This is a genomic window from uncultured Aureimonas sp. (assembly GCF_913775355.1).
Classification (GTDB): domain Bacteria; phylum Pseudomonadota; class Alphaproteobacteria; order Rhizobiales; family Rhizobiaceae; genus Aureimonas.
On record NZ_CAJYIU010000052.1, the window covers coordinates 1 to 51,029 of the forward strand.

52 protein-coding genes and 2 pseudogenes are annotated in these 51,029 nt (G+C 68.6%); 31 read left to right on the forward strand and 23 right to left on the reverse strand.

Annotation, left to right across the window (positions count from 1 at the left end):
• Both QZ753_RS04055 and QZ753_RS04060 read right to left on the reverse strand, forming a co-directional pair.
• The coding region (locus tag QZ753_RS04055; protein WP_294641411.1) for a LacI family DNA-binding transcriptional regulator at positions 1–706 on the reverse strand (706 nt) is incomplete at its 3' end.
• A gap of 41 nt (positions 707–747) precedes the next feature.
• The gene (locus QZ753_RS04060) at positions 748–1,431 is read right to left on the reverse strand and encodes a DUF4286 family protein (protein ID WP_294641412.1); all 684 of its coding nucleotides are present in this window, start codon (positions 1,429–1,431) and stop codon (positions 748–750) included.
• Positions 1,432–1,628: 197 nt separating this feature from the next.
• Between QZ753_RS04060 and QZ753_RS04065 the strand changes: the two genes are divergently transcribed.
• The 9 genes and pseudogenes from QZ753_RS04065 (at position 1,629) to QZ753_RS04105 (ending at position 10,069) form a co-directional block, all read left to right on the forward strand.
• Entirely contained in the window at positions 1,629–3,257 is a 1,629-nt protein-coding gene (locus QZ753_RS04065) for an acyl CoA:acetate/3-ketoacid CoA transferase (RefSeq protein ID WP_294641413.1), read from the forward strand.
• Positions 3,258–3,450: 193 nt separating this feature from the next.
• Entirely contained in the window at positions 3,451–4,308 is an 858-nt protein-coding gene (locus QZ753_RS04070; RefSeq protein WP_294641414.1) for an ABC transporter permease, read from the forward strand.
• Positions 4,309–4,372: 64 nt separating this feature from the next.
• The gene (locus tag QZ753_RS04075) at positions 4,373–5,371 is read left to right on the forward strand and encodes an ABC transporter substrate-binding protein (protein WP_294641415.1); all 999 of its coding nucleotides are present in this window, start codon (positions 4,373–4,375) and stop codon (positions 5,369–5,371) included.
• 72 nt (positions 5,372–5,443) lie between these two features.
• The gene (locus tag QZ753_RS04080; protein WP_294641416.1) at positions 5,444–5,920 is read left to right on the forward strand and encodes a MaoC/PaaZ C-terminal domain-containing protein; all 477 of its coding nucleotides are present in this window, start codon (positions 5,444–5,446) and stop codon (positions 5,918–5,920) included.
• Between the two features lie 18 nt (positions 5,921–5,938).
• Entirely contained in the window at positions 5,939–6,772 is an 834-nt protein-coding gene (locus QZ753_RS04085; protein ID WP_294641417.1) for an ABC transporter ATP-binding protein, read from the forward strand.
• Between the two features lie 34 nt (positions 6,773–6,806).
• Positions 6,807–7,589: an enoyl-CoA hydratase/isomerase family protein gene (locus tag QZ753_RS04090; protein ID WP_294641418.1), complete on the forward strand. Its 783-nt coding sequence runs from the start codon at positions 6,807–6,809 to the stop codon at positions 7,587–7,589.
• Positions 7,586–8,575: a D-erythronate dehydrogenase gene (gene denD / locus QZ753_RS04095; protein WP_294641419.1), complete on the forward strand. Its 990-nt coding sequence runs from the start codon at positions 7,586–7,588 to the stop codon at positions 8,573–8,575. Before QZ753_RS04090 ends, denD begins: the two co-directional genes overlap by 4 nt.
• Before the next feature lie 6 nt (positions 8,576–8,581).
• On the forward strand, positions 8,582–8,812 hold the full coding sequence (locus QZ753_RS04100; protein WP_294641420.1) for a four-carbon acid sugar kinase family protein: 231 nt from the start codon (positions 8,582–8,584) through the stop codon (positions 8,810–8,812).
• A gap of 77 nt (positions 8,813–8,889) precedes the next feature.
• Positions 8,890–10,069, forward strand: a pseudogene (locus QZ753_RS04105) (IS3 family transposase).
• Positions 10,070–10,345: 276 nt separating this feature from the next.
• On the opposite strand, the gene QZ753_RS04110 reads toward QZ753_RS04105, so the two are convergent.
• From QZ753_RS04110 to QZ753_RS04190, 17 genes are all read right to left on the reverse strand, one after another.
• Positions 10,346–10,636, reverse strand: a complete 291-nt coding sequence (locus QZ753_RS04110; protein ID WP_294641421.1) for a hypothetical protein — start codon at positions 10,634–10,636, stop codon at positions 10,346–10,348.
• Between the two features lie 47 nt (positions 10,637–10,683).
• On the reverse strand, positions 10,684–11,424 hold the full coding sequence (locus tag QZ753_RS04115) for a hypothetical protein (protein WP_294641422.1): 741 nt from the start codon (positions 11,422–11,424) through the stop codon (positions 10,684–10,686).
• On the reverse strand, positions 11,421–11,942 hold the full coding sequence (locus QZ753_RS04120) for a hypothetical protein (protein ID WP_294641423.1): 522 nt from the start codon (positions 11,940–11,942) through the stop codon (positions 11,421–11,423). The genes QZ753_RS04115 and QZ753_RS04120 overlap by 4 nt, the downstream gene beginning before the upstream one ends.
• Positions 11,932–13,077 carry a MotA/TolQ/ExbB proton channel family protein gene (locus QZ753_RS04125; protein ID WP_294641424.1) on the reverse strand — a complete coding sequence of 382 codons (1,146 nt, stop codon included), beginning with the start codon at positions 13,075–13,077 and terminating at the stop codon, positions 11,932–11,934. The genes QZ753_RS04120 and QZ753_RS04125 overlap by 11 nt, the downstream gene beginning before the upstream one ends.
• Positions 13,074–15,206: a type III secretion system export apparatus subunit SctV gene (gene sctV, locus QZ753_RS04130; RefSeq protein WP_294641425.1), complete on the reverse strand. Its 2,133-nt coding sequence runs from the start codon at positions 15,204–15,206 to the stop codon at positions 13,074–13,076. The genes QZ753_RS04125 and sctV overlap by 4 nt, the downstream gene beginning before the upstream one ends.
• Before the next feature lie 121 nt (positions 15,207–15,327).
• The gene (locus QZ753_RS04135) at positions 15,328–16,368 is read right to left on the reverse strand and encodes a hypothetical protein (protein ID WP_294641426.1); all 1,041 of its coding nucleotides are present in this window, start codon (positions 16,366–16,368) and stop codon (positions 15,328–15,330) included.
• Positions 16,369–16,476: 108 nt separating this feature from the next.
• Complete coding sequence (locus QZ753_RS04140; RefSeq protein WP_294641427.1) at positions 16,477–17,658, reverse strand: hypothetical protein; 1,182 nt, start codon at positions 17,656–17,658, stop codon at positions 16,477–16,479.
• A complete protein-coding gene (locus tag QZ753_RS04145) occupies positions 17,655–18,245 on the reverse strand; it encodes a hypothetical protein (RefSeq protein WP_294641428.1) in 591 nt (196 codons plus the stop codon). Before QZ753_RS04145 ends, QZ753_RS04140 begins: the two co-directional genes overlap by 4 nt.
• A 20-nt stretch (positions 18,246–18,265) precedes the next feature.
• Positions 18,266–18,778, reverse strand: coding sequence for a hypothetical protein (locus QZ753_RS04150; RefSeq protein WP_294641429.1), 513 nt, complete (start codon positions 18,776–18,778; stop codon positions 18,266–18,268).
• A gap of 64 nt (positions 18,779–18,842) precedes the next feature.
• A complete protein-coding gene (locus QZ753_RS04155; RefSeq protein ID WP_294641430.1) occupies positions 18,843–19,316 on the reverse strand; it encodes a hypothetical protein in 474 nt (157 codons plus the stop codon).
• A 14-nt stretch (positions 19,317–19,330) separates the two neighbouring features.
• Entirely contained in the window at positions 19,331–20,314 is a 984-nt protein-coding gene (sctB, locus tag QZ753_RS04160; protein WP_294641431.1) for a type III secretion system translocon subunit SctB, read from the reverse strand.
• A 35-nt stretch (positions 20,315–20,349) separates the two neighbouring features.
• A complete protein-coding gene (locus QZ753_RS04165; protein WP_294641432.1) occupies positions 20,350–21,459 on the reverse strand; it encodes a hypothetical protein in 1,110 nt (369 codons plus the stop codon).
• 60 nt (positions 21,460–21,519) lie between these two features.
• On the reverse strand, positions 21,520–22,071 hold the full coding sequence (locus QZ753_RS04170) for a tetratricopeptide repeat protein (RefSeq protein ID WP_294641433.1): 552 nt from the start codon (positions 22,069–22,071) through the stop codon (positions 21,520–21,522).
• A gap of 121 nt (positions 22,072–22,192) precedes the next feature.
• Positions 22,193–22,636 carry a hypothetical protein gene (locus tag QZ753_RS04175; RefSeq protein ID WP_294641434.1) on the reverse strand — a complete coding sequence of 148 codons (444 nt, stop codon included), beginning with the start codon at positions 22,634–22,636 and terminating at the stop codon, positions 22,193–22,195.
• Positions 22,637–22,649: 13 nt separating this feature from the next.
• Entirely contained in the window at positions 22,650–23,030 is a 381-nt protein-coding gene (locus QZ753_RS04180; RefSeq protein ID WP_294641435.1) for a hypothetical protein, read from the reverse strand.
• Between the two features lie 76 nt (positions 23,031–23,106).
• Positions 23,107–25,302, reverse strand: coding sequence for a hypothetical protein (locus QZ753_RS04185; protein ID WP_294641436.1), 2,196 nt, complete (start codon positions 25,300–25,302; stop codon positions 23,107–23,109).
• A 17-nt stretch (positions 25,303–25,319) separates the two neighbouring features.
• Positions 25,320–25,631: a hypothetical protein gene (locus QZ753_RS04190; protein WP_294641437.1), complete on the reverse strand. Its 312-nt coding sequence runs from the start codon at positions 25,629–25,631 to the stop codon at positions 25,320–25,322.
• A gap of 234 nt (positions 25,632–25,865) precedes the next feature.
• On the opposite strand from QZ753_RS04190, the gene QZ753_RS04195 reads away from it, so the two are divergent.
• From QZ753_RS04195 to QZ753_RS04265, 15 genes are all read left to right on the forward strand, one after another.
• Complete coding sequence (locus tag QZ753_RS04195) at positions 25,866–26,354, forward strand: hypothetical protein (protein WP_294641438.1); 489 nt, start codon at positions 25,866–25,868, stop codon at positions 26,352–26,354.
• A gap of 20 nt (positions 26,355–26,374) precedes the next feature.
• Positions 26,375–26,743 (forward strand): tetratricopeptide repeat protein, encoded by a 369-nt coding sequence (locus tag QZ753_RS04200; protein ID WP_294641439.1) that lies wholly within the window; start codon positions 26,375–26,377, stop codon positions 26,741–26,743.
• A 152-nt stretch (positions 26,744–26,895) separates the two neighbouring features.
• A complete protein-coding gene (locus QZ753_RS04205; protein WP_294641440.1) occupies positions 26,896–27,381 on the forward strand; it encodes an EscI/YscI/HrpB family type III secretion system inner rod protein in 486 nt (161 codons plus the stop codon).
• A gap of 2 nt (positions 27,382–27,383) precedes the next feature.
• Complete coding sequence (sctJ, locus tag QZ753_RS04210; protein ID WP_294641441.1) at positions 27,384–28,214, forward strand: type III secretion system inner membrane ring lipoprotein SctJ; 831 nt, start codon at positions 27,384–27,386, stop codon at positions 28,212–28,214.
• Positions 28,215–28,230: 16 nt separating this feature from the next.
• On the forward strand, positions 28,231–28,944 hold the full coding sequence (locus tag QZ753_RS04215) for a hypothetical protein (RefSeq protein WP_294641442.1): 714 nt from the start codon (positions 28,231–28,233) through the stop codon (positions 28,942–28,944).
• Positions 28,923–29,600 (forward strand): type III secretion system stator protein SctL, encoded by a 678-nt coding sequence (gene sctL, locus QZ753_RS04220; RefSeq protein WP_294641443.1) that lies wholly within the window; start codon positions 28,923–28,925, stop codon positions 29,598–29,600. Before QZ753_RS04215 ends, sctL begins: the two co-directional genes overlap by 22 nt.
• The gene (sctN, locus tag QZ753_RS04225; RefSeq protein WP_294641444.1) at positions 29,597–30,991 is read left to right on the forward strand and encodes a type III secretion system ATPase SctN; all 1,395 of its coding nucleotides are present in this window, start codon (positions 29,597–29,599) and stop codon (positions 30,989–30,991) included. The genes sctL and sctN overlap by 4 nt, the downstream gene beginning before the upstream one ends.
• 16 nt (positions 30,992–31,007) lie before the next feature.
• Positions 31,008–31,502, forward strand: coding sequence for a YscO family type III secretion system apparatus protein (locus QZ753_RS04230; protein ID WP_294641445.1), 495 nt, complete (start codon positions 31,008–31,010; stop codon positions 31,500–31,502).
• 34 nt (positions 31,503–31,536) lie between these two features.
• The gene (locus QZ753_RS04235; RefSeq protein WP_294641446.1) at positions 31,537–32,262 is read left to right on the forward strand and encodes a hypothetical protein; all 726 of its coding nucleotides are present in this window, start codon (positions 31,537–31,539) and stop codon (positions 32,260–32,262) included.
• A 23-nt stretch (positions 32,263–32,285) separates the two neighbouring features.
• Positions 32,286–33,338 (forward strand): FliM/FliN family flagellar motor switch protein, encoded by a 1,053-nt coding sequence (locus QZ753_RS04240; RefSeq protein ID WP_294641447.1) that lies wholly within the window; start codon positions 32,286–32,288, stop codon positions 33,336–33,338.
• 22 nt (positions 33,339–33,360) lie between these two features.
• Positions 33,361–34,005 carry a type III secretion system export apparatus subunit SctR gene (gene sctR / locus QZ753_RS04245; protein WP_367171488.1) on the forward strand — a complete coding sequence of 215 codons (645 nt, stop codon included), beginning with the start codon at positions 33,361–33,363 and terminating at the stop codon, positions 34,003–34,005.
• A gap of 13 nt (positions 34,006–34,018) precedes the next feature.
• Positions 34,019–34,285: a type III secretion system export apparatus subunit SctS gene (sctS, locus tag QZ753_RS04250; RefSeq protein ID WP_294641448.1), complete on the forward strand. Its 267-nt coding sequence runs from the start codon at positions 34,019–34,021 to the stop codon at positions 34,283–34,285.
• 10 nt (positions 34,286–34,295) lie between these two features.
• Positions 34,296–35,228 carry a type III secretion system export apparatus subunit SctT gene (gene sctT, locus QZ753_RS04255; RefSeq protein ID WP_294641449.1) on the forward strand — a complete coding sequence of 311 codons (933 nt, stop codon included), beginning with the start codon at positions 34,296–34,298 and terminating at the stop codon, positions 35,226–35,228.
• Positions 35,225–36,343 carry a type III secretion system export apparatus subunit SctU gene (sctU, locus tag QZ753_RS04260; protein ID WP_294641450.1) on the forward strand — a complete coding sequence of 373 codons (1,119 nt, stop codon included), beginning with the start codon at positions 35,225–35,227 and terminating at the stop codon, positions 36,341–36,343. Before sctT ends, sctU begins: the two co-directional genes overlap by 4 nt.
• Positions 36,344–36,636: 293 nt before the next feature.
• Positions 36,637–38,916, forward strand: coding sequence for a secretin N-terminal domain-containing protein (locus QZ753_RS04265; RefSeq protein ID WP_294641451.1), 2,280 nt, complete (start codon positions 36,637–36,639; stop codon positions 38,914–38,916).
• Positions 38,917–39,016: 100 nt separating this feature from the next.
• Here the strand turns inward: QZ753_RS04265 and QZ753_RS04270 are convergent, their stop codons facing one another.
• Genes QZ753_RS04270 through QZ753_RS04280 form a run of 3 tightly spaced genes read right to left on the reverse strand, consistent with a single transcriptional unit; the run spans position 39,017 to position 43,580 of the window.
• On the reverse strand, positions 39,017–40,927 hold the full coding sequence (locus QZ753_RS04270; RefSeq protein ID WP_294641452.1) for a protein kinase: 1,911 nt from the start codon (positions 40,925–40,927) through the stop codon (positions 39,017–39,019).
• A 13-nt stretch (positions 40,928–40,940) separates the two neighbouring features.
• A complete protein-coding gene (locus tag QZ753_RS04275; RefSeq protein WP_294641453.1) occupies positions 40,941–41,387 on the reverse strand; it encodes a type III secretion system chaperone in 447 nt (148 codons plus the stop codon).
• A 33-nt stretch (positions 41,388–41,420) separates the two neighbouring features.
• A complete protein-coding gene (locus QZ753_RS04280) occupies positions 41,421–43,580 on the reverse strand; it encodes a BON domain-containing protein (protein WP_294641454.1) in 2,160 nt (719 codons plus the stop codon).
• A gap of 288 nt (positions 43,581–43,868) precedes the next feature.
• Between QZ753_RS04280 and QZ753_RS04285 the strand changes: the two genes are divergently transcribed.
• From QZ753_RS04285 to QZ753_RS04310, 6 genes are all read left to right on the forward strand, one after another.
• Positions 43,869–44,651 (forward strand): Crp/Fnr family transcriptional regulator, encoded by a 783-nt coding sequence (locus QZ753_RS04285; RefSeq protein ID WP_294641455.1) that lies wholly within the window; start codon positions 43,869–43,871, stop codon positions 44,649–44,651.
• Positions 44,648–44,899, forward strand: a complete 252-nt coding sequence (locus QZ753_RS04290; protein ID WP_294641456.1) for a hypothetical protein — start codon at positions 44,648–44,650, stop codon at positions 44,897–44,899. The genes QZ753_RS04285 and QZ753_RS04290 overlap by 4 nt, the downstream gene beginning before the upstream one ends.
• Before the next feature lie 26 nt (positions 44,900–44,925).
• Positions 44,926–45,249 (forward strand): EscF/YscF/HrpA family type III secretion system needle major subunit, encoded by a 324-nt coding sequence (locus tag QZ753_RS04295; protein WP_294641457.1) that lies wholly within the window; start codon positions 44,926–44,928, stop codon positions 45,247–45,249.
• A 163-nt stretch (positions 45,250–45,412) separates the two neighbouring features.
• On the forward strand, positions 45,413–46,636 hold the full coding sequence (locus tag QZ753_RS04300; RefSeq protein ID WP_294641458.1) for an HrpJ domain-containing protein: 1,224 nt from the start codon (positions 45,413–45,415) through the stop codon (positions 46,634–46,636).
• Positions 46,637–46,662: 26 nt separating this feature from the next.
• Complete coding sequence (locus QZ753_RS04305; RefSeq protein ID WP_294641459.1) at positions 46,663–47,010, forward strand: hypothetical protein; 348 nt, start codon at positions 46,663–46,665, stop codon at positions 47,008–47,010.
• A gap of 246 nt (positions 47,011–47,256) precedes the next feature.
• Positions 47,257–48,249, forward strand: a complete 993-nt coding sequence (locus tag QZ753_RS04310; RefSeq protein ID WP_294641460.1) for a helix-turn-helix domain-containing protein — start codon at positions 47,257–47,259, stop codon at positions 48,247–48,249.
• A gap of 16 nt (positions 48,250–48,265) precedes the next feature.
• On the opposite strand, the pseudogene QZ753_RS04315 reads toward QZ753_RS04310, so the two are convergent.
• A pseudogene (locus QZ753_RS04315) lies at positions 48,266–49,194 on the reverse strand (IS3 family transposase); the annotation flags it as partial.
• 230 nt (positions 49,195–49,424) lie between these two features.
• On the opposite strand from QZ753_RS04315, the gene QZ753_RS04320 reads away from it, so the two are divergent.
• Positions 49,425–50,012 carry a hypothetical protein gene (locus QZ753_RS04320; RefSeq protein WP_294641461.1) on the forward strand — a complete coding sequence of 196 codons (588 nt, stop codon included), beginning with the start codon at positions 49,425–49,427 and terminating at the stop codon, positions 50,010–50,012.
• Positions 50,013–51,029 lie beyond the last annotated feature (1,017 nt).

A 51,029-nucleotide genomic window follows, 5' to 3' on the forward strand; every position in this document is an offset into this window, starting at 1 on the left:
GGCGCACCGCAAGGCCGCGCATCGCGAGTGCGTCCCGGATGCCGGAAAGGCGGGCGCTCGCGCGGTCGTTGTTCTCGGTCGCCTGCGCGATCACGGCGAAGCGGACGTGGCCGAGGTCGGCCAGGTAATCCGTCATCCGTACCAGCGCCTTGTGGTTGTCCGGGCCGACGCAGTGGCCGGGGCGGGCTGGGTCGTAGACGAAGGAACTGATGAAGGGCAGCTTGCGCTGCTCGAGGAAGGGGAGGAGGCCGGGATGGTGGGCAAGGCCGACAAGGATCACTCCGTCGACCCCGCGCTCGGCAAATTTGCGGACCTGCCGGAACTCCTGCTCCGGGTCGTATTCGGAGCAGGCGAGGAGCAGCGTGTAGTCCTGTCCCAGGAGGTGGCGCTGGATGGCGTTGGCGGCACGCGGGAAATCGCCGAGCCCGAGTGTCGGGAACACGGCACCGATCGTCTGAGAGCGGCCGGTGGTCAGCGCCCGGGCCGCGCCGTCCGGGATCCAGCCGAGTTCGGCGATCGCGGCGGCGATGCGCTCGCGCAGTTCCGCGGACACGACCTCGGGCCGGTTGATCGCCCGCGAGACGGTGGCCGTCGAGACGCCGACGGCTTGCGCGACGTCGCGCAAGCCGACGCCCGGAACCGCCATGCCGCTCCGGCCCGCGCCGCGCCGCGCCGCGCCGCTCGCTCTCTCACCCGTGCTATTCATGTCCACCGTCCTCGAAACGTCCCGTCGGAAAACGTTCGATCCTAGCTTTCCGCACCCAACTGGTCGCGCGCGAGCCCGTACTGGAGGCGGTAGAGCCCGCGCTCGCGCTCGGGACAGGACAGCGCGAGCGCCCGGCAGACTTCCTCCACCCCTTCGTCCAGGAATGATTCAAGCGGCGCCGCCTCGACGCCCTCCACCAGCACGACCCAGGGCGCCGTCCGGTCCGGCGCGTCGCGCAGGGCCTTCTCGGCCGTCGCCTGCCCGCCGGCCGCCGTGTCGCCACGCAGGAGATGAACGCCGACAATCCCGTCCCGACGGCAGAGCGACGCAAGCGCCCGCGCCAGCGTCCCGGGGTCGCGGCCCCCACCCTCCATGCGGAGCGTCGCAATAACGGCCCCGTCGCCGAGTCCCGCGGAGAACGCGACCGCGCACACGGTGCGGGATGTGTCGCGGAAGTGGCGGACGACCCTCTTCGTCCACTCCGACGGACTGTCCAGCTTTGAGAGATAGGCAGGGGCGGACAGGTCCGCAGGCGATGCCGTTTCGTAGAAGTTGAAGTAGCGCGGCTCGCCGCGCAGGGCGACGTAGCGTCGTGCCCGAAGAAAGCCCGGAACGGCCACGCGCTCGGGAATGTGCTCGCGCACGTGCCATGCAAGGAAGTCGGCTTCTGCCTCCTCCGCGATGCCATTCCAGATCGCCAGCACGCCCCGTCCAGCAAGAGCCATTCGTTTCTCCTATGCAATCGCTAGACATGTTGTATCCAGACATGCCCCCGTCCGATTTCCCGGGGCAACGCAGGTCTTCAATCGAGTCGTTTTGCCCAAGGTCGCCGCTTGACACACCTAAAGCAACTTCGTTATGCAATCGGTTACAAGAAGCACGACGCCGTTGTCAACGGCAAGGGCGCGGCGAAGGAGGCGACATGCGGATCATCACGGCAGCCGAGGCCGCCAGCATCATCCAGCCGGGCGACAGCGTTCTGGTCAGCGGCTCGGGTGGTGGGCACTGCGTTCCCGAGAAAGTGCTGGAAGCCATCGAGGCGCGGTATCTGGAGGAGGGTGCGCCGCGCGACCTGACGCTGATCCACGCGGTCGGCATCGGCGACCGTCAGCTCAAGGGCGCCGCGCGCTTCCGCCATCCCGGCATGCTCAAGCGCTCGTTGACGAGCGCTCTGATCGACTCGCCGCCGCTCATCCCGATGGCGCTCGACGAGGCTTTCGAGTCCTATACCATCCCCCAAGGGGTGATCTCGCAATTGATCCGAGAGATCGCGGCCGGTCGACCGGGCCTGATCACCCGGACGGGCCTCCACACATTCGTCGATCCGCGCCAACTTGGCGGCCGACAGAACGAGGCGGCGCGCGAGGAGATCGTCGAGCTCCTGCGCATCGACGGCGAGGACTGGCTGCGCTTCAAGCCGTTCCCGCTCGACGTCGTGATCCTGCGCGGCACGACTGCTGACGAGGAGGGCAACGTGTCGATGGAGGAGGAGGCGATCCCCGGCGAGATGCTGTCCTGCGCCCAGGCCGCCCGTCGGCTCGGCGCGGCCGTCATCGTCCAGGTCAAGCGCGTCGCGCGGCGTGGCACGCTGCCCCAGCGGTCGGTGCGCATTCCGGGCATCCTCGTCGATTACGTCGTGGTGGACCCCGAGCAACGTCAGACCTACGCCAGCCACTACGAGCCGAGCTACGCGGGCGAGATGCGGGTGCCCGCCGAAGGCATGCGGCGCCTGCCGTTCACGGAGCGAAAGATCATCGCGCGCCGCGCGGCGATGGAGATCGTCCCGGGAGCAGTCTGCAACCTCGGCGCCGGCATCTCGACGGGCGTTTCTGCCGTGGCCGCGGAGGAAGGCATTCTCGACGCCATCACGCTGAGCAACGAGCAGGGCTTCATCGGCGGCGCGCCGCTGACCGGGCCCGACTCCGGCGGTGCCCAGAACTTCGACGCCATGGTCGACCAGCCCTACCAGTTCGACTTCTACGATGGCGGTGGTCTCGACGTGGCCTTCCTGTCCTTCGCCGAGATCGACGCGGCGGGCAACGTCAACGTCAGCCGCTTCGCCGACACGATCGTCGGCGTCGGCGGCTTCATCAACATCAGCCAGAACGCGCGCAAGGTCGTGTTCAGCGGCACGTTCACGGCGGGTGGCCTGAAGGTCGAATGCCCCGACGGCCGCCTCTCGGTCCTCGAAGAGGGCCGCCATTCCAAGTTCGTCGAGGCGGTCCGCCAGATCTGCTACAACGGCGCCTTCGCACGGGCCGAGGGGCGCGAGGCCCTGTTCGTGACCGAACGCGCCGTGTTCGAGGTCGGCGCGCAAGGGCTCGAACTGATCGAGATCGCGCCCGGCGTCGACCTGGAGCGGGACGTGCTGTCCCGAATGGCCTTCAGGCCCGCGGTCTCGGCGAAGCTTCGCCCGATGGATGGGCGCCTTTTCCGGCCGGAGCCCATGGGACTCGTCACCGAGTTCGGGCAGCACGTGCGGTCGGCGCGCTCGCCGCGGAGGTTGCTGTCGCTGGACGCCCAGCCGACGACACGCCGCGCAGCTGCCTGACGATCGGTTGGTATCCGGTCCAGGCTATCTCGCAGGAATGTGTGCCAGCTTAGACCTACCCGTAATGTAAACGGATACATTGCTTGATGCGAAAGGTGTCGGGCAAGCAGCGAGCCGGGTGGAGCCGGCTCGCTTCGAGGGAAGGAGGCAGGGCGGCCGATTCGGCGCCGTGCCGAACTCGGGAGGAAGGTCGATGACCACCAGTAACCTGACCGGCGGAGCCGCGCTTGGCCCGTCCGCGGCGAAAGCCCAGCCGGCGCCCCACCGAGCGCCCTCGCGCCTGATGCGCCGGGTCCGGCTTATCGCCTGGAACGCACTGCCGCCCCTGACCTTCGTGGCGATCGTGGCCATCTGGTCGCTGTCGGTGAAGGTGTTCCAGATTCCGGCCTACCTGCTTCCGGCGCCGGGCGCCGTATTCTCGCGCGTCATCTCGGATGCGCCGATGCTCTGGTCCAACGCGCTGGTGACGCTGACCGAAATCGTCCTCGGTTTTGCCTTGACCATCGTCACCGCGATCCCGCTCGGACTGATGATCGCCTTGTCGCCGCTGGCGCGCCAGGTCCTCTACCCGCCGATCATGCTGCTCCAGCTCGTCCCGAAGATCGCAGTAGCCCCGCTGTTCCTGGTCTGGCTCGGCTTCGGCATGGAGTCGAAGATCCTCCTCACCGTCCTCATGACGTTCTTCCCGCTCCTGATCGCCAGCATCAGCGGTTTCCAGATCCTGGACCAGCGGCTGCTCTACCTGACCCGCTCGATGGGCGCGTCGATCTGGCAGACCTTCCGCTACCTGCGCGTGCCGTCTGCACTCCCTGTGATCTTCTCCGGCGTCAAGACGTCGGCGACCATCGCAGCAACGGCGGCCATCGTCGCCGAGTTCGTCGGCGCCAACCAGGGGCTGGGCTACGTCCTCCTGCGCGGCACGAGCACGATGGACATCGAGCTGACCTTCGCGGTGCTCGTCGTCCTCACCGTCATCGGCATCGTCATCAACTACGTGGTCGAGCTCAGCGAGTGGCTCATGACCCCATGGCAACGGTCCGGCGCGAACTGACCTTCCGGCCTGCTCGGGAGGGCGGGCCCCGATCGACCGACATTTTCAAAAGGGAGGAACAAACATGATGCATGCACTTAAGGCCGCCGCAGCGGCCGGGCTTTTCGCCGCTATCGGGCTGTCGGGCGCGGCGCAGGCCCAGACGCCGGTGACCTTCCAGCTCAACTGGACCGCGGGCGGCGCGAACGCCGGCTTCGCCGCAGCGCTCCAGGAGGGCTTTTACAAGGAGGCCGGCCTCGACGTGACGATCGTTCAGGGCAACGGTTCGGGCAACACGGCGCAACTCGTCGCCAGCGGCCAGGCCCAGCTCGCCTACGCCGACGCGGTGGCCGTCAGCCAGCTCGTCGCAAAGGGCGCGCCGATGCGCGTCGTCTCGACGATCTACCAGTCCAACCCGAACGAGCTGATCGCCCTCAAGGCCACCGGCATCAAGTCCTTCGCCGACCTGAAGGGCAAGACGGTGGGCGTGCCGGCCGGCTCCTCGCAGACCACCATGCTGCCATTGCTCCTCAAGGCCAACGGCCTGACCGAACAGGATATGCAGCTCGTCAACATGCCGATGCCCTCGATGGTGCCGAGCCTCCTGACGGGACAGGTGCAGGCGATCCTCGGTTCGCTCGACTCCTACGCCATCCAGGTTCGTGCGCAGGGCGCCGAGATCGACGAGTTCCCATTCGCCGACTACGGCGTCCCCACGGTCTCGACCTCGATCTTCGCCGCCAACGACTTTATCGAGAAGAACCCGGAGGTGCTGCGCAACTTCGTAAAGGCGAGCCTGAAGGGCTGGAGCTTCGCGCTCGACAACCCGGACAAGGCGGTCGCGGACGTCAAGGCGCTGTTCCCGGACGCCAACGCCGATCTCGTCGCCAAGGAACTCGCCGCCATCACGCCGCTCTTCTGTAGCGCGGAGGCCAAGTTCATCGGCCGCGCCGAACCTGCGCACTGGGTCAACACCCAGAACCTGCTCTCGCAGGTCGGTCTCCTGCCCGAGGGGCAGGATCCGGCAAGCTACTACACCAACGACTACCTGCCCGCCGAGGGTGAGATGCGCGCCTGCCCCTGAGCGACGCGTGATCTGCGGTCCGGATCGCCCGGGCCGCAGGCGCAATCCAACCCCGCCATCAGGACCGTATCGATGAGCTACCGTTATGAAGACCTGCATGTCGGCATGCGTTTTCGCAGCCCCGGCCGGACAGTGGGCGAGTCCGACGTCATGGCGTTCGCCGGACTGACCGGAGATTTCTCCGAACTCCACACGAGCGACGTCTATGCTGCCAGCAGCCAGTTCGGGCGACGCGTCGCGCACGGCATGCTCGGCCTTTCCTACGCCCACGGTCTCATGTGGGCCCGGACAGGCGAGCTTCGGGAAACCGCGATCGCCTTCCTGGGGATCTCCGACTGGCGCTTCGTCGGGCCAATCTTCCTCGGCGACACGATCTTCGTGAACTACGTGATCGCGGAGATCCGCGATTCCAGGTCCAAGCCGACCCAAGCGATCGCCACATTCGACGTCGACGTCGTGAACCAGTCGGGCGACGTCCTGCAAAAGGGGCGCAAGTCCCTTCTCCTGTCGAAGACCCCGCTCGCCGCCGTTGCGGCCTCCGCAGCCTGAACCGCTCGAGGTTTCACCATGACCATCGATACGCGCCCCGCCGACCGGTCCGGCGTTCCGATCTCCATCCGCAACGTGTCCAAGGTCTTCGGTGAGGACCTGGAGAAGCCGTTCCGTGCGCTCGCCTCGGTCGACATCGAGATTCCAGCGGGACAGTTCATCTCGATCGTCGGTGCGTCGGGCTGCGGCAAGAGCACGCTCATGCTCATGGTGGCGGGCCTGCTCAAGCGCTCCTCCGGCGAGATCCTCTGCGATGGGAAGCCCGTCGACCGCCCGATCACCAATGTCGGCATCGCCTTCCAGGACCACCTCCTTCTCGACTTCCGCACCGCGTTCGAAAACGTGATGCTGCATGCCGACATCCGCGGGCTCGACCGCCAAACCATCGCCGACCGGGCGCGCGAGCTGTTCGCGCAACTCCGCCTCGAGCACGCGATGAACAAGTATCCCCGTCAGCTCTCGGGCGGCATGCGCCAGCGTGTCTCGCTGATCCGTACGCTAGTCCACGACCCCGACGTGATCCTCATGGATGAGCCTTTCGGCGCGCTCGATGCCCTGACGCGGCTCCAGGTGCGCACCGATCTCGAGCAGCTCTGGCTCCGCCGGCGCCCGACCGTCGTCTTCATCACCCACAGCGTCGAGGAGGCGGTTGGGCTTTCCGACCGCATCATCGTCATGAGCGCGAGCCCGGGGGAAGTGGTCGACGACATCACCGTCGACCTGCCGCGCCCGCGCCCCATCGTTCTCGGCGACGCACCGGAATTCGCCGCCTACGTCGATCGTATCCACCACCATTTCGAACGCATGGGCGTGCTCCACGGCGTGACGCCGCTGACCAAGATGGCGAGCTGAAGCTATGGGTAGCGAGTGCGAGGCGGAAGGGGCGATGGTCTCCTTGCGCATCGAAGGGACACTGGCCGAGATAGGCCTCGACGCGGGCCGTCTCAATCTCGTCACCCGCCCATTGCTGCGTGACCTCAAGAAGACGCTGCGCCGAATCGAGGACGAGCCGGACATTCGCTGTGTCATCCTTCATGGCAATCCCACGGCCTTCTGCGCGGGAAGCGACGTCGGCGAGTTCGCTTCGCTCGGCGCCGACGCCAGCGAGCGCAAGATCCTGTTCGAAGACCACGTGCTTCGCTGTCTGGCTGCGCTTCCCATTCCAACGATCGCTGCGATCGATGGCGTGGCTCTCGGCGGCGGCTTCGAGCTGGCGCTTGCCTGTGACATCCGGGTGGCCGGGCAGGGGGCAAGGATTGGCCTGCCCGAGAGCCGGCTCGGCGGACTGGCGTCGAGCGGTGCCGTGCGGCTCGCCAGGCTGGTCGGTCCGGCCCGGGCCAAGGAGATGCTGTTCACCGGATGCATCGTCGAAGCTCGGTCGGCGTTCGACTGGGGCCTCGTGAACCGAGTGGGCGACGACGCCCTAGTGGAGGCGCGGCGGCTGGCCGATGAGATCGTGCAGCGCGGCCCTCTGTCGAACCGTCTCGCGAAGACCCTGGTGGACGCTGCTCTCGACCAGCCGGTCGATGCGGCTCTCTCGCTCGCCAATACCGCGCAGCAGCGCATCTTCGACGGGCCCGACCTACACGAGGGCGCGGACGCCTTCTTCGCCAAGCGAGATCCTGTCTTCGCATCCCGTTCCCCCGATATGGAAGGCCGCCCATCGTGAAGATTCTGATCCTCGGCGCCGGCGGCATGATCGGCCGCAAGTTGACCGCTGCGCTCCTGCGGAAGGGCGAGCTGACCGGCCGCCCCATCCAGGCGATGACACTTGCCGACGTCGTGGAGACCGACGTGCCAGCCTCGTCGGTCGCCCTCCGGGCCGTTGCGGCCGACCTGTCCGCTCCCGGCGTCGCCGCGGAGCTGGTCGCCGAGCGCCCGGATATCGTCTTCCATCTCGCCGCTATCGTCTCGGGCGAGGCAGAGGCCGATTTTGAGAAGGGATACCGCATCAACCTCGACGGCACGCGCGAGCTCTTCGAAGCCGTGCGCCGGGAACACGCCGCCAGCGGCTATCAGCCGCGGCTCGTCTTCACCTCCTCGGTCGCAGTCTTCGGTCAGCCTCTGCCACCGGTGGTGCCGGAGACCCAGGTGCTTGCGCCCCTATCGAGCTACGGCACGCAGAAGGCGATCGGCGAACTTCTCCTCGCCGACTACTCGCGCCGGGGCTTCATGGACGGCATCGGCATCCGCCTGCCGACCATCGTCATCCGGCCGGGCAAGCCGAACAAGGCGGCCTCCGGCTTCTTCTCCGGCATCCTTCGCGAGCCGTTGGCGGGCCTTCCGGCGACGCTTCCGGTCGGAGACGAGGTGCGCCACTGGTTCGCAAGTCCCCGCCGGGCGGTCGAGTTCGTCCTCAAGGCAGCGGAGGTCGATACGTCGGGTCTCGGGGTCCGACGCACCCTCGACATGCCGGGACTGTCGGCCACGGTTGGCGAGGCGATCGAGGCACTGCGGCGCGCGGGCGGCGAGGAGGCCGTGGCGCTCATCCAGCGCGAGCCCGACGATGCGGTGAAGCGGATCATCGAGAGCTGGCCGGAAGCATTCGACCCGCAGCGCGCGCTCGCGCTCGGCTTCGAGGCCGACGCCTCGTTCGACGAGATTATTCGACGTCATCTTGAGGACGAGGTCGCGGGCAACGGCAAGCGGGCCTGACGAACCATGCTTCTGGGCATCATCGGGGACAATTTCACCAGATCGTCGGATGCGGCGAACGCGCTGGCCAAGGAAGGCCTGCGGGTCGTGCAGTACTCGGGCGTGCCCCGCGGGCCGGCGGAGGCGGGCGTAGATGCGGGCGTCGTTGCGCTGAAGTCGCGCACGATCCCTGCCGACGAGGCGGTCCGCCTTTCGCTCCGGGCTCTGTACTGGCTCCTGGACAAGTGTTTCCGGTGACGTGCCTCCTGTAAATCAGACCGTTTTGAGCTGGAATTTTCCACTTATGACCCCGGGAGCGGGACGAGGAGAATTCCATGAAGAAGTCGAATTTCACGGAGGCGCAGATCGCGTTCGTCCCGACGCAGGCCGACGAGAAGACGGCAGTTGCGGAGGTCTGCCGGAAGGCCGGGATCTCGGAGGCGACGTTCTACAACTGGCGCAAGCGGTACGTTGGGATGATGCAGTCCGAGGTGAGCAAGCTGCGCCAGATCGAGGAGGAGAATGCCAATCTGAAGCGGCTCGTCTCGGACCTGTCGTTGGACAAAGCGATGCTGCAGGACGTTCTATCAAATTGAGGCAATGCAGCGCCACCGACTCTTGAGCGTTGCCAAAACTTTGAGGCCTACTCGCCGACGCCAGTTGGTGGTCGAGGTTCGAGTGTCCTGGATGGCATCGATCAGACGGGCTTGCTCGGCTCTGAAGGTCGTAGGTTCGCTCTACACCTGCAAGTTCCGGCGCGGCGATCAGGCCGATCTGAAGATCCGGATCCAGCAGACCACGCGGACACGGGTACGATACGGATATCTCTTGGCCGGCAGGCGATTGCGGGCAATCGCCGAGAGGCGTCGTGTCCACGTGCTCCCACGACCGGGAGGGTGGGCTGTGACCCCGGAGGCGGATCTACCGCTTCTATAAGGAGATGAAGCTGCAGCTCAGGAACAGCGTGCCGAAGCGCTGCGGGAAGGCCAAGCTGCGGGACGACTGGGTAGTGGCGACCCATGTGAACCAGACATGGGCGACAAGACTTCATCCACGACCAACTCGGAACGGGCCGCAAGCCGCGCATCCTCACAATCGTCGACGCGTTCTCGCGCATCTCGCCGGTGTTCGACGCGAGTTTCAGCTATCGAGGCGAAGACGTGGTGCGGGCACTGGAGCGCATCTGCGGCGAGGTTGGCGACCCCAAGGCCATCCGGGTCGACTAGGGATCGGAATTTATCTCACGAGATCACGACCTTTGAGCCTGCCAGAAGGACGTCGTCCTCGACTTCTCGCGGCTTGGCAAGCCGACCGACAATGCCTTCATCGAGTCCTTCAACGGTAAGTTCACAGCCGAATGCCTGAACACCTACTGGTTCACCAGCCTTGAGGACGCGAAGGCCAGGATGGAGGCTTGGCGTAGAGGTGACAACGAAGTCCGCCGCTCACAGCTCGATCGGCTACAATACCCCGATCGAGCTGATGAAACGCTCGGAAGGCAGCCCGCCAGCCTGAGCAATCACTTCCGGAAATCCTCCAGCCAGGGCGGTCCAAAGTCGGGCGCACGTCAGTCAGGAAGATGCTGGTCCCCACATAGAAGCCTAGCTGGAACCAAGCCTGCCGAGGCTGCGGCACACTCCTGCGTGCACGAGGGGCCAACCCGGCCCTGCACGTCCCGCAACGATGATGCCTAAAACTCCAGCGTCGCCTCGACCGATGCCACCATCGCCATGCCCTCCACATCGTGGCGACGCATCGATCCAGGGCGCAATCCATCATGCAGTTGTAATGCTAGAGCACCGTCTTTTCGGACGGCATTCCGTAGACGGACTGACGGTTCAACTCGGCGACCGGGTCGAAGCGGGTACGGTCCTCGTTCGCCTTGGACAGGAGCGTGATCGAGCTTTGATTGAGGTAGTCGGCGAAGTCTGCTGGCTTGCGATCGTCGGCCGCGACGTCCTTGGAAGCGTCAGAACGCTGGGCCTGCGTGGCCGCGCTGAGATCCAGCGTGTCGGCGAGGCGCTGCTCGACGCGATTGGAGATGATGGGTTGCGCGACGCTGCCCCCGACCGCTCCGGCCATGACGTGATCTCCTCGCTGCACACGGACCTGTTGCCTGCGCCACGAGTCTAGGGCGGCCGGCGGGCGATGCGGGTGACGAACGGCACAGCCCGCCGTCGCCAGCGCCGCTCGGCCAGTGCGATCAGGACGAGGAGCGTCAAGGGCAGGCCGAACCGCAGGGCGGCAAGCCCCGCGGCCTGGAAGCGGGCAGTAAGCGCGACGGCGTGCGGCTCGCTGACCGCGCCCCCCGCCGCCTTGCCGGCCTTCGCCTCCGCTGCTGCCTCCAGAAGCCGCGCGAGGTCCCGCGTGAAGTCGGGAAGGGGGCGCGGCGCGGCGTCGAGCGCGAGGAAGCCCTGCGAGAAGCGTAGACGAGGGCTGGCGGGATCGCGCAAGGCGTCGGGAACCGACATTTCCTCGACAACCGCGCCGCTTCGCGCCAAGCTCCGCCGCACGTCGGCGTAAAAGGCGGCATCGAGCACGAAGAGCGCGACGGATCCGCCTCGCGGCGCCAGGTCGGTATCCGGATCGACCGGCCGCATCGCCGCGCCTGGCGCGCGACGCTCCACCCGGTCGGCATAGAGATCGATCGTCACGGTTGCTGGAGCCGCCTGGCGCGCGTGAAGAAGGGCGATCATCGCGGGTCCATCCAGCGCCCGGCGTTCGCTCGCCAGAAGCGCCCGGGCAAGATCGGGGCGCGCGGGTGCCTCCCGCCGTCCGGCCAGCGGAACGAGCGTCAGGAAGACCACGAGGCAGACCGAAAGGAGGTTGGCCGCAAGATCGGCCGCCACGGCGAACTCGAAGCGGATCACGGCTCCTCGCCGGTCAGGTGCCGCCGGCAGAGCGAGCGAGCCATTTCCAGCCCGGCCTCCGCCAGTGCCGCGCAAGTCTCGTCCAGACGGACCTGAAGGAGGCGCCGCGCGGGGGCCGCGCGCGCGATCACCGGATCAAGCAGGAACGAAGCCTCTTCGCCTCCCGGCACCACCGCGACCAAGAGCGGCTCGGCACCCTCGCGGATGCGGTCGGCGAGCCCGACGTCGGTCGCGATGCGGGCGAGCGGCACACCGACCGGCGGAGCACCCGCCAGCGTTACGCCCTTGGGTCCCGCCAGCAGCACGAGCGCGTCATCGCCCACCAGCCGGGCATGGCCCGCGAGGAGGTCGCCGACCGGGTCGCGCGCGCCGAGCACGATGCGAAGCGACGGATCCGCCATGAACAGCGAGAACAGAACGGTCGCGCCGAGCGTCAGGAAGAGATCCGTCAGCGGAATGTCGCGGCCCACGCTCCCGGCCTCATCGTCGTCGTCGTCGGGCTCGGCCTCAGAGCGCATCGGCCGTCCGCAGCGCGACCTCGACCAGGCGGTGACACTGCGCGCGCGTTTCGCCCTCGCGGCGCTCGATGGCGGCGAGCACCAGGGACGCGACGAGCCCACCGAGAAGCCCCAGAAGCGTCGTCTCGAACTGGATCGACAGACCTGCGAGGCTAGCGCCGATGTCGGCGACACCCCCCGGCCGCTCGCTCCCACCGTCGCCGCCGAGGCTTCCGATCGCCACGGCCAGCCCGATCACCGTGCCCACGAAGCCGAGCAGTGGAAGGAACGCGAGAAGCGCGCGCAGGTATCGGCGCGTCGAGGCATGGACCGCGTCCAGCGATCGCCGCGCCGTCTCGGCGCCCGGCAGACCGGCGGCCTCGCGCATGTCGGCGCCGCTGCGGCTGTCGCCCGGCAGGTCCCGCAGCGCCTCTGCGAAATCCGCCCGGACGACGGGAAGCGACTCCCGCAGCCGCGCGCGCACGAGCGTCAGCACCGCGCGATCCTCGCATTGCCGAAGAAGGGCGTCGAGGCAGGCCGCGAGCAGTGTCAGAAACAGGATCATGATCGCGACATGGACGTAGGTCGCGCCCAGCACCGCGCGCAGCGTGACGCCCAAAGCATCCGGCGCACCGGCCGCCATGACCGGAGCCGCAAGGGTTTCCAGCGCGGCGTAGAGGAGAAGGGTCCCCGCCAGGCCGAGCGATAGGGCGCCACCGAGCGACTGGGAGCGCATTGGGCCTTCGGCGTTCACGGGATCGATCCAGGCGGATCGTAGACGTTCCGTGACGAGGATCGACTGCAGCCGGGCGGCCGGCAGGAGGACCAGAAGCTGCGGCCAGACGGGCGAGGCGGCGACGCGCGTGGGAAGCGTGCCGAGACCCGTGGTCAGGAGCGGCACGGCGGCCGCATAAAGCGCCGACAGAAGTGCGGCGCAGGCGAGAAGCGCCGGCTGTCCGGCATGGGCTCGCGCCAGGCCCGCCAGCAGCAGCAGGGCGAGGGCCGCCAGCACGAGGAGCCGCGAGACGCCAAGCCCCCCTTCCGTCATCAGCGCATGGAGCGCGAGCGCGGGAAGCAGCGCCGCGCCGAGCAGCCGTGCGAAGCGCGAGATGCGCAGCGGCCGACCCGGTGCCGTACCGGCGATGTCGGGTCTCACAGGGCGGTCAGTTGCGCGCCCTGCATCATCTTGATGCGATCGAGCGGCTGGATGTTGGCCGAGGGGCTCAGTTCCTGGTAGCTCAGCACCGCCAGACCGGGAAAGTCGCGCTCCACGATCTTGCGCATGAAGCGGCGGATATCCATCGGCGCGAGGATCACGGGCGACATGGCCTTGGGCGCGGGCGCGCCGATCACGTGCTTCATGGCCGCGATCATCTCGCGATGCGTGTCGGGCGCGAGCGCGAGATAGGAGGCGCCGCTGGTCTGGCGCACGGCGCTGCGCACCGCGTCCTCGATCTCCTTGGAGATCAGGAACGCAGGGATGACGTTCTGCCCGCCCGAGAACTTGTGGGTGATGTAGCGCGACAGCGCTCCGCGCACGTGCTCGGCCAGCACGATCGGGTCCTTCTCGCGCTGGCCCCATGTGACCAGCGCCTCTAGGATCGTGCGCATGTCGCGGATCGAGATATCCTCCGACACGAGGCGCTGAAGGACGTCGGTGATCGTGGTGATGGGCAGGAGGCGGGTCGCCTCGCGCACCAGTTCGCCGAAGTTCTTCTGCATCTGGTTCATCAGGAACATGGTTTCCTGAACGCCCACGAACTCCGAGGCGTGCGCCTTCAGGACATGGGCCAGATGGTAGGTCAGCATGTTGGACAGGGTCATCGTCTGGATGCCCGCCCGCTCCAGGAGGGGCAGGTGCTTCATCTGCACCCACAGGCTCGGCGTGTGGGGCAGGAAGTCCTCGCCGCGCTCGAAGGGAACGCTGAACATGCGAAGGTTGGTTTCGGTCTCGCGCACGATGAACCAGCCGGGGCGCGCCGCGCCCGCCGCCACCGGGATCTCGTTGACGAGGATGCGATACTCGCCCTCCGACAGGTTCTCGTTCAGACGCAGGTTGATGCCCGGAAACGGCACGCCGAGGTCGAAGTAGAGGGCACGGCGCACGCGCGCGACCTCGCGGTCGAGCTTGTCGGGGCGGATCGAGTCGCGCACCGAGGCCGCGATGTCGACGATCAGCGGCACGGTGAGCGCGAAGTTCACCGCCTCGACGGGCATTCCGTCGTCCTCGTCGCCGCCTGGAAAGCGCGGCGACTTGCCTTGGGGAGCCAGCGCGGCGGCCAGCGCCGGCATCTCGGCCGAGCGTTTCTCCTGCGCACCCTTGGCGCGGCCGCGCATGGAAAGATAGCCCCCGCCGCCCACGATCAGGGCGAGTGTCAGGAACACCAGCGGCGGGAAGCCCGGCACCACGGCGAAGATGCACAGGATCGCGGCCGTGATCATCAGGGCCTTGGGTTCGGCGATGAGCTGGGCGGCGATGTCGGAGCCCAGGTTGTCGTTCTCCTCGGAGGCGACACGCGTCACGATGAAGCCCGCCGTGATTGACACGAAGAGCGCCGGGATCTGCGAGACGAGGCCGTCGCCGATAGTGAGCAGCGAGTAGAGATGCATGGCGTCGCCCGCCGCCATGCCCTTCTGGAGGACGCCGATGGCGAGGCCGCCGATCATGTTCACGGCGATGATGATGAGGCCGGCGATGGCGTCGCCCTTCACGAACTTCATGGCGCCGTCCATGGCGCCGTAGAGCTGGCTCTCCTTCTCCAGTTTGCCGCGACGGCGCTTGGCCTCGTCCAGCTCGATCTGGCCGGCGCGCATGTCCGAATCGATCGACATCTGCTTGCCTGGCATGGCGTCCAGTGAGAAGCGCGCCGACACTTCGGCCACGCGCTCCGAGCCCTTGGTGATGACCATGAAGTTCACGATCGTCAGGATCAGGAACACCACGAGGCCGACGATGAGGTTGCCGCCCACCACGAACTTGCCGAACGTCTCGACGATGTGGCCGGCATCCGCCTGGATCAGGATCAGGCGCGTGGTGGAGATCGCGAGCGCGAGACGGAACAGCGTCGTGATCAGCAGGATCGAGGGGAAGGCGGAGAGCTGTGTGACGTCCTTGAGGTAGATCGCGGCCATCAGCAGGATCGCCGACAGGGTGAGGTTGATGGCGATCAGGACGTCGATCATGATCACCGGCAGCGGCAGGATCATCATGAACACGATGCAGATCAGCAGGAAGGCCAGGAACAGGTCGTTGCGCCGGGCCAGCGTCTGAAGGAAGCGAGTCATGGGGCACCTGTTCCCATGCGGAGAGCCGGTCCCCGCGCCGGCCGCGTCGCCGCGAGGGCGCCCGTGCCGATCCATCCATACGATACCGCGATCGGCCTTGCGAGGGCGTTCGTCACCACGCTCATACCTCCAGCCGGAAGCGCTCGCGCCCGGTCTGGTCGGCAGGGTGGGCGAGCGCGAGCGGCTCGACGCGCTTCAGCTCGCTCAGAAGGTCGGCGAAGGCGATCGAGAGCGCGGCCGCCACCGTCTCCACGCGCGGCGGGGCATCCCGGTCCGGCGTATCTTCGCTCACGGCGGCGTTCCGGCCAGCCAGAAGCGGGTCGGCCGAACGACCGCGCTCCAGGCCCATCTCGGTCATCGCCTCGAACAGACGCTCCACCAGCGTGTCGGTCTGGGTGGACAGGGAACGCCTGCTCGTGTCCTCGTTCCGTAACCCCGTAGAGAGAAGCGCCGACACGGATTGGACCAGCGACCCGAAGGCGTCGATCTGGCGGCCCGTCGCGGCGATCGCGTCGACGAGGCGGGCGAGTTCGCCCTCGAGCGTGGCGAGGGTCTGGTTGGCAGCGGTGAGCGCCGTAGTCTTGAGGCCGAGCTGGCCCTGGAGGGCCGACAGCTCGCCGGAGAGCGCGTTGACTTGCGCCTGCGCCGCCGCGCGCGCCGTCTCGCCCTCCGCGCTCGCCAGCACGGCCTTCGCCGCGTTCAACTCATCCTGCTTGGTGCCGATGGCGGCCGTGAGCGTGGCGACCTGGCCTTGCAACTCGTCCCGCTGCGCGACGGCGGCGGTCCGTTGCGTCTCGGTCCGCGTCCGCGCCGCCGTGTCGGTGGCGAGCTTGGCCGTCAAGGCGTTGTTGTTCAAGCCGAGCAGCGTGGACAGGACCGCGTTGGAGCGGTTGAGCGCCTCGCGCTTCTCCCCGTCGCCGCGCGCTTCCTCCGTGGCGAGAAGGGTCTGCGCCAGAAGGACGCCGATGTCGCCACGCGCCGCAGGCGCGCGAAGGCCGAGAAGCCCGAGCTCCGTGACGATGTCGGTCGGTCCGGGCGCGGCGTCGGGGACCGTGACGGTGCCGGTTCGCGCCTCCGGGGTCCGGGTGCGGGCGACTTCGGTGCCGGCGGGATCGGAGACGAGCGGCAGCGCGGGGGACGAGATCGGCGAAACGGTGGACATGGCGTGGCTCCGGCGAGACGTGTTCCGTCATAGGTTCGGGACGGACGGTCCGCTGTGCCGTACGCGACGTTCGGGCCGCACGAGACGTCGGCGCCACCGCGCGCGGTGTCAGCGCAGCATGAGGTGGCGGCGCCCGCCCGCCGTTTCCGGCTCGGGCGCGGGCAGGGCGTTGGCTGCGCCCGAGGCCAGAAGGTCCGCCAGCGCGCGGCCCTGCGCCGCGAGCAGCGCAAGGACCGCAAGGAGGCGCCGCCGCCGTCGCTCCGCGGCCAGCGCCAGGAGAAGCCGCCCCGCCAGCCCGCTGTCGCGGATCGCGTGGAGAAGCAGGAGGCCCGCCTCCATCTCCTCCTGCTCGAAGTGTGACGCGGGCAGCGCCATGGCGCGCGCGAAGCTCGCGGCTTCGATCGGGCGCGGCGGCGGCCAGCCCGGTATCATCGCGGCGTTGAGCACGAAGGACGCGATCACCCCGGCGCGCTCGGCCTGGGCGGACCCGCCCTCCGCCAGAAGGCCGGACGAGGCAACCAGCGTGGCGAGCGCTTCGGAGCCGCCGGGCGACATCGGGACGCCGAGAACCGAGACGGGGCGGGCGGGCTCCGGTTCGGGCGCGGCCGGGCGCGGTGGGGCGCCGGTTGCCCCGCGCGCGGACGGTGCCGCGGATCGCTCGGTGTCGGCAGGGCGGACCCCCGACGGCGCCGACATTCGGGCGGCGGTCGAGGTCGGTGTTGCGGCTTCGCCCTCTGCGGATCTTGCCGAGGCGGCGGGCGACGATGCGTTCGCGGCTATGGGTAGCCCGCTGCCGGTCATGGCGAGCGCGGCGAGACGCGCTGGCGAAAGCGAGGGTGACGACGGTGCGGCGCCGGGCGCGTCCTCCCCCATCCACCCTGCCGTCCGCGCCGAGCCCTCCAGGCGTGCCGCCGTCTCGCTCCGGTCCGTCCCACCGACCTCCATCTCGCCCGTCGTCGGCGGAAAATCGGCGGTTCGCGACGTCTCGGCGTGCAGGGCGGTCGGGGAACGCAGGCCGATCAGCGTCCAGACCAGCGAGGGCGGGTCCGCCGCCTCGGTCGGCGTGCGCTCGGCCATGTCGAGCGCCTCGGCCGGTGCCCGGTCGGCCGGCGGCGACACGCCCGGTCCGGCGGGCGCGAGGCCCATCACCGCGGGGCGAACCCGCGCGGCCGGCTGGCCGCCGTCACCCGCCTCGGGCCGCTCGGGCGGAAGCGGATCGCCGGCGATGTTGCGCCCGATCAGGGCGAAGAGCTGGCGCAGTTCCGTTTGGGCGATCGCGTCGACGCTCACGGCGCGGCCTGCCGCTCGCGATGGGTCACCGCGATCGCCAGGCGCTCGGCCTCGCGGCGCATGGACAGGGGCACGAGCGGATCGGCCTCGGCCTGGACCGCGAACAGCGCGCTGAGGCGGCGCGCCTCCGCGCCGTCGCCGGTCCGCAGCGCGATGGCCGCCAGATGGAAGCTCGGCACTGCCCAGGTCGGCCGCAACGCGGCGGCGGTCCGGAAGGCGAGTTCGGCGGCCTCGATCCGGTCAGCGATGTGAAGGCAGACGCCGTGCGCGACCCACATGTCGGCGTCGCCGCCGTCCAAGAGGCAGAGGAGGCGGAATAGCGGCTCGGCGCGCTCCCGTCGGCCGACCGCGAACCACTGGGTGGCGCGGGCGTAGAGCGCCTCGAGCGCTCCACGCGAGAAGCCGAGCGCCGCAGCCGGCGAGGTGTCCGCGCCGAGCGCCGCTGCGAGCCGGTGCCCCTGCGGGCCGAAGCCGGCCAGCGCCTCGCCGAGGAGGCGGACGACCGTCGCGCTCTCGCCGGGCTCGAGCTGGAAACGCCGCTCCAGTGCGCTGGCCTGCGCGGGCGGGGGGCTGGTCGTCGGCGGCAAGGGGGCGGCCTGGTCCGCGCTCAGCCGGCGAACTGGCCGACGCGCGGCGCCGACTGCTGGGACGCCTGCCGCAGGCCGGCGAGCAGGTTGCGCGCTTCGGACTCCTCGGCAGCCCGTCCGGCCTCGTTCGCGCGGTCGGCGGCGTTGGAGAGATCCTCGATCGCCTCGGCCCACTCGCCGGCTCGAAGGCAGGCCCTGCCCGACAGGAGATAGCCGCGCGGGTCGCGCGGGGCCTCGGCGATCATCGCGGCGGCGGCCTGGATCGCGACGTAGGGCTGGTCGGCCTCCAGCGCGCAGGCCGCGAGCGCGGCCTGGAATTCGAAGCGCCTCGGCTCGCAGAGGACGATCGTTGCGCACATGCGCAGAGCCTCGGCATGGGCGCCGCGCCGCCGCAACCCGTCCGCGATCCGCAGGGCCACGTCGAGGTGGGCGGGCGTCAGGCCGAGATCGCGCCCGAGCGCTCCCGCAGTCACCGCCTCCAGTGCCGCCGTCTCGTCTGCGCTGCGCGCCGGTTCCAGTCCTTGCGTCGTCATCGCCTCGTCCCTGAATGCCGGAAGGCGTCGTGCCGTCCCGGAGGTTTGCGCCGCGCTTCGCGCCTCACAGGCGGAAGATAACGGCGTCCTCGATCTCCTCGCGCGCGGCGCGCTGCGCGCGCGCCGGCGCCCCCGTGTCAGTGAGCGCGTGTGCATGGAATTCCACAAGCGTCAGCACATCCTCGATGCGTCCTATGAGACGCTCGGGCGCATTCTGGGCCAGGGGATGGCTTGAAAACGCGACCAACGCCTCGCCGCGCGCACCTTCGCTGCGCAGGAACACGCCCGCCTCGTTGGCGAGCAGGAAGCCCGGCGTGGCGCGCAGGATCGCCCGCACCGCGGCCGCCCGCGCCGGCCCGGCGGCCGGTAGCGTGCCGATGCGCCCTTCGATCCGGCAGGCACCCCGCCCGTCGTCCGACAGGTTGACGGCCAGGGCGTCGACGCGCAGGCGCACGATGCCGGTCGCGTCGATGCGCGGCATGCCCAGCGAAAGGCGGCGGAAGAGGTCCTCCACCGTCGCGAGAAAGGACAGGGCCATGGCGCCGCGATCCCTCAGCGCGTGACGGCGCGCATCATCTCGACCTCGGAGTCCTGGAGATCCTTGACGAAGTTGATGATCTGCCGGATCATTTCCTCGGCGGCCTGCTGGACCTCTTTGCCCATGTCGGCCTTCTGCTGCTGAACGGTCGCCTCGGCGGCGAAGCGCGAGCCGTCCGCCTCCATGGACTTGGCCTCGGCCTGCATCAGCCCTTCCGAGCCGCTGGCTGAGGCGCGGCCCATGCCGCCGATCTGCTCGCCGATCTGCCCGACCGCGGCGAAGCGCTGCGTGCTCGCCCCCAGAGCGTCGTTCTCGACTTGGGCGGTCTTCACCTGGCTCTGGTGGAAGTTGAGATCGGTGTCGAAGTTGCGGTTCGATCCGAGGCCCTTGGCGATCTTGGCCGTGTTGGTCGCGTCATTGAGACCCTGCTGAGCCGTGTCGATGTTCTTGAGCGCGGTGTTGGCCTTCGCGATACCCTTGACCTGGCCGCCGAGCGACACGCTGCTCGCCACCATCGACACGGCCGCCGTGACCACGCCCACGATCAGTGAGGTGAGGGCGCCGTCCTTCATCTTCTTGGCCGCATCCTCCAGCTTTCCGGCTTGGCCGAGCAGCTCGGTCTTGGCCTTCTCGTAACCGAGCGAGCGCTGATTCATGGCCGATTCGCGCTGCTGCTGGGCGAACTCGATCAAGAGGCTGCCCAGAAGCCGGCTGATCTCGGAATAATCGTTACCCGAGGCCGCGAGCGCGGCGAAGCTCGTCTCGTTCATGGCCAGAAGCTGGGCGAGCTGCTCGCCGCTCAGCGCCGTGCCGCCGGCCCCTTGCGCGCCGCCGCTGCCGATATGCGAGAGGTCGCCGCCGCTCGCCGAGTTGCCGGACGCGCCCGCACCGACCTGCGCGTCGCTCCCGACCTGGCCGGGCGCCCCGGCCCGGCCGGCATCGTCGGCGGTGTAGGTCGTCGTCGTGCGGTAGTTCGAGGAAACGGTTGTGTCGCCCATCGTGACGGTCCTTGAAAGAGGAGGGAGGCGGACGTTCAGCGGCCGAACTGGGCGCGGGCCAGGAACTGGGCGCGGTCGTTGCGCGCTTCCATGACGTTGTCGATGATGTTGTTGAATCGGTCGCTGGCGGCCATGAGGCGCGCCATCGCCTGGTCGATCATGTCGTTGATGACGTTGATGAAGGCCTCCTCGGTCTTGGAGTCGGCATCGAGCTCCTGGGCCTCCGCGTTGATCTGCGTGGCCTGGTAGCTGTAGGTCGTGGAGCTGACGCTGGCGGCCGTGGTGCCCATCGTGTTGGCGACCTCGGCGGCGTTGACCGCGCGCGAGGCCCACTTGGCGCTCTCGGTGGCGACCTTGACGCTGGCGCTCGCCGCGGCCCGGCCCGCCGTGACGATCGAGGCGCCGCCGCCCGCGATGCCCGCCACCGCCCCGATCACCGCGATCGTGATCTTGAACGCGGTGTCGTGCTCCTGCATCTCGTCCTCGCTGTAGCGCTTCTCGATGCCGAGCGCCGCGTTGGTGTCGTTGAGCGACTTGCAGGCGTGGTAGCCGATGCCGTGGCCCGTCGCCATGGTGACCGTGGAGTCGGTCGCCGACACGATCGCCGCGATCGAGGCGATCACGAGAAGGGTGGCCACCACCGCCAGCGCGCCGCCGGTCAGCGGGCTGAGGACGAAGGCGACGGCAGCCGCCGCGATCGCCAGAATTGCGCCGATCCACTCGAAGGCGAGCTTGATCTTGTCGATCAGCGAGGCCGACTCCTGCTTCTCCTTGGCCTCGGCGCGCTTGCCCTCGATCTCGGTGATCTGCTTGCCCTGTTCGCTCAGCCGCTCGCTGAGCTTGGCCTGATCGGCCTTGATCTTGGAGTTCTGCATCCCCGCCTCGGTGTCGCGCATCGCCACCGCGACCTCGACCAGCATTACCTCGACCTGGCGCGGCTCCATGCCGAAGCCGAGCGCGGCAAGGCTCGCCATGAGGTCCGAGGAGGTCAGGGGATCGGACACCGGCACCGGCACGCTGTTGCCAGCGTTGCCGACGCCCCCTCCGACCATCGCTTCTCGCGTGCGCGCCGCCGCCACCGCCGCGTCGGTGCCGGTCGGGTACTGGACGCTCTGCGTGCCGCCGGTGTTGGAGATGTTGCTCATGGGAAAGGTCCTGATGGACGGGGTGGCGCGAAGGGGAGGAGGCGAGGTGGCGTTGCGCGGTCAGGCGTCGCCGAGCGAGGCCAGGAGCCGCTCGGCCTGGGCGAGCGCGCCAGCGCGGCCCTTGCCGTCCAGCGCGAAGGCGCGCGCGGCGTTGAGCGCGTCGCGGGCGTTGTCGCGCTCGCCCGCCGCCAGCAGGCACTCGCCCAGGCGCAGGTATCCGTCCGGATTGGTGGCGTCGAGCGCGATGAACTGCATGTAGAAGTGGGCGGCGCGGGGAAGGTCGCCCTCGAGCTGGTAGGTCATGCCCATGACGAAGCTGGAGCGTGCCTCGAGCGGGCTGAGCTGCATGGCGCGCAGGAGAAGGTCGCGCGCCGGCGCGAACTGCCCGGCCTGCACGAGATGGACGGCCTGCGTCATCAGCGCCTCGATATGGGCCGGCGTCAGGTCCAGGAGGTCGGCCAGCGTCAGGCCCTTGCGCAAACCCTCGATCACGGGGGCGAGCCGGTCGTTCTTGGCCATCTCGTCGAAGGCGGCGTCGGTCATGTCGCCGGAGATCGCCAGGACGTTTGGCTGCTCGGTCGCGGACGGAAAGAAGCCGTTCAGGAGCGTCATCGGGTGTCTCGCGTCAGGACGGTGGATGGGACCGATCGATCCCTAGCCCCTGCCGGCCGGCGCGCATGTGTCGTTCACGACAGCGCCCGCGCGATGCCGAAGCCGCACGCACGGGGAGGGATCAGCCTCCGCCCGCCGCCCCACCGCTTCCCCCGTGCCGGAGGTAGCTTTCCAGCGCGTCGCGGGCTTTCGCGTCCTCGCCCAGTTCGAACAGGGCGCGCGAGCGCAGGTAGCGGCGCATCCGCTGACGCTCGGTCAGGCGATAGGCGCCGAAGCGCTCGGTCGGAAACAGGCGGTCCAGCTCGTCGAGCTGTTGAAGCGTCTCGCGCCAGCGTCCGGTCAGGAACTGGATCACGGCGCGCGCGAGCATCACCTCGGACGAGCCGTCGCCGAGCCGTCGCATGGCCTCGGCGAGCGTCAGCGCCCGGTCGCCGTAGCCGTGGCGAAGCTGGACGTAGATGTTGAGAAGCAGGAAGTCGCGCTGGCGCGCCGACAGGCGCGTGGCGCCGCTGGTCGGCCGCGCGGCCGGATCGTCGCTCGTCCGGATCGCCGGATCGTCGCTCATTGACGGTCTCGCCTCATCCGCGCAGAAGCATGGCGAGCGCCGCGCGCACGTCGCCGTCGCGCTCCGTATCGTCGCGCATAAGCTTGCCCGCCGCCTCGAACGCGGCCGCGTCCTCGCCGGTTCGCGCCCGCGCCTCGGCCAGAAACAGTGCGGTCAGTTCCTCGCGCGTTCCCGCGAGTACGGAGGGCTCCAGAAGGTCGGGATCGAGCGAGCCGGGCAGGAGGAGATCGGGCAGGCGCTCGTCCAGGCTCGGCCGGTTCAGGATCGTGTCGAGCGCCTGGTACTCGGGCAGGAAGGTCGGGGCGCCGCGCGCCTCGGCGGGAAGGTGAACCTCGTCCTGCTGCTGCCAGAGCGAAACGGACTCGACGCCGACGTCGAGCGATTTGATGCGCATGGAACGGGTCTCCGGGACGTGCGGGACGGGCCGCGCGCCAGCTTAGGCAACCTGGGCGGGAAAGGCGAGCGGGCGGTCAGCCACCGCTGGCGCGCAGGATGCTCTGGAGCGCGTCGTTCATCTTCGACAGGGCGGAGTTCGCGAGGTCGTAGTGCCGGTTGCGCTGCTTGTCCTTGTTGTTGATGTCGTTCATGCGCTGCTGGCTATCCTGGTTGAGCTGCGTGACCTTGTCGCCGAGACGGGTCGCGTAGGTGTTCCACTCACCCTGCGTGTGCGTGGTGACGTCGAAGTTGGTGTTCTTCTCGCTGTCGTTGCTGGGCGCATCGTAGCTGATGAAGATGTCGAAGTTGTCCGGGCGCTTGAAGTCCGCCCCCTTCTCGTCCTCGGCGGGGTGCTGCCAATAGCCGTTCGAGTCCTCGAACATCAGCGCCAGCTTGAACAGCTTGCCGCGCTCGGAGTTCGGATCGGCCCGGTAGGCTGTCAGCAGCTCGTGGGTCCATCCGTTGAGGCCCTTCTTGTTCCCCTTGTCGATGTCGTCCTTCGAGAAAGCCGTCGAGGTGGTGGAGTTCACCTGGTCCTGCCAGAGCGCGTAATCCTTGAGATAGGCGTTCAGCTGCTTGACCGCCTCGGTCTCGATGGTGACCACCGCCTCCAGATCGAGATTGTACTTGTTCTGGAAGAAGTAGATCAAGGTCGCCGCGTCGAAATTCTTGCCGTTCATCATCGTCACGGTGCCATTGGCCACCGCCTCGCGTTCCTTCATGTTGTCGGCGATCAGCTTCTCCTGCGCGATCATCGTTCTGTAACCCTGCTTGATCAGGGCGCCCCCATCCATGCTGTTGATCCTGCTCGGGATGCTGACCTCGACACCGCCGTCGATCGTGATCTTGCGCGTCGTCTCTCCGCCGTTCCCGTCGCCGTAGTAGTGGTAGTTCTCCGCTCGCTCGTAGCGCTTGGAAATGTCGGAGATCTGCGCGCGCAGGCCGGTCACGTCCACGGCACCGCTGGCCGAGACGCGGCTGCGCAGGATCGCGAGCTGGTCGACGAAAACGCCCTCGTCGGCGTCCGGGAGACCGTTCCTGACCTTCGTGATGAGATCGTCGATCTCCTTGACGATCACCCCCCCACCCGTGGTCGTGTCGATCGCCCGGTCGCTGTCGTAGGCGATCGCGGCGAGCCCGATCTTGGTGGACAGGTTCGCGAACATGGCCGTGCCCGCCACCAGCTTCTGGTCGGCGCTCGGCAGGAAGCCGAACTCCTCCTTCGAGAGGTTGGCGAGGTTCAGGAGGCGCGGCGGCGTTTCCGAGGTCTTGAACAGCGAGAGAAGCGGCTTCAAGGCGTCCGAGCCCGACGTGAAGAGCGGCTTCTCCATGACCTGCAGGCCGCCCGCGTTGGCGACGAACCACTCCATCTGGTGCGAGGAGTGCCAGTCCTTGAACTTCAGGAGAAAGCTGGCCGTCGCGTTCCTGATGGCGGTCCGCTCGGCGTCGGTCGGGGTGCTGTCCTCGTTGAAGGACGAGGCGAGGGTCGTAAAGCCGTCGGGCTTGGGGCCCGCGAGCCGCTTGGCGGCGCTCGTGCCGTCGAGATCGGGAAACAGCGCGTCGGCGCCCGCCTTCACGATCGCTCCGTCCCCGCCGGACGCCGTGCCGGGCAGATGGTAGTAAGGGATCTTCTGCTCGCCGCCGGGCGTCCGCGTCTCGCCGAACTCCATGCCCGGCGTCGGCTCCAGGCCCGTGGCCGCGACCGCGACGCTCAGCACGCCCGATCCGCCGTTGAGCGTGAAGGCAGTCGCGGTCCCGCCCGCACCAGGCAGCGTCAACGTGTCCTGCGCGCCAGCCACGACCGTCAGGTAGGCCGACTGGTGCTGCGCCGTCCAGGTCCGGAAGGTCTCGGCGGTCAGCGCGGTGCGGTTCGGCATCTTGTCGACCGTGCCCGACGTCACCGACCGCCACGCGTCGTCATACTCGCCGTCCAAGCGCTCGAGCGATTCGACCCCGTTGCCGGCCGCCCGCACGGCGTAGCGAAAGACGCTGCCCTGCCAGTTCTTCCCGGGCAGGTCGATCATGGGCGGGGTGCCAGTGCCGTTCGCCAGGATGTAGAGGCGCTGGCTGTCGGGCGTCCAGGTGCCGAACGTCATGAAGTCGAGGCCGCTCTGCACCGGGATGGCGAGCGCCGCCCCGCTCGCGGTCGCCGTCCCGGCGGGTGGGCGCGACGCGTAGGTCTGGCTGAAGAAGGAGCTCCAGCCCTGGGAGGGTGTCGGGGCGATGGCCATCGGTTCAGCCTCCTTCGCTAGAGTTTCAGCAGACGGCGAACGGGGCGCGGCCTGTCGTGCGCGGGTGTGGTGCCCTCGTGCAGCGCGGTGATGCGGCGGGCGAGCGCGTCGGCGAGCGGCTCGAACCGCTCCATGTCCGGGGCCTGTGTCATGCGGCGCAGAAGGAGCCGGGCCTCGTCGTCGCCGCGCACAGCGTCCAGCCGCTCGATCCGCGCCACCACCTGCGAGATCGCGCGCAGTACCGGCTCCATGTCGGGCACGGGCCGGCGCTCGGTCTCGGCGAGCGCGCCGGCCGCCGGCGTCCCTGATCGGATGTCGGGCTCGTCCATTGTTCTCCCGCGTCGCGCGGGCGCCCGCCCTGCGCGGGGCCTTGCGCGTGTCATCCTCTAGCGGGCTGACGCGCGGCCCCGCTGTGCCGTATGATACAGTGCGCCGCGCTTGGACGAGGCGTTCGCCCGCGCAGGCGATTTAGATGGGTTATGCGGATCGCAGCCCACGGCGTTCTGGAGGATCCGGATCTGAGCCCTTTTCGAGAGCCCTTCCTGCGTTTGCCCGCGCTTGGCATGGGCGAGCCGCTGGCCGCCGCGAGCCCCGCTTCGCGCGCGGCGCTGCTTTCGCTGCGCGAGGCGGTGCTGGAGCCCGCGGCCCGCGCCGCGCGGAGCCTCGTCCCCCCTGTGGCGGACCGGTCCTACGAGACGGCGCGAGGCCTGCAGGCGGCCGGGCGCCTCGCCGACGCGGGCGCGCTCCTCGGCGACCTCCTGGACGATCCCGCGCAGGAGGAGGCCGCCTGCCTCGGCCTCGCGGTGCTGGCGCTGGAGCGTCCGACCCTGGACGAGGCGGGCGGGCTCGCGCGCCACTGCCTCGATCGGGGCAGCCGCGTGCCGCGCGCCTGTGCGATCGCGGGGCTCGAGGCCTTCGAGACCGGTGATGAGACCGGCGCCCAGCGCCTCCTGTCGGCCGCCGCGCGTCTGGCGCGAGGGCGCGCCGAGTGGGCCGACGACCTGCGCGGCGCCCAGCGCGTCCTTCTCCTCATGCAGATGCGTGCGGCATGACAGCGAACGGGCATCCATCCATGCAGCCGGCCGCCCCGGACCTTCTCGACGTCGACGACACACGCCTTCTGGTGGAACTCGGCTTCACCGCGCTGACCGGTGGCGACACGGCGCTGGCCACCACCCTCTTCGAGGGCGCGCGCGCCGCCCGCCCGCGCGAGGAGGCCGGCGCCCTCGGCCTCGCCATGGTGGCGCTCGCCGAGGCGCGCGTCGGCGAAGCCGAGGCTATCCTGCGCGCCCTGCCGCCCTCGGACGCCGCCTCACTCTACCTCGGCCTCGCGCTGATGCAGGGCTCGGACCGCGAGGGCGGCGAGCTGCTCCTGCGCGACGTCGCCGCGTTCGCGTCCGACCCGGCGTTTCGCGCGATGGCCGCCGCGAGCTTCCCGTAAAGCGGGCATCTGGCGCCCCGATCCACCCGTGCGACGCAAGGGTGGATTTCGGGACGCTGCGCCCTAACAGGGGAACGGGCGTGAATAGGCACATCCCCTTGCCGAACCTATAGTCCGCGCCAATGCGGCCTGACCGACCAGGGACGGGACGCTTGAAACGGGGGGTTCTCGTCATGGTCTTGCCGGTCGTCTCGTCGGTGGCGGTTCCCGTTCCCCAGGTCGCAACTCCCGCGATCCAAGCCATGCCCGACCGCGTCGCGGCCTTTGACGCCGCCCTGGTGCGCGGCGACGCCGGCCTCGTGCCCGCCACCCCCGCGCCGCCCGTCGCCCCTGCGGCGCAGACGGACGAGGCGGGTGCCCTCGACCGCGCGCGCGCGGGCTTCGGCCTCGAGCCGGCCTCGGCCGTGGGCGCCCCCGCCGAGGGCGACATGATCCTTCAGGGCATGCAGAAGCTGCGCGGCATCTTCGACGGCGGCCAGGAACGCATCGGCGCCATCATGGACAAGTCGGGCACCGACGCCTCCAGCCTGATCCAGATGCAGCTCGAGCTGACCAACTTCACGCTCATGGTCGACATGTCGTCCAAGCTCACGGGCAAGACCACGCAGGTCTTCGACACGCTGATGAAGGGCCAGTGAGGGTGAAGGGCCGCAGCGGCGCGGTGCGCCGTTCCCTTCGCGCCGGGGCGGCTCTCGGTCTCGCCCTCCTTCTGTCCGGCTGCAAGACCGACCTCTACACCAACCTCACCGAGTACGAGGCCAACCAGATGCTCGCCGTGATGATGGCGAACGGCATTCCGGCCGACAAGGCGGCCCTCGGCGAGGCCTTCACGGTGCGGGTCGAGAAGGATGACATGCTGCGCGCCATCGCGCTGCTCAACGACAAGGGCTACCCGCGCAACACGCGCGAGTCGATCGGCAAGATCTTCGAGAAGTCGGGCATCATCTCCTCGCCCTTCGAGGAGCGCGTCCGCTACATCTACGCGCTCGGCGAGGAGGTCGCGCAGACCCTGTCCCAGATCGACGGCGTCGTGTCGGCGCGCGTCCACATCGTCCTGCCCGAGGAGCCCCAGCTCGGCCAGCCGGTGCGCCCGAGTTCGGCCGCTGTGTTCATCAAGCACGAGCCCAACGTCGACCTCGACTTTTTCGTGCCCCAGATCCGCCGGCTCGTGTCGAGCGCCATCCAGGGCCTCGACTACGCCGCCGTCGCGGTGGTGCTGACCGAGGCTGCGCCTACCGAGGTCGCCCCGCTCCAGACGGAAACGCGCATGGTGTCGGTCCTCCCCGGACTGAGCGTGCCCGAGGCCGACGCGGGGGGCGTGCGCATGATGGTCTATGCCTTGGCCGGCACGCTGCTCCTGCTCCTGACAGGCTCGGTGGCGGGGCTCGTCTATTTCCTGCGTGGTCGCCGACGGACCGTCCGCGCGGCGCCCGCGGTCGACCCCGGCAACGCCCTGATGGAGCCCTCGTGAGCGCGGGGCGTGCGTCATGACCGGCTTTGCGGCGGATGCGGGCCTCGATCTGCGCGCCTTTCCGTTCGCCTGCATGTTGGCCGAGGCGGTTCTTGGCGAAACGGAGGCGGTCGTGCCGCTGAAGCGGGCCGGGGTAATCACCCTGCCGGATCTGCGCGCGCTCGCCCGGGTGGCGACCTTTCGCGGGCCGCTTCGCCGCGGCCTGTCGGCGGGATGCGAACGGTCCGACCTGTCGGCCGTCGTCATGGGCGAGCTCGTCGCGCGGGCGAGCGGGCGCATGGCGGTCCTGGTGGCGACGCGGCCGCACGTCGAGACCGATGCCGTGGCATTGCTCGTGGCGGGCGCGGTCTGGCACCGTCGTCTTCTGCGCCTGGCTCTGCGCGCCGAGCGCGCCCATGCGCGCAGCGCTCTGGGCGCCGAGACGACCCGCATCGCCACGCAGGAGGTGCCGACCCTCCACCCCTCGCTGGCCTTTCTCGATGCCGGCGACGAGGCGTGGGCGACGATGATGCAGGCCGACGAGGCGGACGGGCGCCGGGCCGCCACGGGTTACGGCTACGACGTACTCCTGTCGTGCCTCGACGCCGCCTCGCCGCCCTTGGGCGACTTCGCGCGCAGGCGGCTTGGGCTCGACAGCCACGGAGTGCCCCCGATCGCCCCAGCGCTGGAAGCGCATCTCGTGAAGTTCGTGTCCCGAAGGGTGCCCGCGTGGTCGGCTATTATCGGTTGAAGGAGTTCGGCTTCGCCTTGGCGGGCGGCGCCCACGTTCTCAAGCGCGCCGAGCTGGAGCCGGTGGCGGCCGCCACCGCGCTCGTGGCCGAGGCCGAGCGGCGCGCCGTCGAGATCCTGGCCGGTGCCGAGGCCGCCTTCGAGGCCGAGCGCGAGCGCGGATACCGGGATGGCCTGGCCGCCGCACAGATCGAAGCCGCCGAGCGCCTGCTGCGCGAGAACGTAGTCTTGGACGCGCGTCTGGACCGGATCGAGGACGATCTCGCCGCGCTGGTGGTGGCTGCGGTGCGCCGCATCTTCGACGACTTCGACGACAACGAAACGGCGTTGCGTCTCGTGCGCGCCGCGCTTGGACAGATGCGGCGCGAGCACCGGGCCGAGTTGCGCGTGGCGCGCTCTCAGTTCGCCGAACTGCGCGGCGAGGTCGATCGCATCCGTGCCGACTTTCCCGAGCTCCAGCTTCTCGACATCGTGGCCGACGACACGCTCGTGGCGCCCTCCGTCGTGGTGGAAACGGCGATCGGCCGGGTCGAGGCGGATCTGGCGCGCGGCCTTGGCGATCTGGAGGCGCTGCTGCGCGGCATCGGGGCCGGCGAACTCGTCGCGCGATCGGGATCGGGAGCCGAGGCGCCTCCCGAAACGGAGCGCGCCGCGTGACGCGCCCCTCCTCACCGGACGTCGCGTCCGGCGCGGCGGAGCTGCGGGCCGAACGTGCCCTTCGCCTCGCGCACCGTCTCGACGGCACGCCGGTTCGGCTGCGCGCCGGGATCGACCGCTTCTCCCCCTTCGGCGTCACGGGTCGCGTGCGTAAGGTGGTGGGCACCATCATCCATGCCGCCGTGAGCGAGATCCAGGTCGGCGAGATCGTGGAGTTGGTGACGCGTGGAACCGGTACGCGGCTGCTTGCCGAATGCGTCGGTTTCCTCGACGAGGAAGCGCTGCTTTCGCCGATCGGGGAGACGCAAGGGGTCAGCCCGCGCACCGAGGTGCGCCGGACGGGCCGCGTCCAGTCGGTGGCCGTCGGCCCCGGCCTCAAGGGCCGTGTCCTGGACGGTCTCGGAAACTTCGTGGATGGGCTGGAGCGGCCCTTCGCGCCCGCCGCCTGGTATCCGGTCTACCAGGACCCGCCCGACCCGATGAAGCGGCGCGTGATCGACAAGCCCCTGCCGCTCGGCGTGCGTGCGCTGGATGCCATTTTGACCTGCGGCGAGGGGCAGCGCATGGGCATCTTCGCGGCCGCCGGCGGCGGCAAGTCCACGCTTCTGTCCATGCTGGTCAAGGGTGCCGACGTCGACGTCACGGTGCTGGCCCTGATCGGCGAGCGCGGACGCGAGGTGCGCGAGTTCATCGAGCACGATCTCGGCCCCGAGGGCATGGCGAAGTCGGTGATCGTCGTGGCGACCTCCGACAAGAGCTCCATGGAGCGCGCCAAGGCCGCCTTCACCGCGACCGCAATCGCCGAATATTTCCGCGACCAGGGGCAGCGTGTCCTGTTCCTGATGGATTCGGTCACGCGCTTCGCCAGGGCCCAGCGCGAGATCGGCCTGGCCGCCGGCGAGCCGCCGACGCGTCGCGGTTTCCCCCCGTCCGTCTTCGCCAACCTGCCCAAACTCATGGAGCGGGTTGGCATGAACGACAAGGGCTCGATCACCGCGCTCTACACCGTGCTCGTCGAGGGCGACGACATGAACGAGCCGGTGGCCGACGAGACGCGCTCGATCCTCGACGGGCACATTATCCTGTCGCGCCGGCTCGCCTCGGCCAACCACTATCCCGCGATCGACGTTCTTGCCTCCAAGAGTCGCGTCATGGGCGCGGTCACGACGCGCGAGCACCGGCAGATGGCGAGCCGCATCAACCAGTGGCTCGCCGCCTATGCCGATGTGGAACTCCTGGTGAAGGTCGGCGAGTACAAGCCCGGCTCGGACGCCGAGGCCGATCTCGCGATCGCCAAGCACAAGCCGATCAACAGCTTTCTCCAGCAGGCCACCGACGAGTTCGACAGCTATCAGACCGTGCTCGACAAGCTGGCTCTGGTGACGCGGTAAGGGGAGGGCAGAGATCATGATCGGCCAGATGAGGACGCTTCTGAAGGTCAAGGATCTGAAGCAGGAACAGGCGTTGCGCGAACTGCAGCGCAGGCGCTCCGCCCTGGCCGAGGCCGAGGCGCGCCGCACGCTCGCCCAAGAGGAGGAGGCCGAGAGCCGCCGCACGCTCGACGCGCGCGAGGACGCGATCTATGCCGGCATCATCGGCCGGGTCGTGAACCTCGACGTCATCGACGACACCAAGGGCAGCGCCGAAAAGCTGCGGCGCGGGCATGGCATCCTGCAGGACGTGTGCGAGCGCGCCGTCCACGTCGAAGTTCGAATGAGAGACGAGACCGAGCGCCAGGGCGAGATCTACCGCGCCGCCCTGCGGGTCCGCGACAAGTATACGATCCTGACGGAGCGTATGACGGCCGAGCAGGAGGCCGAACGTGCTTATGCCGAGGAAAGCGAAATCGAGGAACTCTTCGCGCGGGCGCGTCCGGGGCCGGGATCGCGAGGTCGCCCGTGAGCCCGGCCGCCGCCGTCTCGCGAAGGGTGTCGTGATGCGCGTCGTGCAGACCGGTTCCGAAGCGCCCGCCAGCGTCGCGCAGCCCGCCGACGCGCATCGTCGGCGTCACGAGGAGCCCGGCGGCGATCTCGCGCGGCGCGATGCCCGCTCGGACGCCGGCCACAAGGATCGGGCCGGGCACGGGCTGGACCTTGCGCAGGGTCGCGCGGAGGACGGGCGCGAGCAGCGCTTCCGCGAGAGCCTGAAGCGCCACGCGTCGGGGGCTGCGCGCGCGGCGACGGCGGGCCGGACGGAGGATGACGACGATCCCGGTCGCCGGCTCCTGGCCGAGCGTCCGCCGCTTCCGCCCTTCCCCCTCGCCGCCACGGCCGTCGCCCTCGCTCCAGCGACCCTTCCCACGCAGCGTGCCGAGCGGATCTGCGACCTCGTGGAGGCTGCGCTGCGCCGCAGCGGGGCGCCGACGCCCGGCACCCCGGTCGTGATAGCGCTTGATGCGCCGCTTCTCATCGGCAGCGGTCTTGCGGGCATCCTCATCACAATGGGCGCGGACGCGCTCGACGTCGTTCTGTCGCCCGAGCCCGGCGCCGACGTCGCGCGTCTCATGGACACAGCGCAGACGTTGGCCGACCGGTTGCAGCAGCGCTTCGGCCGCCGTGTGATCCGTATCCACGAGGGACCGCGCGGTGCGGCCGAGCCGGATGCCACTTCGGCTTCGGGGTCCACCGCGCCCGTCGCCGGGCCGACGGGGTGGCGCCCGTGAGGGCGTTCCAACCTGCCACGGAGATGTTCGCCGGCGGCGCCGACGCCGCAGCGGGCCTTGCGATGTGGAACGCGTTCGTGGCTGGCGCAGGGACGCCGCGCGAGGTGGGCCGCTGCAACCTGACTTACGAGCTGGCCGACCCGCCGGTAGCGAGCGCGGGCGTCGTCGCTCTTGCCGCGCCCGGCTGGGCCACCCCCGTCCTGGTGGAGCCTCTCGACTTTCCCTTTCGCGAACTGGCCGGTGCGGACATCGAGGTCGCGGATCTCCCGGCGTTGCCGGCCGAATTACGCCGGGCGGTGTGTTCGGGCATGCTTGCGCAGGTCCGCCGGATGCTGGGGCCTCTCGAGGCGCTGCCCGGCGCCCTTACCCTGGCCGAGGAGGGGGCGCCCACCGGCGTCGACGCGACGGGGCGGGAATGGCTGCGGCTGTGTCTCACGGGCGCCGACGGCACGATCGAGGCGCTTGCGGGTGTACCGCGAGCGCTCCTCCTGCGAACGTTGGCGGACGGGGTGGCCGCCGCGCCGGCCGGCCCGCTCGCCGCCGCCGTGCAGATGGACGTCGACCTGTCGCTTGGCTCGATCCGTCTCACCAGCCGCGAACTCGTGGCCCTCGCGCCAGGCGACGTCGTCGTGCTGGCCGACGACCCCGCCCGCCACTACACGCTGCGCGCGGGAACCGTCGCCTTTCGCCTCACCCAAACCCAGGACGGCTGGATCTCGGCGGGCGCCCAAGCTCCCGAGCGGCCGAAGCCGACCCCGTCGGCGGCCTTCGCGAGGAGCATCATGACCACCGAGAACGAGGACGGACCGCTGCACGAGGCCGAGGGGGGCGACCCGCTCGACCTTTCGGAGTTGCCGCTGGCGGTGGACTTCGATCTCGCCCGCGTCCAGCTTCCCTATGCCAGCGTCGCCACGTGGCGGGCCGGCTCGCTGATCGAGTTGACCCCCCCTGCCTCCGACAATGGCGTCCCCGTGACGATCCGCGTCAACGGCGCGATGGTGGGGACGGGCGATATCGTGCGCATCGACGAGCGGATCGGCGTGCGCATCACACGCCTCGTCGCTCCCGGCCGCTGACTTCTCTGTTTCGGGCCGACCGGTGATTGATCCCCTCAACCTCATCTTCATCGTCGCGATCGCGGCGCTGTTTCCGTTTCTGGCGGTTGTGGCGACCAGCTTCATCAAGCTGTCGGTCGTGTTCCTGCTCGTGCGTAACGCCATCGGCGTGCAGAACATCCCGCCCAACATGGCGCTGAACGCGCTGGCCATCATCCTGTCGGGCTACATCATGGCGCCCGTCGCGGTGGAGACGTTCAACATCATGGCCGCGCAGCCGAGCGTCGACATGGGTTCGGCCGAAGGCATCCGCGCCGCCTACGACGCCGGAAAGGGACCGCTCCTCGAGTTCTTGAACCGCCACGCGGCGATGCGCGAGAAAATGTTCTTCCTGGAGGCGGCGCGCTCACTGTGGCCGCCCGACCTCGCGGCCCAGCTCACCGAAACGAGCCTCGCCGTTGTCCTGCCTTCGTTCACGGTGACCCAGCTGCGCGAGGCTTTCGAGATCGGTTTCCTTCTTTATCTGCCCTTCATCGCGATCGACCTCGTCGTATCCAACATCCTGCTCGCGATGGGCATGATGATGGTGAGCCCGCTGACCATCTCCTTGCCCTTCAAGCTCTTCCTGTTCGTGATGATCGACGGCTGGTCGCGCCTGATCCTCGGGCTTGTGAAGAGCTACGTATGAGGAGGGAGCATCCATGAGCCCCGACGTCGCGCTCCAGCAGATCCAGGAGGCCATGCTCCTCACCATGGTCTTGTCCCTGCCGCCTATCATCGTGGCGTCCGTGGTGGGCATCCTCGTCAGCCTCCTCCAGGCGCTGACCCAGATCCAGGAGCAGACCGTCTCCTTCGCCATCAAGCTGATCGCGGTCGCGTTCACCATCGCGGCAATGGCGGGGCTGCTCGGCTCGGAGATGGTGAACTTCTCGATCAAGCTCTTCGACGGCTTCCCGAGCATGACATGAGGGACGCGTCATGAGGGAGATCGCCGATCTCGCGCGCCTCTACGGCACGATCTTCGACCGCGAGATCATCGCGCTGATCCTGACGCTGCCGCGCATCTACGCCTTCATGTCGGTGTCCCAGCTCCTCGCCGACACGGCCGTGCCACGCCTGCCGAAGGTCGCCGCGATCCTGTCGCTCTCCGTGATCGCCGTTCCGATCAACTACGCGTATGTCGACGCCTTCGACCGCACGGTTCCGTCGTTTGCCCTCTACCTTCTCAAGGAGTACGCGATCGGCTTCGTACTCGGCTACATCGTGGGCTGGATCTTCTGGGCCGTGCAGTCGGCCGGCGCCTTCATCGACAACCAGCGGGGCGCGGCGATCGCGGCCTCTATCGATCCGCTCCAGGGCCACGAGACCTCGCCGCTCGGCATCCTCTTCAGTCAGGCGTTCCTGACCTACGTCTACACGGTCGGCGCGATGCTGCCGATCCTCGGGCTCCTCTACCAGAGCTACGAAATCTGGCCGGCGACGCGCGGCGTTCCGGTGCTCTCGCCCGAGTTTCCCGAACTCGCGCTCGCCGTTGCCGACAACGCGCTGCGCGTCATGGTGGTGATCGCGGGGCCCGTGGTCGCGATCATGTTCCTGGCCGAGTTCGCGCTCGCCATGGTGAGCCGCTTCGCGCCCCAGGTGCAGGTCTTCATCCTCGCCATGCCGATCAAGAGCGGCCTCGCGATCCTGATCCTGATCTTCTACTTCTCGCGCCTGCTCCCCTACGGCACGGAGCAGCTCGGCACCTTCCCCGCCTTCATCGACCGCTTCTACGCCGTGATGCGCTTCTCCGGCACGGCGCCGGTGCCCGCCGCCGGCCCCGCCGGTCAGGCGGTCGAGCCGCGCGCCGAGCCGCTCGTGATCAGGCCGCCCGCCGCTCCCCCGCCTTCGAACCGGGGTGCGCAGCCATGAGCGAGGGCGGCGAGAAGACCGAGCTCCCGACACCTAAGAAGGAACGCGATGCGCGAGAGAAGGGTCAGGTCGCCCGATCCCAGGAGGTTGTCACAACGGTCTCGCTCTTGGCCGTGATCGCCTATGTCTGGATCATGTGGGGCACGGTGAACGACACGTTCGTCGGCATGTTCGACCAGATGGCGGTCCTGGCGGCCGGCGACTTCCGCACCAACGCCATGACCGGCGTCCTCTATGCCTTCCGCGAGAGTGCGCTCCTGCTCGCGCCCGTGCTGGGCGTCGTGATCCTTGCGGGAATTGCGGCCAACTACGCCCAGTTCGGCTCGCTCTTCTCGTTCGAAAGCATTGCGCCAAAGCTCGAGAAGATCAGTCCGGCGGCCGGCTTCAAGCGCATCTTCTCGATGAAGCAGGTCGTCGACCTCCTGAAGTCGGTGCTCAAGATCGCCTTCCTGTCGGTGCTGCTCTACCACGTTCTGTCGGGCGCGATCGGCCCCTTCATGAACGCGCTGGACTGCGGCCTCGTCTGCATCGGCGACGTGACGATCTCGATCCTGTTCCAGACCCTTGCCTATTCGGCCGCCGCCTTCATCGTCGTCGCGGTCGCCGACTTCGCCTACCAGAAGCATTCCCACACCAAGAGCCTCATGATGTCCAAGGACGAGGTGAAGCGGGAATACAAGGAGAGCGAAGGCGATCCGCACATCAAGGGCAAGCGCAAGCAGCTCGCTCACGAGCTGGCCATGAGCGACGGCGGGGCGGCCGCGCGCAAAGGCACCGCACTCGTGGTGAACCCGACCCATTTCGCGGTGGTGATTGACTACCGTCCGGGCGAGACGCCGCTGCCCATGGTCACGGCCAAGGGGCAGAACGCCATCGCCGCCTATCTTCGGCGCGAAGCCGAGGAAGCGGGCGTTCCCGTGTTCCGCAACCAGGTCTTGGCCCGCGCGCTCTTCGCCGAAGCCGATCTCTACGCGCCGGTACCCGACGACCTCTTCGATGCCGTGGCCGAGGTGCTGGCTTGGGTCAATCGGAACCGGGACCGTCTTTACGGGGGACGCCTCGACCACGGGGTCATCGACATGGAACGCGCCGAGCACCGCTCCGGCAGCGCCTGAAGGCCGCCGCGGCGACGCCCGGATTGTGCACAGGCTGGACGCAGCTGCCTGTACTGGGACGCAGACGTAAAACCAGCCACAACGCTTCTGGTTTAATAAGATTCCCGGCTGCTAGGAATTCTGCGGCGGTCGTAGGGAGCTGCCGGGTGAGCGGGACGTCTGGCCTCCGGGCAGGCGGGCGTGAGGCGGGGACCGGGACGAGCATGGACCGAGGCATATCGAAGGCGCGTTCGCCGTCTCGGCATCGACCAGGTGCGCGCGACCGTCGGCGAACGCTTCTTGTCTCGTCGGCATTGGCCGGTGCCCTGGCGCTGTCGGCCTGCGTCTCCTCGCTCGACGACATGGTCGGGCCCACTGGACAACCGCGTCTTGAGAACGGCGAGGCGGAGCGCTCCGGGCCCGTCGTGGACGTGCGCCGCATCAATGCCGCGAGCGTGGCGCGCGGAGCCGAGCCCTTCACCGGCTTCGTCGGCAGCCAAAGCGTCGAATACGCGCCCAATACGGTCCAGCTGACGCAGGATCTCAACGAGCTGCGCACCAGCAACACGACCGGCTTCGATCCGAACGAACGCATCTCTCTGGACTTTCAGAACGCGAGCGTGAATTTCGTTCTCCAGCAGCTGCTCGGTGGCGCGCTCGGCCTGAACTACGTCGCGCCCGACAACCTGCCCGGTCGCATCACCTTCCGCACCGAGACGCCGATCCCCAAGAGCCGCGTGCTCGACGTCGTGCGCGACCTCCTTGCGCGAAACGACCTCGTGATCCGCGCGATCAACGGCGTCTATCATGTGGGATCGGCCGCCGTGATCCAGGGGCTGACCGCCAACGCGGCCGCGGGCTCGGCGGGCGAGGAGATCACACGCATCGTCAAGCTCGGCCGGGGCAACGCCGCGCAGGTCGTCCAGCTCGGAAACGCGCTGGTGCCGGGCGGCGTGCAGCTGCAGGCTTCCTCATCGCCCAATACAGTGGTGCTGCGCGCCAGCCCCGACGAAGCGGATGGGGTCGAGCGCCTGCTGCGAACCATCTCGCAGTCGGCGGTGAGCCAGGGGTCGGTGGCCATCGTGCCGCTCGGCCAGAGCGAGCCGTCCGCGATCGCCGAGCGCGTCAGCGCTTTCTACGCCTCCACCATCCGCGGCGACGAGCCGTCGATCACGGTGCTGCCACTGGAAGCCCAGCGCGCCCTCTTGATCGGCACGCCCGACGCCCAGCAGATGAATTCCGTACGCCTCCTCGTTCAGCAGCTCGACCGCTCCACGACCGACGTGTCCTCGCTGCGCGTGATTCCGCTGACGCATCTGCGCGCCGAGGAGATCGCGCCTCAGGTCAGCAGCGTCTTCGGTTCCGGTGCCGGAACGGCGCGCGGCGGCGGGGCGCGCGCGGCGCGTCGCGACGTCCTCACCGATCCCAAGCGCACCGCGCCCAGGAGCCGTCTGTTTCCACGCGCGCGCCTGCCGGGGGCGGGCGAGGGGCCCCTGTCGGACTCGGAAGCCGATACGGGCTCGGGCACCACCCTGTCGCCGCCGCCGGCGATCGACCTACCCGCCGACGGCGCCGAAGCGGGACCGCGCAGGCGCGCGGCCGCGTCGGGCGAAACCAGCGCCGAGGGGGATGCCGCTGTCGTCGGCGAAGGTCAGGGCGGGTCGTCGGTCCAGATCGCGCCGCCAGCCGCCGACGAAATCCGCATTGTTCCCGACACGCGTACCAACACGCTGCTCGTCTACTCCAGCTATCGCATCTTCAACCAGATCCGCGAGACCGTGGCGGCGCTGGACGTGCCCGAAGCCCAAGTTGTCATCGAGGCCACCGTGATCGAGGTCACGCTGAATGACCAGCTCGAGCGGGGTGTCCAGTTTTTCTTGGAGTCCAACGGCATCGGGGCAGGATCGGGCATTCCCTCCGCTGTCTCACCAACCACGGGCGGTATCGTCGGCTTCTCGGGGACGCTCGGCAACATCTCCGTCAACGCGGTGCTGACCGCGCTGCGCGACGTGACCAACGTCAAGGTCGTGTCCTCGCCCTATCTGACGGTGCTCAACAACCGCACCGCCCGGCTCGTGATCGGTGACCAGATCCCCTTCGCCACCGCGACCCAGGCCTCGAGCAATCTCGGCAACGTCACCGTTACGCGGGAGATTCAGGTCGTGGACACCGGCGTCGTGATGGAGATCACGCCGCAGATCCATGCCAACAACTCGGTGAACCTCGCGATCAGCCAGTCAGTCTCGACGCCGAAGCCAGGTTCGGCCTCGGAGGAACTGACGCCGACGATCGCCACGCGCGATCTCCAGAGCCAGGTGCTCGTCCAGTCGGGCCGCACGATCCTACTCGGCGGCCTGATCCAGGACCGGGTCGAGAACGGGCGCTCCGAGGTGCCGGGCGCGGGCGACATTCCGGTGCTCGGCAATCTCTTCCGTCAGCGCACCCAGGTCGCCGCGCGCAACGAACTCCTCGTTCTGATCACGCCGCGCGTGACGCGCACCTCCAGCGAGATCGAGAACATCACGCGTCTCCTGCGCTCCTCGCTGGTGGACGGGGGCGGCGTGGCGCCGCAGAGCGTGGTCGAGAAACCCTGAGGCGGCGAGGTCGCGTGCGGCCGGCGTTCCGCCCGGGACGGTTTCCAACGAGAAAGGGTGGCCCGCGGGGCCGCCCTTTCTTGTTGGATCGCCACGTTCCTCAGGCCGCGAGGCCGGCGATCCTCGTTCGCGCCGCGGTCTCGTTGGCGGGCGACAGACCCCGAATGGCCGGGTGATCCAGCACCGCATCCATCGACAGGCGCTGGTGCGGATCGGGATGGAGGAGGCCGTTCAGGAGGGCGTCCACCTGCGGATCGCCGCTGGTTCCCGCCAGGAACGGGGTAACTAGGTCGATTCGGTTGCCGATATCGGCGACCGTCGAATCCACGGCGCGCTGCGAAAGGTCGAGGCCGAAGTCCCGGAACTTGTGCGCCGTGTTCGCCGACTGGCCCGGCGAGCGGTCGTAGATCAGCGAGAACACGGTGGCGCCCAACGCCCAGACGTCGCCGGTCTTGCCATGGCGCGTGCTGTCGACCCCGCTTTCCTGCGAGGCCATGGCCACGTTCCGGCGCACGGCCTCCTGCAGGACGCGCCGCTGCTCGCCGTTCAACCCCTTGCCGCGGAACCGCTCGTCCACCTGGTTCGCCAGATTGTCGATCTTGTTCTGGTCGATCAGAAGATTGTTGCTGGTCTCGTCCGCCCGCTTGAAGCGCGACGCCGCCCGGTAGGCCGCGTCGCCGTCGCGGTCGTACTCGGGGGCGGTGTAGTTCGATCCCCCGTTCTTGATCGCAGCGTTGCCGTAGGAGTAGTCGCCCGTCTTGGTGGCGGTTCCGAAGTCGGCGATCTTGGTGACCGCTCCGGTGCCGATGAAGCAGTTGGTCGGCTTGAAGTCGGCATGGACCAGGTCCGAGGTCTCGTGCATGTGCTTCATGCCGGTGGCGAGGTCCTTCAGCACCGTGAGGGCGATGTTGCGCCGCTCGACCGTGGTGAGGGTTGCATCCTCCTTCATGTCCCGGATAAGCCCGCCGACGTCGCCCATCGGCGCGTATTCCATGGCGATCAGAAGCGAGCCGTCCTCGCCCAAGACCGTTCCCTTCAGGCCCACGACGTTGGGAGAGCCGCTGACGGCGCGATGGGCTGCCACCTCGTCGCGGATCTCCTTACGCGCCTCCGGCGAGGTGGCTTGGATGGCGGACTTCACCGCGATCCGCTCCGTGCCGCCCTTCTCCTTGTAGAGATCGACGCTGCCGAAGCCGCCCTGGCCGAGATGTCGGTCCAGCTCATAGGTCTTGCCGCCGATCGTGATGTCGCCGGCGGCGTCCTTGCGGCCGTCCGCGAGCGCGGCCGCCGCGCTTCGGACCGCCGTCTCAGCCGCGGCCTTCACGCCCTGCAGCGTTTCGGCGTCGGGCTTGCCGGGAAGCGCGGCGACCATCAGCTGTTCCAGCGCCTCGCGCATGGCCGGGGCGCCGGTGAGCACGAAGCTGTCCTTATCCGCCTGCGAGGCGGTCCTGGCGAAGTCGAGCGCGAGATGCCGGCCGACCTGCGCCGGATCGCCGCCGACGAGCGGCTCCTTCGCGAAGCGGGGCGCCGTGTCGCCGACCGGCGCGCGCAGCGACTCCAGCTCTCCCAGCATCAGGCCGGCGGCCTGGCCGAGCGCGCCCGGGGTCAGCTTATCGGGCGAGGGGCCGCGCATGCCGTCGTCGGCTCGCACCGCGGCGGCCATCATCTTCAGGGACGCGCCCTTCAGCTCGCCCTTGAGGCCCGACTGGAGAGCCGTCCTTACGCTGGAGAATACGGCGGGGTCCGCGCGCGGGCCGGCGCGGTTGACGACGCCCGCGATCGCATCGCGCGTTTCCCGGTTCCGGTTCGGGCTGGTGAACTTGGCGAAGAAGTTACCGATGTCCTCCTTGGCCTTGGCGAGGCCCGTGGGCTTGGGGCTGGCGTAGAGCACGACGCCGCCGGCCGTGCGCTCGGTCCTCACGCGGTCCTTGTCGTGAAGGTTCAGCGCGAAGTTCTGGAGCTCGTCGAGGCGGGTGTTCGTGTTGAGCTGCAGGCGGGAGATGTTGGACATGACGGCGCCCTCCTCAGATCCGGATCGCGATCATGCCGAGGTCGAGATCGCCCGCCTGCGCCGGGGCGGGCGCCTGCGCGACGAGCGGGGCGAAGGCGCGCGCCTTGGCCGCGATGTTCTGGAGGACGTCCAGAAGGAGAGGCACGTTCATGCCTTCGCTCGGCACCTCCGCCAGAAGGACGACCTCGCCGTCCGGACCGAGAGCTGAGCACATCCCGGTCTCGCGCCGCAGGAGGTTGTATTGGAGGAGCGTCTCGTAGACCTCCAGCCGACCCGCCGAGGGCGGGCCCGCGACGACCGCGGTGAGGAGGTGGCGCTGCGCCGCGCGATCCTCCTCGACCTGGATGTCGAGGTCCTCGAGTCGCACCACCCAGGTCTCGCCTATGGCGGTCACGGCCAGGATGTCGTCGTCGAGAGGCCCGATCGCCTCCATGAGGGGCGAGATGTCGACATGCGCCATGGAGGTCGTCCTTCTAGCTGGAACGAAATCCTTCTAGCGGACGATCCAGTTGACGCTTGTGCCGAAGATAACAGCGGAAAAGCCGTCACCGCCCCGATCTACGGCCACGCCGAGCTCGCCGACGCTGGCGATGCGGCTGTTGCGATCGGGCGCGGCGCCCTCGCGCAGCTTCTCGCCGCCCCGCAGCTGCACGAAGCGGTCCTGTCCGACGTTGGCGCCCGCGATGTCGAGCGGGTAGTCCGACAGGTCGCGCGTGATGAAGTTCACGAAGCCCGGATTGCGCGCCACCTCGTCGAGATAGACCGACTGGATCGACAGGCCGGCGCGCCGCGCGCAGCTGTCGAGCCGGCGCGGGTTGAGGGCCGCCTCCAGGACGAGCGGCCGGGTCGCCGCCTCGATGCTGCCGAGCGACAGGTCCTCGCTGACGGACAGGAGGTCGAGCCAGAACAGCGTGCCCGCCACGTTCGCCTCGGTCAGCTTGGCCGTCGGCCAGCAGGCGAGATCGGCGTCCGACAGGGGGCCGGGCCGGCGAATCGGCGCGTAGCGCTGGCTGAGGGCCGCCGGGGAGTCGGTGCCGGGCGCGGCGCGTGCGAGCGCCTCCAAGGCAGCGCCGAGGCGCCGCCCCTCCGGGTCGCGGGGAAGATGGCCGGAACCCCAGGTGCGCAGGAGCCGGCGCACGGTGTCGTCGTCCGCGTACAGGCCGGCCGAGCCAGCGCCAGCCGCCGTGGCGAGGGGATCTTGCGCGTCTCCGGTGCGACGTCCGGGCTCGGCGGTCAGCGGGGTCTCCACCCCGACGACGCGCGGCGCCGCCACGATGCCGCCTGTTGTCACCGGACCCGGCTGTGCTCCGCCGAGGACCCGGCTCACGTTGACCGCCGCCTCCGCGGGCGAAGCGGTCTCGGTGACGAGCGCCGGCGGGGAGGCGGGCTGACCTGCGAAGACGTCCGCCAGATCATAGGTGCCCGATACGAGCCGGTCCGTATCGAGCCGCACGTCCCCTTGCGCCAGCGCGGCAGAGCCGATCACCAGGGCGGACCCGGCGGTGGGGGCCGGCTGCATCGTGCCGTCCGGATTCTGCAGGCGTACCAGCGACCGCAGGGCGATCTGCGGCGCGTATTGCGCCGTATAAGCCTGCAGAAACCCCACCCAGGCGTCGACCTTTTCGGTCGGCACGACGCCGCTCATCTCGATCAGGGAGCCGTCGAGGCGCAGGATCGTGAGCGGCGCGATCTGCGAGCGCTCGGCAAGGCGCCGAACGGCGGCCAGGAGCGTGTCGCGGGTCTCGATCTCGGACGTCAGGGAGGCGACGCCGATCACGTTGTCGGCGACGAGCGCGGCGACGCGACCGGCCTCGGCCGGATCGAGGATCGTCCCGCGCAGCGTCACCTCGCCCCGGTCCGAAAGCGTGAAGTCAATCCCGGGCGCCTCGACCGACAGGAGCTGGGCGATCTCGCCCTTCATGGAGTCCAGGACGCCGACGCGCAGCCTGACAGCCGGGTCGGCCGCGCGCGTATCGGCGAGGACGGCGCGCCGCTCGGCCGGCGTCGCCACGAAGCCGGTGACGAACACCTCCCCGTCGACCTCCGCGCGCGCCTCGACGTTGCGCGCGAAGGGCAACGCGGCGATCGCCTCGCGCACGGCCTCGATGCTGCCGCGTCCCTTGCTCCCGCCCGCACCACCGACAGATCCTCCGACCGGAAGCGTGGCAGCGGCTGCGCCGAGCGCGGCCAGCACCACGGCGAGCGGCACCGCCCAGCGCAGGCGGCCCGCATTGGATTCGACGACGCCGCTCACGGCATGGCGCTTCCGCAGTCCGCTTCGGCGCAGCTTCACGGGAACCGGAGGCGGCTCCTGGGAGAGCGAGGACCAGTTGGCGCTTGGCAGGCCCGTGGTGAAGCGCGTCGTGCCGGCCCACACCACATCGAGCGGCTCGAGATCGGCGAACTCGCCGTTCGGCAGGATCCGGGTGCCTAGTGTCGTGCTGGCCGGCCCGGCGCCCCCCGCGAGCGCCACACGTCCCTCGCGAACGCGCAGCCGTACGTGGCCCGGCAGAAGCGAGACATCCAGAACCTGGATGTCGTCCTCCTCGCCAGAGCCGAGGCTGTAGGTCCCGTCGGTCAGAAACACGTCGACGCCGGACTGTACGCCCGTCAGGATCTTCAGGATGATCGGTTCGGCGGCAGTGTCGGACATGGCGGTCGTTCCGGGAAGGGCACCTCGGCATCATGCCGGGCGGGCACCGCGGCCGCCGCGCTCCACAGGGAGAACGCGTCGTCCGGCGCCGAGCGTCGTCGCTCCTTCCTGTACCGCTTCCTCGTCCGGGGCGTGTAGGCCGCCGGCTCCTTTTCCAAGTGCGCGTGTGTCGATTTGGGATTGCGCGGAACGTTTTGAGACGCTGCGCAGTGGTACGCGGGATGGTCGCTGACGCATGGTCGCCATGTCGGACCGCCGTCCTAGCGGCGCGTCGTGGGAGGGCAGGGCATGGGCACGATGGGACGCTTCGCGGCGGATCGCAGCGTGGGGGGTGGCTTGGCGCCCTCACCCTTGCGCGCGACCTCGTCCGCGGTCGAGCGGATCCCGTTTCGCGCCGGTTCGGAGTTCCGCTCCCTGTCACCCGCCGCCAGTCAGGCGCTGTCGGCGGCGGCCGGCGTCAAGCTCTACGGGCCCAACGAGTTCATCTATCTTCAGGACGATCCGGCCGCTCACCTCTACTTCGTCCGGTCCGGCCATGTGCGCCTGTCCTATCTTCTGGAGGACGGAACGGCGGTCCTGTTCGCGATCTTGCCGCCCGGCGAGAGCTTCGGCGAGCTCGGCGTCTTCTCGGCCAGCACCCATCATGACATGGCGACCACAGTCGGCAACGCCTCGGTGTTCCGCGTTTCGGCGGGCGACGTGAAGGCGCAGGAGGCGCGGGGCGAACTGCCGCTCGCCCTCGGTCGCACGGTCGCCCGACGCTACCGCGCCTATATCGCGCTCACGCGATCGCTCGGCCTCAAGACGCTGAACGGACGCCTGTCGCAGGCCCTGCTGCGCGTCGCCGACGACCTCGGCTCGACGGCGACGCACCTGGGTCGAGACGTTCAGAGCGTCGGCGCCTTCGTCACCCAGAGTGATCTCGGCCTGATGGCGCGCGGGGCGCGCTCCAACGTCAATCGCGCGCTCAAGGCGTGGGAAAAGGCCGGTTGGATCGCCATGTCCGACCGCTCCATCCTGATCCTGAACCGGCGGCGGCTCGAGTCGCTCTGGCTGGAGGAGGGACTGTGAGCGAAACCGAGCGCGTGGCCATGACCGATCTCGCCGAGCGCCTGCTCGGGCCCGGCGGCGCGGGCGAGGCCAAGCGGCTCAGCGCGCGCCTCGACGCGCTCGCCGACGACAACCGGCGCCGCCTCGACGCGGGCGAGATCCCGGCCGTCTTCGAGCGTCGCCAGACGCTTGCCCGCGCGCTGGAAGCTGCGCGCGACCTCATGCGGGGGATCTGCCGTTGGGCTCCCCCCGGTTCCCCCAACACCTGAACCCTCAACCGGAAGGAAGCATGACCATGGCCGCAAGCACGTTCACCGGCGTCGGCACCTCGACCCTCTATCAGCAGCCCACTAGCGGCACCAAGCTCGCCGGCACCGAGACGTTCGATAACCGCGACGGTTTCGACCTGATCTGGCGGCAGAAGCGCCTGGGCGACCAGATGGAGGCGATCGAGGAGGACATCCGCGAGATCGAGAAGAACGCCAACCTGTCGGACACCGAGAAGATGTTCGCCATGCAGATGGCGATGAACACCTGGTCGGCGGTCTCGAACCTTCGCACCAACATGCTCAAGACGGTCGCCGACACGTTGAAGTCGATCGCGCGCAACGTCGCCTGACAGGGTCTGATCGGTGCCGGCCGTGCCGTTCGGCACAGCGGCCGGCCGATAATCACCCGCCGTCTGCCGGATGGACTAGAACGGCCGATGCCCCGCAAGGGCCAGCGGCCGTTGCCCGTTTCGGGGCGCGGTCCCTCGTTCCATCGTTTTGTCGGAGTGGCCCATGGCCGGAGCGATCGAAACCACCCGTCAGAACCTCGCCGCGCTTGCGGTCACCTCGCCCGTCGGCGCCGAGGTCACTCGCGCGGCTCAGGGAGACTATCGGGGGCAGACGGTCGAGACCTCCTCCGAAACCTCCAAGCTGGAGGATGCGAAGGAGGAGATCGGCATGGCGGTCGCCCATCGTTCCGACAAGCGCACGCTCGGCCAGCGCCAGGTGCGACAGGGTCAGGGCGCCCATCTCGAGGCCATTGCCCGCATCGCCGACTATTACGACAAGCTGCCCGACATGCCTCGCGAGAGCGAGTTGCAGGGCCTTGTCGAGGACCTGACACGCATGCAGGACCTCCTGTCGGGCGGCGGGCAGGGAGGCGGGCCCACCAAGGACGACGTCCTGGCGCTGCTCGGCCGCTTCGACTCCGATCCCACGCACCAGTTCGCGGGCCTCGAGATCGCGCGCGAGTTCTTCGCAGCCAGCGGGGCAACAGTGGAGTTCCAAGCGCTTTTGGAGGGCGTCCGCGCCGAATACGAGCGAGGCGATCTCGGTCGCGAGGTGCGGGCGGGCTTCGCGGTGGCCGAACTGGCGGCGCGCGAGGCCGCGACGCTTGAGACCGATCCGGCCGCTGTGCGGGAGACCTACCGCCAGCTCCTGCGCGAGACGCCGGACATGAACCGCGTCTTCGACGCGTTCCGCTGCTTCGATCCCCTGAAGCGTCTCGACGAGGTGGTCGATCTGTTCCTGATGGCGGCCGGCCGCGACATGGCCGCCACCGGTCCCTCCAGCGACCCGGCCTTTCTCCACGCGCTGATCACGGAGATGTCGAAGCTCAAGACGCTCGGCACAGTGATGGAACTCCTGAACAACCTGTGCCGCACGACCGACCGCCTCCTGAAGCCGGGCGAACGGCCGCAGGGTAGCGCGACCGACGCCACCGGCCTGCTTCTCGCCTTCAGCACGCGCGCGACCAGCGGCCTGGCGGACGCTCGCGCGCTCCTCGCACGCTACGGGACCTGTTCGGCCGAAACGCAGCTCGTCTACGCCAACGGGTTGCGCCTTGCCCACGCGGAATTGCCGGACGACGTCATGCCCTCGCTTCAGTCCCGGCTCCAACAGGTCGCCGCTCTCATGATGCTCCAGGACCGAGCCGTGGCGGAAGAGGAGTTGGAGTACGAGGGCCGGGGGAGCCCGGGCGAGCCGGTGGGGCAGCGCGCGGGGGCGAGCCGATGACCTTCTCTCCGGCCGTCGAGACAACCATGGTTGCCTTCGCCGCGCAGATCGGCCTCGCGGCGCGGCCGACCGCCGATGGACGCTACGTCTTCGCCTTCTCGCGCTCCGGGCTCCTGGGCTTCGAGAGCGGGGACGGGGGTGGCCGTGTGGTGATAAGCTTGACCCGGCCGCTGCCCCGACCGGGCGACGACATGGACGCGCGTGTTCTGGCCCTTGCGGGACCCGACCTTGCCGAGGAAACCTTTCTTCATGCCGGCTTGACAGCGCGAGACGAGGCGCTCTTCGCCCTGTCGATCCCGGAAAGCGAGTTCGGGCTGCCGGCCATCGAGCGATCGCTGGGGCGCCTGATCGCGGCGCAGGATGCCCTTGGCTGATGCACTCGGCGACCCGGCCGGGATGGGGGCGGACGCAGCGTCGGCCATGTCCACCTTCCGCTAAGGAACAAACCCACAGGTTGAAATGTTCGGACAGCATTATGCCTCTGCCATGCCGCGTGGTGCTCGTCCGGTGGTGACCTATTGCGGAACGCTGTGTCGTGGTCGCTCCTTCCACGCATCTGGGACTGCTGATCGGTGACCGTCGAATCTCCCTTGCCGAAGCTGACCCTGCGTAGTGCAGACATGACGCCACAGAAGGCACTGGCGATCTGGCAGGCCACGTTGCCGCAATACGATATCGGTCTGGCGCAGACGCCGATCGAGGAGTTCTGGATCGATACATCGGCCTGGCTGATGGAGCCGATCCTGTTCACGGCGGGGCGTACCGCCGCTGCCAGTTTTGTCCGGCCTGCCGGAAAGATCGGCGACGGCTACAACAACATCATCTTCATGCTGTTTCAGCGGGGCCGCTACGCCGGTGATGCCGACGGGCGGCCGTATGATTTCGGCGAGGGCGAGGTCTGCGTCATGGATGCCGCGCGGCCCTTCGGTGGACGCTGCACGGAGTGCCAGTACGTTCTCGTCAACGTGTCGCGCGATGTCATACGCCGTCTCCTGCCCCACCTTCCCGATTTCCACGGCCGGGTCCTGAACCGGGCGGGCGGGCGCATCCTGGCCGAGCATTTCAGCGCCTTGGCCCGTTACCTGCCGCAGATGAACCGTGAGGAGGCGCTTCGCATCACGCAGGCGACCCTGACGCTCATGGCGGCGAGCCTTGGCGAGCTCTACGAAGGCCCGGCCAATGTCGAGCAGACGACGGCCTCGGCGATACGGCGTCGGGTGGAGCGCTACATCGACCGTAACCTCGCCTCTCCGACCCTGCTGCCGGAGACGATCTCCCAGGATCTGGAGATCTCGCGCTCCACCCTCTACCGGGCCTTCTCGGTGCTGGGCGGCGTTTCCAACTATGTCCAGACGCGCCGTCTCGATGCGGCGCGCGCGCTGCTGTTCCATCCCGAGGAGCATCGCTCGATCGGCCAGATCGCCGACGCGCTCGGTTTCGAAAACCAGGCCTCCTTCTCGAAGGCTTTCCGCCGCCGGTTCGGTTGCTCGCCCCGCGAGGCGCGGTTGCGCGGCTCGACGCGCATCACCTCCAGTCAAGCCCTGTTCGAGTCTTGGAGCCACGTCCTCGCCGACGCCGATCCGAAGTCGGCTCGCGCGACCTTCGGTTCCTGACGCACAGTCCTTGCCGAATGCTGTGCCGCCGCAGTTCCGCTTGGTACCCGGTCGAGCAGAATTGGCTGTCTCGATCCGCGTGGTGAACGAGCCCGGCGGTGGGACATCGGACAGCGACAGCACGACGCAGGGCCGACAGGGCCAGTTCCTTGTGTAGGGGGTCACTGGTGGCCCAGCCGCCGACGCGTCGGGCGAAGAGGTTGATCACGACGGCCAGATAGAGCCACCCTCCCGCGTTCAGACGTAGGAGATGTGTGCACCCCGTTTCCGGTTCGGACCGCTTGTCGCGCAGTCCTGATCCAGGGGATTCGGCGCGATCGGAAAGGCATGTAGGCTGTCTGTGGTGCGCTTGAAACGCGACTTCTGCCGGGCCTTCATATCGTTATGGCGCATCAGGCGGGCAACGCGCCGACGCCCGATCGGCAAGCCGACGTTGCGGAGCTCTTGCACCATGCGGGGGGCTGCCATAGGTCCCGGTCGAGACTGCAAAGGCCGCGCGAACATGGGCGAGCCGCATCAAGTCGGTGTGTTGGCGGTGACGAGCCGGGCGCGCTTCCCAAGCGAAGTAGCCGCTCGGAATGACGCCGAGGACCTGACGCAGGTGGTGGACGGGGAATTCCTTCGTCGCCGCATCCATGAAGCGGAACCTCATCGACTTCCCTCTTTGGCGAGAAAAGTCGCGGCTCCCTTCAAGATCTCGCGTTCCTGGCGCAGGATCTCATTCTCGCGCCGAAGCCGCTTCAACCCGGCTGCCATATCCTCCTGGCGCTCAGGAGACGGCGCCTCCAGAGCGCGCTCCCGACGCTTGTCGAGCCAGCGGCGCAACGCCGAAAGCCCGATGCCGAGATCCTCGGCGATCTCGCGCTGCGTGCGGCCGCTCGTCTCCACCAGACGAACGGCCTCCGCCTCAAACTCTTGCCCGAACCGGCGCTGCGCCTTGCCCAGGAAATGCTCCTCATTCCGTCACAAGAGATCTCCACTGTCCCGGGGCAAGTCCAGATCCTGCCGACGGGGCTGGCGGTATGTGCCTCCTGCGAAGGCTGCCTGACGCTTCGCACCGGCACCTTGGGCAGAGCGCCAAGGTTCATCGTTGCGACACCCGCTCAGCGTGCGCGCGCTCGGGCAAAATCGTCTGCAAGGGCCGATCGATCCGCATAGACACACTCGACGATCTCGTGGTCGAGCACCTTTCCGAACGTCTCTTCACGACCGAGCGGCTGACCGAGCTTCTCACTTCCATCACTGGAGACCGCGCCGAGAAGGTGGCTGAGGTCGATGGGCGAATCATCGCCCTCCAACGCGAGGCGACGGATGCCGAGGAGAAGCTGAAGCGGCTCTACCGCATGGTCGAGGACGGCATCACCGAGATGGACGACATCCTGCGAGAGCGAGTGGGCAGTCTTCGGCTCGACCGCGAGCGTGCGCAAGCGGCACTCGACCGCGTGCGTGCTCAGATGGTGCCGAGCCAGGTGATCCCGTCCAAGATCGTCGAGCAGTTCGGTCAGGCGATGCGCGAGAACATCCGCTCGGGCGACGTGCCGTTCCGCAAGGCGTATCTGCGCTCCGTCATCGACCGCGTTGAAGTCGATGACGCGACCGTCCGCATCGTCGGCGACACCGCCACGCTCGAACAGGCGATTGCCGGACATGCGGGCGTCATGGCAAATGTATCCGCCAGCAAGTTCGGTGTTCGCAGATCTGTACGGAAATGGCGCGCCCGACAGGATGAAAGTGGGCACTGGCAGATCGAGGTGGCGCTGTGACGAGGAACAGGCGCACCGATCCTTTCACGGCGGCTTCGTCGGCGTCTGAACCAACCCGAAGCGCGTCAACGGAGGCAAGCTATCGGAAATGCTTCGATCGTTTGTGGGCGCAGTTTGGTGCCCAAAACCCACCCTATCATCGCTTGGACGTTACAACCTACGCTCACTGGCTCATCGGGCGTCGGCATGACTTGGATGCCGCGACGTTTCGCCAATATCGCAGCGCCTCTACCTTCATGATTGGCGAGCGGCTCCGGGATGAAGCGTTCGCTTATGGAGAACGAGAGGACAGTCTGTACGCCCTTAGTCTGTTGTTGGCTTCACGGTCTCCATTTTCGACGGGTTCGACGGGAGAGCGAGCTTCCTTCAAGACTCTGCCGAGGCGGACCTCTGCCAAGAAGGCGAAGACCGTCGCTCCTGCCGATTGGGATCGGCTCATGGCAACTCTAGCCTTGAGCCGAAGCCGGCATGTTCGGTCGATCGGCCTTCTTCTTGCAGCGGGTTTGTGCACCGGGCTTCGCCCGTCCGAATGGAGAGACGCGCACCTGACGATTGACCCTGTTTCGGGAGAACGTCATCTGACAGTCGTCAATGGAAAAAAATAGCAACGGCCGTGCGCATGGACCAACCCGAACCTTGATTTGGCGGCAGGCTTGTCCCGAGGTGGACGTCATCGCCGCATGGATGACGCATCTCGATCAGCTTTTGCCCCGCGATCGGGACGAGCGAGCGCGCAAGTGGGAGGTGCTCTACAAATCGTGGCGGGGCGGATTATGTAAAATCACATCAAAACTATGGCCGCGTCGGAAGCAGCGCCCATGTTTTACACGACTAGGCATATGTTTGCAGCGGCGGCAAAGGACGCTTGCCTCAGCGGCGTTTGCTCGCGTGAGGAGCTCGCTGCCTTGCTTGGGCATGCGACGGACGCGACAGCTTCCACGCATTACGCGCGGCCTTCGAAAAACGGCAAAGCCAAAAGGCCCCTTACGCTACCAATAGCGGATCCGTCCGAGATAG

Coding starts and splice junctions, on each gene's coding strand:
- QZ753_RS04060 (WP_294641412.1), bottom strand. CDS start 1,431: ATGGCTCTTGCTGGACGGGGCGTGCTGGCGATCTGGAATGGCATCGCG.
- QZ753_RS04065 (WP_294641413.1), top strand. CDS start 1,629: ATGCGGATCATCACGGCAGCCGAGGCCGCCAGCATCATCCAGCCGGGC.
- QZ753_RS04070 (WP_294641414.1), top strand. CDS start 3,451: ATGACCACCAGTAACCTGACCGGCGGAGCCGCGCTTGGCCCGTCCGCG.
- QZ753_RS04075 (WP_294641415.1), top strand. CDS start 4,373: ATGATGCATGCACTTAAGGCCGCCGCAGCGGCCGGGCTTTTCGCCGCT.
- QZ753_RS04080 (WP_294641416.1), top strand. CDS start 5,444: ATGAGCTACCGTTATGAAGACCTGCATGTCGGCATGCGTTTTCGCAGC.
- QZ753_RS04085 (WP_294641417.1), top strand. CDS start 5,939: ATGACCATCGATACGCGCCCCGCCGACCGGTCCGGCGTTCCGATCTCC.
- QZ753_RS04090 (WP_294641418.1), top strand. CDS start 6,807: ATGGTCTCCTTGCGCATCGAAGGGACACTGGCCGAGATAGGCCTCGAC.
- QZ753_RS04100 (WP_294641420.1), top strand. CDS start 8,582: ATGCTTCTGGGCATCATCGGGGACAATTTCACCAGATCGTCGGATGCG.
- QZ753_RS04110 (WP_294641421.1), bottom strand. CDS start 10,636: ATGGCCGGAGCGGTCGGGGGCAGCGTCGCGCAACCCATCATCTCCAAT.
- QZ753_RS04120 (WP_294641423.1), bottom strand. CDS start 11,942: ATGCGCTCTGAGGCCGAGCCCGACGACGACGACGATGAGGCCGGGAGC.
- sctV (WP_294641425.1), bottom strand. CDS start 15,206: ATGACTCGCTTCCTTCAGACGCTGGCCCGGCGCAACGACCTGTTCCTG.
- QZ753_RS04135 (WP_294641426.1), bottom strand. CDS start 16,368: ATGTCCACCGTTTCGCCGATCTCGTCCCCCGCGCTGCCGCTCGTCTCC.
- QZ753_RS04150 (WP_294641429.1), bottom strand. CDS start 18,778: ATGACGACGCAAGGACTGGAACCGGCGCGCAGCGCAGACGAGACGGCG.
- QZ753_RS04155 (WP_294641430.1), bottom strand. CDS start 19,316: ATGGCCCTGTCCTTTCTCGCGACGGTGGAGGACCTCTTCCGCCGCCTT.
- sctB (WP_294641431.1), bottom strand. CDS start 20,314: ATGGGCGACACAACCGTTTCCTCGAACTACCGCACGACGACGACCTAC.
- QZ753_RS04165 (WP_294641432.1), bottom strand. CDS start 21,459: ATGAGCAACATCTCCAACACCGGCGGCACGCAGAGCGTCCAGTACCCG.
- QZ753_RS04170 (WP_294641433.1), bottom strand. CDS start 22,071: ATGACGCTCCTGAACGGCTTCTTTCCGTCCGCGACCGAGCAGCCAAAC.
- QZ753_RS04175 (WP_294641434.1), bottom strand. CDS start 22,636: ATGAGCGACGATCCGGCGATCCGGACGAGCGACGATCCGGCCGCGCGG.
- QZ753_RS04180 (WP_294641435.1), bottom strand. CDS start 23,030: ATGCGCATCAAATCGCTCGACGTCGGCGTCGAGTCCGTTTCGCTCTGG.
- QZ753_RS04185 (WP_294641436.1), bottom strand. CDS start 25,302: ATGGCCATCGCCCCGACACCCTCCCAGGGCTGGAGCTCCTTCTTCAGC.
- QZ753_RS04190 (WP_294641437.1), bottom strand. CDS start 25,631: ATGGACGAGCCCGACATCCGATCAGGGACGCCGGCGGCCGGCGCGCTC.
- QZ753_RS04195 (WP_294641438.1), top strand. CDS start 25,866: ATGGGCGAGCCGCTGGCCGCCGCGAGCCCCGCTTCGCGCGCGGCGCTG.
- QZ753_RS04200 (WP_294641439.1), top strand. CDS start 26,375: ATGCAGCCGGCCGCCCCGGACCTTCTCGACGTCGACGACACACGCCTT.
- QZ753_RS04215 (WP_294641442.1), top strand. CDS start 28,231: ATGACCGGCTTTGCGGCGGATGCGGGCCTCGATCTGCGCGCCTTTCCG.
- QZ753_RS04230 (WP_294641445.1), top strand. CDS start 31,008: ATGATCGGCCAGATGAGGACGCTTCTGAAGGTCAAGGATCTGAAGCAG.
- QZ753_RS04235 (WP_294641446.1), top strand. CDS start 31,537: ATGCGCGTCGTGCAGACCGGTTCCGAAGCGCCCGCCAGCGTCGCGCAG.
- QZ753_RS04240 (WP_294641447.1), top strand. CDS start 32,286: ATGTTCGCCGGCGGCGCCGACGCCGCAGCGGGCCTTGCGATGTGGAAC.
- sctS (WP_294641448.1), top strand. CDS start 34,019: ATGAGCCCCGACGTCGCGCTCCAGCAGATCCAGGAGGCCATGCTCCTC.
- sctT (WP_294641449.1), top strand. CDS start 34,296: ATGAGGGAGATCGCCGATCTCGCGCGCCTCTACGGCACGATCTTCGAC.
- sctU (WP_294641450.1), top strand. CDS start 35,225: ATGAGCGAGGGCGGCGAGAAGACCGAGCTCCCGACACCTAAGAAGGAA.
- QZ753_RS04270 (WP_294641452.1), bottom strand. CDS start 40,927: ATGTCCAACATCTCCCGCCTGCAGCTCAACACGAACACCCGCCTCGAC.
- QZ753_RS04275 (WP_294641453.1), bottom strand. CDS start 41,387: ATGGCGCATGTCGACATCTCGCCCCTCATGGAGGCGATCGGGCCTCTC.
- QZ753_RS04280 (WP_294641454.1), bottom strand. CDS start 43,580: ATGTCCGACACTGCCGCCGAACCGATCATCCTGAAGATCCTGACGGGC.
- QZ753_RS04285 (WP_294641455.1), top strand. CDS start 43,869: ATGGGCACGATGGGACGCTTCGCGGCGGATCGCAGCGTGGGGGGTGGC.
- QZ753_RS04295 (WP_294641457.1), top strand. CDS start 44,926: ATGGCCGCAAGCACGTTCACCGGCGTCGGCACCTCGACCCTCTATCAG.
- QZ753_RS04300 (WP_294641458.1), top strand. CDS start 45,413: ATGGCCGGAGCGATCGAAACCACCCGTCAGAACCTCGCCGCGCTTGCG.
- QZ753_RS04305 (WP_294641459.1), top strand. CDS start 46,663: ATGGTTGCCTTCGCCGCGCAGATCGGCCTCGCGGCGCGGCCGACCGCC.
- QZ753_RS04310 (WP_294641460.1), top strand. CDS start 47,257: ATGACGCCACAGAAGGCACTGGCGATCTGGCAGGCCACGTTGCCGCAA.